At 65.6% G+C, this 45,001-nt stretch carries 34 protein-coding genes and 3 pseudogenes; 17 read left to right on the top strand and 20 right to left on the bottom strand.

Translation table 11 applies throughout. The features are described from left to right. The first annotated feature begins 260 nt into the window (after positions 1–260). From AU188_RS14090 to AU188_RS14080, 3 genes are all read left to right on the top strand, one after another. Entirely contained in the window at positions 261–866 is a 606-nt protein-coding gene (locus AU188_RS14090; protein WP_059164320.1) for a TetR/AcrR family transcriptional regulator, read from the top strand. A gap of 137 nt (positions 867–1,003) precedes the next feature. Further along, positions 1,004–1,450 carry an MmpS family transport accessory protein gene (locus AU188_RS14085; protein ID WP_172799505.1) on the top strand — a complete coding sequence of 149 codons (447 nt, stop codon included), beginning with the start codon at positions 1,004–1,006 and terminating at the stop codon, positions 1,448–1,450. Then, positions 1,447–4,308 (top strand): MMPL/RND family transporter, encoded by a 2,862-nt coding sequence (locus tag AU188_RS14080; protein WP_059164319.1) that lies wholly within the window; start codon positions 1,447–1,449, stop codon positions 4,306–4,308. Before AU188_RS14085 ends, AU188_RS14080 begins: the two co-directional genes overlap by 4 nt. Positions 4,309–4,329: 21 nt before the next feature. On the opposite strand, the gene AU188_RS14075 is transcribed toward AU188_RS14080, so the two are convergent. Together AU188_RS14075 and AU188_RS14070 are read right to left on the bottom strand one after the other, a co-directional pair. Further along, complete coding sequence (locus AU188_RS14075) at positions 4,330–4,740, bottom strand: type II toxin-antitoxin system VapC family toxin (protein ID WP_156426687.1); 411 nt, start codon at positions 4,738–4,740, stop codon at positions 4,330–4,332. Further along, the gene (locus AU188_RS14070) at positions 4,737–4,994 is read right to left on the bottom strand and encodes a type II toxin-antitoxin system Phd/YefM family antitoxin (RefSeq protein WP_059164327.1); all 258 of its coding nucleotides are present in this window, start codon (positions 4,992–4,994) and stop codon (positions 4,737–4,739) included. Before AU188_RS14070 ends, AU188_RS14075 begins: the two co-directional genes overlap by 4 nt. A 280-nt stretch (positions 4,995–5,274) precedes the next feature. Between AU188_RS14070 and AU188_RS14065 the strand changes: the two are divergent. After that, positions 5,275–5,567: pseudogene (locus AU188_RS14065) on the top strand (ATP-binding protein); the annotation flags it as partial. A gap of 866 nt (positions 5,568–6,433) precedes the next feature. Here the strand turns inward: AU188_RS14065 and AU188_RS14060 are convergent. From AU188_RS14060 to AU188_RS25980, 4 genes and pseudogenes are all read right to left on the bottom strand, one after another. After that, entirely contained in the window at positions 6,434–9,694 is a 3,261-nt protein-coding gene (locus AU188_RS14060) for a hypothetical protein (protein WP_156426686.1), read from the bottom strand. Next, the gene (locus tag AU188_RS24990) at positions 9,694–11,628 is read right to left on the bottom strand and encodes an N-6 DNA methylase (protein WP_286137469.1); all 1,935 of its coding nucleotides are present in this window, start codon (positions 11,626–11,628) and stop codon (positions 9,694–9,696) included. The genes AU188_RS14060 and AU188_RS24990 overlap by 1 nt, the downstream gene beginning before the upstream one ends. A gap of 2 nt (positions 11,629–11,630) precedes the next feature. Next, on the bottom strand, positions 11,631–13,016 hold the full coding sequence (locus AU188_RS24985) for a DNA methylase (protein ID WP_172799503.1): 1,386 nt from the start codon (positions 13,014–13,016) through the stop codon (positions 11,631–11,633). Positions 13,017–13,217: 201 nt separating this feature from the next. Then, positions 13,218–13,367, bottom strand: a pseudogene (locus AU188_RS25980) (DNA methyltransferase); the annotation flags it as partial. Positions 13,368–14,058: 691 nt separating this feature from the next. On the opposite strand from AU188_RS25980, the pseudogene AU188_RS25790 reads away from it, so the two are divergent. Continuing rightward, positions 14,059–14,950: pseudogene (locus AU188_RS25790) on the top strand (DUF3375 family protein); the annotation flags it as partial. A 323-nt stretch (positions 14,951–15,273) separates the two neighbouring features. Next, positions 15,274–15,414, top strand: a complete 141-nt coding sequence (locus tag AU188_RS14035; RefSeq protein ID WP_156426685.1) for a hypothetical protein — start codon at positions 15,274–15,276, stop codon at positions 15,412–15,414. Positions 15,415–15,618: 204 nt separating this feature from the next. Here AU188_RS14035 and AU188_RS25540 read toward each other — a convergent pair whose 3' ends face one another. The 4 genes from AU188_RS25540 to AU188_RS14015 all read right to left on the bottom strand — a co-directional run bounded on the left by AU188_RS25540 (position 15,619) and on the right by AU188_RS14015 (position 20,444). After that, positions 15,619–16,167: a VldE C-terminal domain-containing protein gene (locus AU188_RS25540; protein ID WP_502687615.1), complete on the bottom strand. Its 549-nt coding sequence runs from the start codon at positions 16,165–16,167 to the stop codon at positions 15,619–15,621. Positions 16,168–16,539: 372 nt separating this feature from the next. Then, positions 16,540–18,282 carry a DUF4407 domain-containing protein gene (locus tag AU188_RS14025; protein ID WP_059164312.1) on the bottom strand — a complete coding sequence of 581 codons (1,743 nt, stop codon included), beginning with the start codon at positions 18,280–18,282 and terminating at the stop codon, positions 16,540–16,542. A 181-nt stretch (positions 18,283–18,463) separates the two neighbouring features. Beyond that, the gene (locus tag AU188_RS25785) at positions 18,464–19,024 is read right to left on the bottom strand and encodes a DUF4333 domain-containing protein (protein ID WP_286137467.1); all 561 of its coding nucleotides are present in this window, start codon (positions 19,022–19,024) and stop codon (positions 18,464–18,466) included. 22 nt (positions 19,025–19,046) lie between these two features. Further along, a complete protein-coding gene (locus AU188_RS14015) occupies positions 19,047–20,444 on the bottom strand; it encodes a neutral zinc metallopeptidase (protein ID WP_059164310.1) in 1,398 nt (465 codons plus the stop codon). A gap of 139 nt (positions 20,445–20,583) precedes the next feature. Here AU188_RS14015 and AU188_RS14010 point away from each other — a divergent pair, with 139 nt between their 5' ends. Beyond that, the gene (locus AU188_RS14010; RefSeq protein ID WP_082686633.1) at positions 20,584–21,279 is read left to right on the top strand and encodes an N-acetylmuramoyl-L-alanine amidase; all 696 of its coding nucleotides are present in this window, start codon (positions 20,584–20,586) and stop codon (positions 21,277–21,279) included. On the opposite strand, the gene AU188_RS14005 is transcribed toward AU188_RS14010, so the two are convergent. Next, positions 21,276–22,328, bottom strand: a complete 1,053-nt coding sequence (locus AU188_RS14005; RefSeq protein WP_059164324.1) for a polyprenyl synthetase family protein — start codon at positions 22,326–22,328, stop codon at positions 21,276–21,278. The two genes, AU188_RS14010 and AU188_RS14005, sit on opposite strands and share 4 nt — an antisense overlap. Continuing rightward, positions 22,325–22,960: a hypothetical protein gene (locus AU188_RS14000; RefSeq protein WP_059164309.1), complete on the bottom strand. Its 636-nt coding sequence runs from the start codon at positions 22,958–22,960 to the stop codon at positions 22,325–22,327. The genes AU188_RS14005 and AU188_RS14000 overlap by 4 nt, the downstream gene beginning before the upstream one ends. 87 nt (positions 22,961–23,047) lie before the next feature. Here AU188_RS14000 and AU188_RS13995 point away from each other — a divergent pair, with 87 nt between their 5' ends. From AU188_RS13995 to arr, 7 genes are all read left to right on the top strand, one after another. Then, positions 23,048–24,445 (top strand): hypothetical protein, encoded by a 1,398-nt coding sequence (locus tag AU188_RS13995; RefSeq protein WP_059164308.1) that lies wholly within the window; start codon positions 23,048–23,050, stop codon positions 24,443–24,445. After that, on the top strand, positions 24,445–25,002 hold the full coding sequence (locus tag AU188_RS13990; RefSeq protein ID WP_059164307.1) for a hypothetical protein: 558 nt from the start codon (positions 24,445–24,447) through the stop codon (positions 25,000–25,002). The genes AU188_RS13995 and AU188_RS13990 overlap by 1 nt, the downstream gene beginning before the upstream one ends. Next, entirely contained in the window at positions 24,999–28,199 is a 3,201-nt protein-coding gene (locus tag AU188_RS13985) for an ATP-binding protein (RefSeq protein WP_059164306.1), read from the top strand. Before AU188_RS13990 ends, AU188_RS13985 begins: the two co-directional genes overlap by 4 nt. Continuing rightward, a complete protein-coding gene (locus AU188_RS13980) occupies positions 28,196–30,247 on the top strand; it encodes an FAD-dependent oxidoreductase (RefSeq protein ID WP_059164305.1) in 2,052 nt (683 codons plus the stop codon). The genes AU188_RS13985 and AU188_RS13980 overlap by 4 nt, the downstream gene beginning before the upstream one ends. 47 nt (positions 30,248–30,294) lie before the next feature. Continuing rightward, complete coding sequence (locus AU188_RS13975; protein ID WP_502687614.1) at positions 30,295–31,026, top strand: M15 family metallopeptidase; 732 nt, start codon at positions 30,295–30,297, stop codon at positions 31,024–31,026. Between the two features lie 86 nt (positions 31,027–31,112). Beyond that, positions 31,113–32,345 carry a cytochrome P450 gene (locus tag AU188_RS13970; RefSeq protein WP_156426690.1) on the top strand — a complete coding sequence of 411 codons (1,233 nt, stop codon included), beginning with the start codon at positions 31,113–31,115 and terminating at the stop codon, positions 32,343–32,345. Positions 32,346–32,453: 108 nt separating this feature from the next. Next, positions 32,454–32,882 (top strand): NAD(+)--rifampin ADP-ribosyltransferase, encoded by a 429-nt coding sequence (gene arr / locus AU188_RS13965; protein WP_156426689.1) that lies wholly within the window; start codon positions 32,454–32,456, stop codon positions 32,880–32,882. On the opposite strand, the gene fadD1 is transcribed toward arr, so the two are convergent. From fadD1 to AU188_RS13930, 7 genes are read right to left on the bottom strand one after another with little or no spacing between them, the layout of a single operon-like run. Further along, the gene (fadD1, locus tag AU188_RS13960; protein ID WP_059164302.1) at positions 32,873–34,456 is read right to left on the bottom strand and encodes a fatty-acid--CoA ligase FadD1; all 1,584 of its coding nucleotides are present in this window, start codon (positions 34,454–34,456) and stop codon (positions 32,873–32,875) included. The two genes, arr and fadD1, sit on opposite strands and share 10 nt — an antisense overlap. Next, positions 34,449–34,856 (bottom strand): Zn-ribbon domain-containing OB-fold protein, encoded by a 408-nt coding sequence (locus AU188_RS13955; protein ID WP_059164301.1) that lies wholly within the window; start codon positions 34,854–34,856, stop codon positions 34,449–34,451. The genes fadD1 and AU188_RS13955 overlap by 8 nt, the downstream gene beginning before the upstream one ends. A gap of 1 nt (position 34,857) precedes the next feature. Continuing rightward, positions 34,858–36,060 (bottom strand): thiolase family protein, encoded by a 1,203-nt coding sequence (locus tag AU188_RS13950; RefSeq protein WP_059164300.1) that lies wholly within the window; start codon positions 36,058–36,060, stop codon positions 34,858–34,860. Further along, positions 36,057–36,479, bottom strand: a complete 423-nt coding sequence (locus AU188_RS13945; RefSeq protein WP_059164299.1) for a MaoC family dehydratase — start codon at positions 36,477–36,479, stop codon at positions 36,057–36,059. The genes AU188_RS13950 and AU188_RS13945 overlap by 4 nt, the downstream gene beginning before the upstream one ends. Then, positions 36,476–36,985 (bottom strand): MaoC family dehydratase, encoded by a 510-nt coding sequence (locus tag AU188_RS13940; RefSeq protein ID WP_059164298.1) that lies wholly within the window; start codon positions 36,983–36,985, stop codon positions 36,476–36,478. Before AU188_RS13940 ends, AU188_RS13945 begins: the two co-directional genes overlap by 4 nt. Continuing rightward, on the bottom strand, positions 36,967–37,986 hold the full coding sequence (locus AU188_RS13935; protein WP_059164297.1) for an acyl-CoA dehydrogenase family protein: 1,020 nt from the start codon (positions 37,984–37,986) through the stop codon (positions 36,967–36,969). Before AU188_RS13935 ends, AU188_RS13940 begins: the two co-directional genes overlap by 19 nt. A 4-nt stretch (positions 37,987–37,990) precedes the next feature. Beyond that, complete coding sequence (locus AU188_RS13930) at positions 37,991–39,169, bottom strand: acyl-CoA dehydrogenase family protein (RefSeq protein ID WP_059164296.1); 1,179 nt, start codon at positions 39,167–39,169, stop codon at positions 37,991–37,993. A gap of 167 nt (positions 39,170–39,336) precedes the next feature. On the opposite strand from AU188_RS13930, the gene AU188_RS13925 reads away from it, so the two are divergent. From AU188_RS13925 to AU188_RS13915, 3 genes are read left to right on the top strand one after another with little or no spacing between them, the layout of a single operon-like run. Next, entirely contained in the window at positions 39,337–39,765 is a 429-nt protein-coding gene (locus tag AU188_RS13925; RefSeq protein ID WP_082686632.1) for a lipoprotein LpqH, read from the top strand. Between the two features lie 33 nt (positions 39,766–39,798). Next, a complete protein-coding gene (locus tag AU188_RS13920; RefSeq protein ID WP_059164295.1) occupies positions 39,799–42,090 on the top strand; it encodes an alpha/beta hydrolase-fold protein in 2,292 nt (763 codons plus the stop codon). A gap of 10 nt (positions 42,091–42,100) precedes the next feature. Next, the gene (locus tag AU188_RS13915) at positions 42,101–43,621 is read left to right on the top strand and encodes an MFS transporter (RefSeq protein ID WP_286137464.1); all 1,521 of its coding nucleotides are present in this window, start codon (positions 42,101–42,103) and stop codon (positions 43,619–43,621) included. Here AU188_RS13915 and AU188_RS13910 read toward each other — a convergent pair whose 3' ends face one another. Further along, positions 43,622–45,001 (bottom strand): WS/DGAT/MGAT family O-acyltransferase, encoded by a 1,380-nt coding sequence (locus tag AU188_RS13910; protein WP_059164294.1) that lies wholly within the window; start codon positions 44,999–45,001, stop codon positions 43,622–43,624.

The raw sequence follows: 45,001 nt of genomic DNA, 5'->3' as shown, positions 1-45,001 counted from the left end.
GACGTAGACATCTCCACTAAGCCCGGAGGTCCTCCCTTCTCACAGCCAAACCGTCAACAACGTCCCTGCCGAGTACAACTAGTCGCTGGCTGGACCGTAATGGCCAGTGCCCTACTGCGCATCCGCGCTGCCAGCCCGCGACGGCAACAGGATTCGAGTGGCTACGAGTGAGCTCTCCGATATGGCCGATAGCCACTACGGGACTGTGACACTCTGTGTAACGCGCTTCGCGAGGGTGACTGAAGCCGGGTGGGAAGTTGATGGAGGGTCATGTGATTCGGAGTTCCGATGGCGGCGCGGAGTCCCCGTGGTCGCCGCGGGAAGCTGAACTGCTCGGCGTGACGCTGGAACTCCTGCAGGAACGCGGTTACGACCGGTTGAGCCTCGACGCGGTGGCCACGGCCGCACGCGCCAGCAAGGCCACCCTCTACCGTCGGTGGCCGACGAAGGCCGAACTCGTGCTGGCTGCATTCGTCGAGGGCACCCGACATGTCGCGGTCGACCCTGACACCGGCACGCTGCGCGGCGACCTACTGCGCCTCGGCCAGCAGATCAGCGCTCACGTCAGCACCCATGCCAGCACCATCCGCGCGGTGCTCATGGAGATCTCGCGCAGCGACACGCTCGCCGCCATGCTTCACGAGCAGTTCCTCAGCCAGCGCAAAGCGCTGATGTCTCGCGTCCTCGCCCGTGCCGTCGATCGCGGCGAGATCGAGGCCTCGGCCATTACCGAGGACCTCTGGGACGTGTTGCCCGGCTATCTCATCTACCGCTCCGTCCTCACTGGCCGGGCGCCAACGCGCCGCACGGTCCAGGACTTCGTCGACAACGTGCTCATCCCCAGCCTCACCCGCCACAACGACTGACCTGTCTATCCAGTGAGCGCAACCACGTACGGCTTGTCAGGAAACGGTCCCGTACCGTACCGTCAAGTTCGTTGATACCCGCTGAAAGGGTGTCAGGCCGTCCGTCAACGTGTGACCGCTCGTCGAAAGGGCCGCGGATGCAGCGGGTTTCGATCGGAAACCGATTGATGCGGCATTGGATGCTTCTGGTGGCGGTAATGGTCGTCGCGGTGGCGGGATTCGCGGTCTACCGGCTGAACGGCATCTTCGGCTCGCAGGACGTCACGTCGACGCCCGACAACGCCGCGAACGAGATCGTCCCATTCAACCCGAAGCACGTCGTCATGGAGGTGTTCGGTCCCCCAGGCACGGTCGCGACCATCACGTACACCGACATCGACGCCCAACCACAACGGGTCGACGACGCGGCTCTTCCCTGGGTCTACGACGCGACCACCACTCAACCGGCCGTCTTCGTCAATGTCTCCGCACAGGGCGACAGCGACTCCATCGGCTGCCGGATCAGGATCGACGACGTCGTCAAGGACGAGAGAACGGTCAACGCGTTGAACGCATACACCTACTGCTTGGACAAGTCCGGATGAGCCAGCATGTCGCCGAGCGCCCGACGACGACCGATCGGGTCGCCACGTGGATCCGCCGGCTATGCGTGCCGATCGTGTTGTTCTGGCTGGCCGTCGCCGCTCTGACGAACGTGTTCGTGCCGCCGCTCGAAGAGGTCGGCGAAGAACACAATGTGGCGCTGAGCTCCCCCGATTCGCCGTCGCTGCAAGCGTTTCAGCGCATCGGTGAGGTGTTTCACGAGTTCGACACCGACAGCGCGGCGATGGTGGTGCTCGAGGGTGACCAGCCTCTCGGCGCCGAGGCCCACGCCTATTACGACGAACTGGTCAAACGGTTCAACGAGGACACCAGGCACGTCCAGCACGTGCAGGACTTCTGGGGTGATCCGCTCACCGCCGCCGGATCGCAGAGCGCTGACGGCAAGGCCGCCTACGTCCAGGTATTTCTCATGGGCAACCAGGGCGAGGCGCTGTCGTTGGAATCCGTCGACGCGCTGCGTGACATCATCGCCAAAACTCCTGCACCACCGGGCATCCAGGCCTACGTCACCGGCGCGGCAGCCCAGGTCGCCGATCAGTTCGAGGTTGGTAGCGAAGGCACCGTGTTGGTCACCGTGTTGACCGTCGTGGTGATCGCGGTGATGCTGCTGATCGTCTACCGGTCACCGGTCACGATGATCATCGCGCTCATCACTGTGCTGATCGAGATGGCCGCGGCACGGGGCATCGTTTCGTTCCTTGCGAACTCCGGAGTCATTGGCCTGTCGACGTATTCGACCAACATCTTGACACTGTTGGTCATCGCTGCCGGCACCGATTACGTCATATTCCTGCTCGGCCGCTACCACGAGCGACGCAACGAAGGCATGGACCGCGAGGCCGCCTTCTATGACATGTACCGGGGAACGGCGCACGTGATCCTCGGGTCGGGTTTGACCATCGCCGGCGCCGTGGCCTGCCTTCACTTCACCCGGCTGCCATACTTCCAGAGCCTCGGAATCCCGTCCGCGATCGGTGTTCTCGTCGCGCTGGCCGCGTCGTTGACGCTGGCACCCGCGGTACTGGTGGTGGGCAGCCGGTTCGGTCTGCTGGAGCCCAAACGCAAAACCGCCAAGCGGGGATGGCGGCGGATCGGCACGGCGATTGTCCGGTGGCCCGCCCCGATCCTGGTCGCCACACTGGTGATCGCATTTGTAGGACTTCTGTCGCTGATGGGCTACAAGGTGAGTTACGACGACAGCCGGTATATGCCTGCCAGTGCCCCGTCCAATATGGGTTACGACGCCGCGGAGCGCCACTTCACAAGGGCGCGATTGAATCCCGAACTGCTGATGATCGAAAGCGACCACGATCTGCGCAATCCCACCGACATGATTCTGTTGGAACGGGTTGCCAAGGCGGTATTTCATACTGATGGCGTCGCGCAGGTGCAGTCGATCACGCGGCCCTTGGGCACGCCGCTGGACCACACGTCGATCCCGTTCCAGATCAGCGCGCAGAGCGCGGCGCAGATCAACAACCTGCCGTTCCAGCAGGCCCGTGCCGACGACATGATCCGGCAGGTGGCGGTCATCAACGACTCGATCAACATCCTGCGCCAGCAGCACGCGCTGCAGCAGCAGTCCAGCGCGATCACGCACGAGCAGAGCGAGGCGTTTGCGCAGACGGTCGCCACGGCGCAGGATCTGCGCGACAAGATCGCCACCTTCGACGACTTCTTCCGGCCGCTGCGTAACTATTTCTATTGGGAGCCACACTGTTTCGACATCCCGATCTGCTGGGCGATGCGCTCGCTGTTCGACGCGCTCGACGGCATCAACGAGCTGACCGATCAGTTGGCGAACGTGTCGGGCAGTATCGCCAAACTCGATGAGCTGCAGCCGAAGCTGCTTGCGCTGATCCCGCCGCAGATCGAATCGCAGGAGACCAACCGCGATCTGACGATGACCAATCACTCCACCACGTCGGGTCTTTACGATCAGACCGCGGCGGCGCTCGAGAATTCGACTCAGCTGGGTGCGGCGTACGACGCGTCGGACACCGACGATACGTTCTACCTACCGCCGGAGGCGTTCAGCAACCCGGAGTTCGTCCGTGGGATGAAGTTGTTCATGTCGCCGGACGGCAAGGCGGCGCGGATGATCGTCACGCATGACGTCGATCCGGCGACGCCCGAAGGGATTTCGCATATCGATGCGATCAGGCATTCGGCGATGGAGGCGGTCAAGGGAACGCCGTTGGCGGGGTCGAAGATCTACATCGGCGGAACGGCGTCCACCTTCAAGGACATTGCCGACATGGCGAAATACGACCTGATCATCGCGGGGATCGCAGCGATGGCGCTCATTCTGCTGATCATGATGTTCATCACGAGAAGCCTCGTTGCCGCGCTCGTGATCGTGGGCACCGTGGCGTTGTCGTTGGGCGCGTCATTCGGCTTGTCGGTCTTGTTGTGGCAACACATCTTAGGCATCGAGTTGTACTGGGTGGTGTTGCTGATCGCGGTGACACTGCTGCTAGCGGTGGGGTCGGACTACAACCTGCTACTGGTCTCCCGGTTCAAGGAGGAGATCCACGCCGGCATCAACACGGGCATCATCCGGTCGATGGCGGGCAGTGGCTCGGTGGTGACGGCGGCGGGCCTGGTGTTCGCCTTCACGATGGCGTCATTCATCTTCGCCGATCTGCGGGTGCTCGGCCAGGTCGGCACGACGATCGCGTTGGGCTTGCTGTTCGACACGTTGATCGTGCGGTCGTTCATGACGCCGTCGATCGCGGCGCTGCTCGGGCGGTGGTTCTGGTGGCCGGTGGTCGTGCGGCAGCGGCCGGTGCCGCAGAAGTTCGGGGACGGGACCACGCGACAGATGTCGTTGTTCTAGTCCTGCGCGCGAGGCTGAGGGCTAAACGCGGACTATCGCGAGGCCCGCGACACCCTCGAGGGCATCGAAGTCTTCATCCTGCGTCACGACCGGCAGGTGCTTGGCGGCTGCAATGGCCGCGATCCATAGGTCATTGACTCGGACCCGTCGCCCCGCCTCGGCCAGGTGTACGCGTAGCAGCGCCCAGAGTTGAGCGGCCTCTTCGTCGACCGGGAGCGCGGTCATATCAGCGACGGCATCCAACGTGCGGAGGCGACGCGCCCGGATCTCGGAAGTCCGCGCCGCGAGCACACCAGCGTTCAGTTCAGCGAGGGTCACCACGGTCGTGGCGAGTTCGTCTGGGAGCAGCGACGTCTCCAGTTGGCGGCCACTCTCGTTGGCGATGAAGACGGATGTATCGAGGATGCCGAGCGCGGGCCGATCGGCCGTCACAATTCGTCGAGTTCGTCAGTCGATTCGCCGACGAGCGCCGCGAGGTCGTCACGCAAGCCCGAATCCGCCTGGCTGGTCTCGAGCCGCTTGACGAATTCTGCCTTCGACACCCGCCGCCGACGCCTCGGCTCGACGGCGGCGATCACCGCCACGGCTCGCCCATTCACCGTGATCGTCACCTCCTCGCCCGCTTGAACTCGACGAAGCACGCCCGCTGTGTCGTTTCGCAATTCGCGGGACGCCACCGTAGACATGCTACGAGCGTAGCACTTGTGTAGCACATGGTCATGCGGCGGCTTCATGGTCATAGCGGCCGAGGAACAACGCACTCTTCCAGAGCGCGCCTGCGATCACTTGCAGCGGCGGAGCAACCCGAAGGACGGCCTCGGCCGCTGACGCAGCGCGAACCGGTGGAAATCAGGTGCGGCTCCATCTTTTCGTTTTCAAGGTGCAGACCGGTATGGAGTCCGCCCACCGCGATCGAATCGCCGAGGGCGGTCTCGGACACCATCGAGCGCGATGAACCACGCAGCTGTGATCGATGAACCCGGCTACCTGCTGCTGCTCGCCGAGGCCGCCTCAGCGTTGTTCAGGTTGTCTCCCAACGCTATTTGAAGCCCGGCATCGTCATCACTACCAACCGCGGCGTGGGCGCCTGGGGAGACATCCTCGGCGACACCAACGTCGCAGCCGCCATACTCGACCGACTCTTGCACCGCTCAGTGGTCATCAACTTCGACGGCGAGTCCTACCGACTGCGCGACCACCAAGGCGCCGCTGAAACGCTGCGCCGGGACGCCACGGGCTCCCGCCAACCACTACACTGACCACCGCTCACAGGTGGGGATTTCAACGAGCTCACGAGCACACCTGGGACTTCCGACGAGCGCGATCATCGTGAACGTCGGCTGACGGTCAAGGCTGTTCGAGCGCCGCTGCTCGCATCGAACCACCTTGTCCCGCAACGGTGATGCTCTGCTTGATCCCCTGAAGCACGTAGGGAAATCCGTACTCGATGCGGTATTTGAGAGCTTCTCGTTGAGGACTTATAGCCGCAGTCAGCGGTGTGGGTCATCAGCTGGAGGACGGTTGCCTGCATCCTGGGCGCGCAGTACCGGCTTGCGCGCTTCTCGAAGAGTTGCAGCTCTCAGTGGCCGCGACGGCCTTACTCATCGATGCGTCGCGGAACATGGTGTCGGGCCCGGCCTCTCCGGCGGCGCCCTCGGGCGGGACGCCGTCGCGGCTGACGACTGTGGCGGCGATGCCGTGCAGAGACCCATCGGCCATGACGCTGTTCAGTTGGTTGTCGATTCGCTCAACCCCATCTGAAGCTCCTGCTTTCAGGGATGCGCGTGCCATCATCGCACGGGCGGTCGGTGCGCTTACCCGCGTCGTGCCGCGCGAAAGCTTCGGGAGCAGCGTCATCATGCGGGGCCGGGCCCATAATGACCTCGATCTCGCATCGGATGCCGGGAATGAGCGCGAAGCGTGCATCGGCCGTCACAAACCGACGTCGAGAGCTTCGGCGAGCGCAACGTAGGCGGCGTCCTACGTCGTCGCACTCTTGCGCAACTTTGCCAATACGTTCGAGCAGCGCCGATGAGACGACCGCTGAAGCCGCAGATTACCGAGGTTCGAAACGGCAAGGACAGCTAACTGCATACAGGCGGAGTACGGCTGGCACCATTGTTGCTCAGTCAGCAGGCCCAAACTGCCCGCAACCATATAAGTTTGCGCATGCCGTATCATACGCGCCGTAACTGGGCAGTGATGCGATTAGGCGACGCGTCGCAGTCCGCCTTTGGGCAAGAGTCCCATCGGTAGTAACACTGGGGAACACTTCACGTTCAAGCTCACCAATCAGCGCACGCGTCTCTGCGACGACCGCCACGTGGTCGCTATTCGTTGCATCAAAGATTGGTATGGCTTTTGGAGGGAGCGTGTGCAAGTGGCGGCCACCGAACGCACCTTGCGGTACGTATGGGCGGATGTACTCCGCCAGTGAAGGGTTGTTGATGAGGCCGCACATATATACGGCCTCATCTTCGGAGACGACCAAAATCCAGTAGAGCGTCTGGTCGATCAGCGGTAGCTCGCCAGAATATTCGGCCAGTGATACATAGGCCGCAGACGGGATCTCCCCTCCTGCGCCGTAGACGACCAGATAGCCAGTCGCGTTCGCAGCGATGAGGTCCTGGTTGATCAGCTTGTTACGCATATTCAGACCACGACGCCAGAAGTCAGTGAGCGAATCGAAGTCACTCTCTGCCAGGATCTTGTCGAAATGCCGTCTTGCCGTCGGTGAGGCGCTAATCGTCGCTTCGCTAGCCAACTGCAAGGATCCCGCCGACCTGAGGACGGGTATCACGATGTCGGCCGGCTCACTCAAGCGAAATGCAACCAGATGGTTAGACAACCACATCTTGTGTCGGAATCGCGCCGGTATTGTCGTGGCCGGAATCTCGAAATCCTCATGCTTTTTCGCCGCCGATACCAAATACCAGTCTGGTTCACCAAGCTTTGGTGAGCGCACCGTAACAGTTCCGGGCTGCTCAGACTCCACAGTTACTGCCACGAGCCTCCTCGGCATGAGATCTGCTCCTTGCGAAGCAAGTCCGTCGGGGTATCCGCCGGGGATGCCCGCACCCGGCTCCTGACTCGACCAAAGGAAGCGTCCAGCGAACTCGACGACGTACAACGCTGCCGGGGCTTCACCGCCGACGCCAATGTGGGCCGCCGGAATTTCGTTTATCACCGGCGGGGCTCCTCGCACACCTATTAGCACGGCTGAGAGGTTCGCGAAGGTCTCCTTGCTGACGAGCCATAGCTTCGACGGCTGCATTTGTATCGGCGTCCGAGTCCGGCCCGAAAGCTGGCGGCGAAGCGGCTCATGCTGGGTACCGGTGGTCACCGATAGGGGTAGGACGCAAGCAACCACCGCCGGATCTGTGAGGTAATGCGCTACCGCGTAAGCGAGGAAGACCGTTGCCATTTCCAAGTGCGGGAAGGCAGCACCCGGTGGCCGTAGATCGAACCGGTCTGCTAATTGTGCGAGCACACTGGCGAATGGGTTCCCAGCGAGTCGGCTCATCGCCAGCCACGGCGGATTCGTGATGAGCCCGTTGAATTGACCTTTGACGAGGCTTGGCCGGTAGCTGTTGCGTAGTATGAAGGACCATATGCCGTCACGACCGGCGCGTTCGAGGTCCACCAATGCATCGGTTAACGAACGCGCGAACGCCATCAGCTGTTCGGTCTGACTGACGTCAAGATCTGCCGAAACATCGATGATGGCATCTGAGACGAGCTGCTCGAGTGTCCGCTGATCCACCGTTTCCGAGCCGCTGGGCGCCACATGCACCAGAGCAAGGTGCGTGCAGCGATCCAGCACCGCGTCGAACAGCGTCTGATTGATGGGGTCCACTAGATAACGCGGTAAGGACACGTCTCGATCGTCTAGATGAAGTGTGTCATGGTCGTCCGTCTCATCACGCTCGCCCCAAATCGGCGCCAGTGCAAACAACGAGTCAGCGTTGTAGATTGGTATCGAAACTTGAGTACTGCCGTTCATGGGTAACCAATCCCGGTTCACGACAACCCAATTCACCTTTGCTAACAGGGTCGCGAGCGGGTCCACGTCGAACCCGGTTACGGCCTGGGTGAGCAGGCGAAGGGATTCTGCACTCTTTCGTTCGATCCCCGCTCCCTCGAGTCGACCGTGTAGCTCACGACAAACCGCTGCGATCATCGACCCTGATCCCGCGCACACATCGGTGAACCGCGGCCACTCATCAGCCGGCAGCATCGCCAGAGCCTCACGGGCCATTGCAACCGCGAGCCATGTCGGTGTCCATTCCTGGCCGAGCAGGAGGCGCTGCGTTGAATCAGCAAGCTGGGACATCAATGTTCCGAAGACGTCTGTATCAAGTATCGTCGCAAAATTATAAGCGCGGAGATCCGCTTGTATTTCTCTAGCGATATCGAGGACCGCGCCGACAACCTCAAAGCGATTCAACCAACCGAAGAAGTCGTGCTCGACTAAGCGCACAAGCCCCTTATTGTCGAAGAAGGTGCCGCACAGGATCTCCTGGAGTTCTACATCGCTGCTGCGAAGGGCTGTGCCCGAAACCACATTTGCACAAATTAGGCGAGCAATGAGCGACAGATAGAACTCTCGGACATACGCATCTCTCTGCTGCGCGACCGTCGGATTCCCGCCCGACAAGTACCGTTCGAAGTCTTGCCATACCCCGTCAACAAGTGCTGCCTGGCCGGGACTAATGGCACGCGCCTTGTCGATTGCTGCGCCACAAGCGGTAAGGTACTGCGCTCCCACTCCGGACTGGAGACCGAGATGCATTGCCAACGCCGCGCCCGTCAGAGGTGTCTTCTCAGCGCGCGCGAGGTACGCGTCGAAGAAGTCGATCAGCTGTTGAACCGATCCTGGATCACTCATCGTCGTGGTGACGTGTGCGACCTCTTCAAGCTCGAAGTCTTCAACGGCATAGTCGCCAAGACTGCGCGCGGCGACATTCTTGATCCGGAATGCATACCAATCGACACCGTCCGACAGAACGCCGACGACGTCGTCTACCGGGACCCCATCATTGAGCAATCCGGCGCAGTACTGGGCAACTTGGGATCTGCCTAGAAGGAATTTCGCGTTGGCTCTGAGGTCAGACTCGTATTCGACGGCAGTTACACCGATGATGGTGTCCGTGGAGCCCCATCTGGGCTCGCCATTCTCGACCCACCGGGTGAGACGTTCCGCGCCTAGGATCTGTTGCCTGACCCACCATGGGCGTGTTGCGTATGGATACGTGTCCGACAGCATCTCGGTAATCGCGTTACGAACCACTGTCTCGTTCGATCCTGCGTTGCGGACCAGGTGCAAGTGGTCGACACCCTTTATCGCCGCGGCGAGATCAATTGTCGTTGTTTCGTCCGCAGGCATCATGCCCTCCGCATCGCACGCCGCTCATCAACACTCGCCCGAAGCGCGATTTCGTGGTCGGCGTACCCGAGAATGCGAGCAATCGCTTCCGTGTCGGCGGATATCACCGACGATTGCGCGATGAGCGCCGAACCAACTTCAGCAAGCTGTGTGCTCACGTCGGACGTAATGATCGGAAACGGGATCCTCCGCAAGTCGGTGGCTTCGATTTTTAATGCTCCTCCGCCCATGACCGTGCAGGCAGCTTCGAACCACATGGCCGCCCATGATGAGGCCAGCAATGCCAGCACCGCCTCAACTGGCAGAGCGTGCGCGGTAGCCGGCCACAGCCCCGTGAAATTCGCATCGACAACGAGCTGGCGACCCAGGTTCACGGCTGGACGGACACCTTGACCGTTGACACGCGCCACGAACAATGCCGGCATGTGCCGATTAGTAAAAGGGGGCAGTTGATACCAAAAAGTCGGCCTGCCATGCGGGCCTCTGTTGCGCACGTTGGGAGCTACCGCACTCAGTGACGGCAACGGCTGGCGCGTCCCGGATCGGACGTATGTCTTAGCCGCGGCGGCATTAACCAGACGCAGCAGATCGCCAGTCAGAACTGTGCGTGGATCACCGGGCAAAGCATCATCTGGATGTACGTAGCGGGAGAGCGTGACGACGCAAGCTATCGCCTCTTGATACGTGGCGACAATTTTCCCGCCGAGTTCAGATTGTCGGAACACTGCTGGTTGCAGAGCATCCTGGGGAAGATCAAGCGTCTGCCCCGGCAGCAGGGGTGACTGATAACCCCGGCCTAAGCGCTTGACATAGAAGAACTCATTCGCACCACTCCGTAACCCCTGACCAGCCGCCCAGCCCATGTCGGCAAGGGTGGTTGTGCCCCCCGACGAACACATCTCATCGAGCGGATTTGGTAAATGAGAGTTGTTGCGATCCAGCTCTTTTGCAACTGGCGCCGGGAGGCATTGGCTAGTTACTGTTCGGCGGATTTGGATGCCGTCGCCGCTTGACAGCCGACGCTCGCGAAGCCCACGCACGAATGCCTGCTCGGCCTGGTGGCTGCTGCTTTCTCCGTGGCCCACCGCGCGGCCGACGAGGCTTCGGGTGTCCCCGGCCGACTGGTTCAGTCGGATATGCCAGTACGCGGCATCGAGCGGATGCGGACCCTTGTCTGGGACGCGCGTAGTGACGATGAGGGTTGTGCGCACGAGGGCGTCATCGAACCACGAGGCGTCACTATCCTCCACCACAAACTCGACGTCGAAATACCGGCGCAACAAGTGCCTCACCGGTTCGGCGTATCGGCGAGACAACCATGTGTTGGGCACGACCATCGCAACACGGCCACCCAACCCAACTAGCGACATGCAGAGGATCCAGCACGGCACGGCAAGATCGGACAGGCCCGAATAAGACCGCGCAGCTGCGAGAAACGTTTGCCTTTCGCCCTCGCCTAGGTGCGAGGATCGGTCTAGACATTCAACAAGGCCGCTTCTGATCATCTCAGCGCTGGGCAACTCACCAAACGAAGAAGAGGCGCGTTGGTAGCGAACATACGGGGGGTTCGTGATGACGAGATCCCAAACCTCACCGGCCTGTTGCCATACTTCGGGGACAAACGCGCTGCGAGGAATGTCGAGAAATGGCGTCCTTCCAGTCCCGAGGCGTGCTTGTGCAAGAGCTAGAGGTCTCGGGTCGACGTCAATGCCAACGATCAATTCCGGTGTTGCGCCGACTTCCAGGCACGCGGCGAGCATGTCACCTGAGCCTGCCATTGGGTCGATTATCCGACGTGCGGTGTTAGCGTCTGCAAGAGCCGCCAATAGTCTCGCAACATGAGAGCCGGTAAAGAACTGCCCCAACCGCTTTCGCTCATCACCGGCAGCCAATTTCGGAGCGACACCGCTTGTTTCGGTTCCGACGCGTTGCACCCTCACGGTATGCCTACCTCCGATGCGCCACGCAGCGCCGCATAGAATTGCGGAGCAGAATGTTCGACTGGATGGCCGCTAGCTATGCACGCCATGACATACCTCGTGTACAGCCGCCGCGGCGATTGCGCATCAGGCAGCCCTTTCGCTCCAATTGCGATAGATTCGGGTGTGATCGGCCCGATCGGAACCTTTGGCGTCTCGGCGGAGTCGGCGTCCCGTGGCCGCAAGAGGAACAGCGCGTCATGGCGCGTGCTTCCCTGGTGCACAACTTGTTTGAAACTCACCTGGGTCTTATCCCAGATGTTTGTGCGCTCGACCCATAAATCGTTGGCATCTAGCGCCTCACCCAGTGCGCGCCAAATTTCAGGCTTTGATGCGTGGAAGACGACCGTCACGGCGCCCGCTGGCTTCAGTACCCGCGCAACTTCAGAAAACACGTCACCCATGAGCCGATGGTATTCACCAATTCCCTTGCCCTGAGCCCTGCTAACAATGACTTCGTTTGTGCGGTTAGTAACCTCGCCTAGCCACACCTCATTGACTTGGTTGATTTCTGCGTAAGGTATGAAGTCACCAAATGGCGGATCGGTGAACACATAGTCGACCGTGTCATTGGCGAGAGCGAGATTAGTGCTCGACCCATTGACGACGTCAATGACCGACTTGCCACCATAGGTAATCGAGAACGCGTCGACGAACGTCTTCATCTTTCTCCGAAGACCAGCCAGGATATTTTTCTCCACCGGAAGTCCACTGATGTACATGACGCCCGACTGTGCACCTGTGATGACAAAATCTGTCTGTTGTTTCTTCACCACGACACGTGTCATCAAGGTCGAATGGCTTGCGTTGTAGCTCAGCAGCCACGTACGCAAGGCCGCGCCAAGATCTCCCGGCTCATCGGCTACCAGTCCCCACAAGTGTGCGAACACCCTGAGATTTCGCGGGGTGTACAAGTCCACGAACTTGTCGATACCCACGTGATAGCCGGACCGATAAAGATCGCCCCACACGATCTTGACATCAGGCACCGCCTGATCAATCGCCATCTCCCCGATCCGATTCAGAAGAGCGATATCGACCTCAGACACGGCGCGATCCCAACTTCGCTTTCCGGTTCTTCCCCATATCCACACCGGCCGGCGGACGCGAGTGCCCACATCATTGCGTGCCCGGTCGCATTTGTTGACACTGGCCATCGATTTGCATGTCGGGCATTCGAACTCAGATTCCAACCTCAGGGGGTTACGCCGGACAGCGGCGGACCAGTATGTGATTTCGGTTCCGCAGCACGGCGTGCGCAGAAGTTCAGTCCAGATGACGTGCCGAATATCACCCGTCGCGCCAGAAGGGTCCTCGGCTTCATACATCCATTGCACATCCATCTCCGCCTGCTTCAAGAGCTGAAGTGCTCTGTCCCGAAACAACGTTGGGCACGGCGGACTCGCGAGTACTCGGCCAACGAGCGCACCCATAGGGCTCAGCTCGTATATGACGGCGTCTCGAGGCCCCCAATTGGGCTTGACGCCCATCTGCTGAGCGATCTTCCGCATTCTCTGAGTCGGGTTCTCGCACAAGCGTGCTGCGATACCCGTGGTGCCCGATCCTCCAAACGGATCAAGAATCTTCGCGCCTGGTTCCGTATGAACCGCGATGAACACCGCTATGGCTTCGGGATCGATCTTGGTTGGATACGAGAATGTGTTAAATAGAGGGCCTGTTCGCGTCGATCGCATCGGCTGCGCATAGAGAGGTGCGACGCTAGTTAGAGTTGCACGGTTCGCCCTCAATCCAACACTCCAAGTCGCAACAGACCTGCCCGCAGCGCCCAAGGTTGTGGGCAGTGACTGCAGCTGAGGTTACAGCCCTTGCAAGCGTTCCCCCGTGCACCCCGGCAGCGTGAGTCGTCCATTCTGACTCCTATTAATTCGACCCAACGTGATCCTGGCACCGGGGTCCGACAACGTCCGAGAGACAGGCACAAGGCAGCACCTGAACGTACCCATTGTCTGCCGAGACGCGGGAGGATCTGCCCCGCCACGGCCATACGAGGTCTCGCGACGCGATGTCTCGCCCCATAAACATGCAAGTCACCTCGGAGGAATCTAGCGCTCAATACATAGAACCTGATCACACTCGGATAGGCATCAATAGTCTTTCAGCGGAGCGTAGAAGCCTGATTCCGACGCCTTGGTGCGATGACTGCCACCATCTCGAAGGTCATCCGCGTTACCGGACGATGATCATCGTGGGCGTACATGCTCGCGGAAGACCGGCATGACGCCGCACCCGCCGACTGCCTCCTTGAATGGCAGACATGCGCTGGCATCTACGAATCCATCACAGAAACTCTGCCCGACACGTGACTCCAGGCCCCAATGATGTCGCCGCCGTGCCCTATGTTGGCGCCCCGGACGAACGCACTGGATAGAGCAACGACGTGGACGACAAGGCGGGATTCTCGCAGGACAGCTGTTCGAGCGCAACCGCGACCTTTAGGGCTCCTCCGCGATTCGGCTGCTCGAACCGACCAACCTGAGCCTCTACGCCACGCCGATGGAGCGGCACCTGCACGGCAGGGCCGGCAGGGGACCGAACTCGTCGTCCGATTCGAACGCGACGTCGACGACCTCGACGACGCCCAGTCAAGCCTCGCGCTCATCAAAGTCCTGGGCCCCTCAAGGCCGGCTCCACCGCATCGTCGACGAACACCACGACCACAACGTCTGCTACTTCATCTAGAACCCCCAGGCGCTCAACTTCCTCCGCGGCATGCATCGGCAGGACACCATCGCCTCCGGCGGTTCCGTCACCGGCATCGCCGCCCGGCTCAAGCAAGTGGCCCTCAAGGCCGACAACGACCCCTCCGCATAGGCAAGCACATCGAAGCCGAAATCGCCGCCCTCTACAAGGAACTCGACCATACTGGACGCCGGCCGACGTCGAACAGACGTCACCGACTGCTACGCCGGAGCCCACGGCATCGCCCTGCAGAGGGAAGGCCTCATCAGCGACATCGGCCAGCACGGCACCATGATCGGGCAGGCCACCGCCGCCCTCGACGAGCCCATCGATTCCAACGCCGACTACCGCGACCGCCGGCGCCAGATCTACGCCGACTACCAGGCAGCCCGAGACTCCGAGGCTGTGACTCCCACCGCACCTTCCTGCGCGTGATCAACGATCCCCACCAGCCCGCCGAAAGTTAAGCCGACGTCGCCGTCGTTGCCGACGTCCTGCCCGCTCTCGACCCGCCCTGCCCTGGTCGTCGCCGACCCTCGAACTCGTCGCCCACCACATCGACGCAGTCGAATACATCTAGCGGCGCTGCGTCCAACGCGTCAAACGCCGCACCGCCCGCCCACGCCGCAGCGACGTCCGTCGGTCAGCCACACCACATTTCGCCTCTGCCGCGCCGACCAGTCAGCCTGTTCGAGTTGTGTTAGCTACGTCATCGCGTGGGGATAACCTTGTCCAAGACAACAGGGTAAGGGCGCAGATGGTGCTGACGACCCGCGAGAAGATCTTGCTTGACGGTGAAAGTGACTGCTTCACGCTCAAACAGGGGGGAACGACTAGGCGGCCTCAAACTCAGTGTCGTTGGTGGAGGTCCAGCGCAAGGCGCTTGCGTTGGAACGAACTATGTCCGAGGAAGGTCTCATCGCGCTCGTAGTACCGATCGAACAGGGTGCTCGATTCAAAGATTGGGACATCCGGCTCGACGAAGCCATCGCGCGCTTGGCCGCCGAGTACATCGACCTGTTCGATGACCGCCTCCGCTAGCCATCGATTCTGTGGTTCCGCGTCACGGACAAGGGCAAGCAGATTGGACGAACCTAAGAGCCAGAGTATGCCGCGTGGCTCGCCGATCTCCGCGCTCGGGTCGACAGCACGAGCCCCTCCGCTCCACTTTGTGCCGGGAAGCCACAACCATACGCGGAATGCGCCACACGGCGGCCAAGGACCCCGTCGGCGTCTGACCGCGAATCAGCGAAGGTAGACCTGGCCCTCGTCTGGGAAACCGCCGCCATCCGTAGCGATGTGGACATGGTCGTAGTGGTTGGCGGTGTCCCCGCCGCGGTCCGCCATCGTTCGTTTCGAGCCGTTCGGCTTGTAAATGGTCTGCCGCCAGATGACGTGGTTCAGATCGAACCGCTCCGCGTTCTGTAGGACGTACGCGAGAACGCTATCGCCGAGCGCTTTTCCGGCCGCCGACCGAGCGTTTGGGATCATCACGTCGATCGCCATCCCATGCGGATGCCATTTCAAAGGATCCGAGCGGACCCCGCCGATATCAAGGATCTCGGGAAACCTCGCGCTCACCGCCCGGGCCGCCAAGATCGTTTTGACCTGCAGCCCCGTCTCTTTGGCAACGCCATGGGGCAACGTCCGCGGCTGCGCCGCAGGAACCGCTTTCAGCTCGATCGGCGGCGTCGCTACCGGCGGCGGGCCGGCCGGCTTCGACGCCGCGACGTCACTGCAGCACGGGACCTCACCAGCGACCTGCGGATAACTATCTGCGCCGACAACAAACAACGCCGCAGCAGATACGACCCCCGCGACTAGGGCCAACGGCGACCGTCGCCGTGTTTCGGCTAATCCGTGTCTTCCCATCGGAGGCGGACCCTACCGACACGCCCGACCGCGTAGCAAAATCGGTGTCAGCTTGCTGACGCGGCGGTGACGCTCTCAGCGCAGCCCGCCCTAGAGTATGAAACCCCAGTTCACACGGGTCGAAGTCGCTGGGCTGCGGGCGTCAGCCTGCGGTCCACCGCCAGCCAACTGTGGCATACGTCAAAGCGCAGCTAACTATGTGACGTCCGTCAAGTCGACGCGTGAGCCTCGCAACGGCCACATCGCTGAGACGTTCTTGGAAGGGGAGATCGCAGCACTTCCCTTCCGTCCCGCCTATCGCCCTGGCGGAAGTTGCCGTGGTCCGCGGGATCCACTCAGTTCATACGTGCCACCCCGGTTCAGTTCACCCTGACCTTCACTCTCGGCCAACGATCGATGCCGCACACGGTCATCGAGCCGGCCGTGACCGCGGTAGTCACAATCGTCGTCTTCCGCCGGGGACCATCCCTCAGCCTCGGTGGACGACCCCGACACGTCGTCACCTTCCTCAGAGTGGAGCGTCACCTTGCGGCTACGCCGAAGCGAGAAGTGAATCTCCTCGGTCTCCTCGACGACCTGCCGCGCACCCCGAAGCGGTCGCGTGGTGGTGTCGATCGCGCTGGCGATGATCGGCGGCACCAACGGGCGGAGCCACCGTGCAGCAGCCTTCGTGACGTCTGGAATCGCCGGGATCAGCGGACGGCCGGTCTCCCCGGACGGCGCCACATCGTGGCGCTCCTCGCGCGCCGGCAGATTCGGAGCTTCATCGAGAGCCACGTCGTCGTCGGCCGGCACCCCGGGTGCCACGGGCAGCTGGAGGCTCGCCGCTTCTGCTTCGGCCGCGATCGGCAAGTACACATCGTCCACCGCAGGGTCGGACAGGCGCTCCACCCGGGCCGGCGCCGGAGCCTCGATCGCTTCGATGACTCGGCGGCGTTGCTGCTCGCGGTCGATCTCGTTCTGCGCCTCGATCGCTAGCCGGGCACTGGTGAGTTGCTGTTCGGCCCACATGTTGTCGATCGCCGCACGCACCTCTGCCCGCTTCACCGCGATCGCGGTGTCGGCATCCAGCTCGGCGCGGTCCCGCTCGACGTCGGCGGCTATCCCGCGGTCTTGCGACGTCTCGCCCGGCCACAGACGCAGGATCAGCGGCAGCAAGCACAGCAGCACGAAGAACCCAATGACGAGCAACCGCAACGCCAGCGCGCCCATATCGGCCGACGTGTGATCATTCATCGCGACCCAACGAGCGCCCAGCCCTCGATCCGCCTTCAACGCGGCCGCCTCGCGGGCCTGCGTCAGCGCCTGCTCATCGGCGGCGATCTGAGCGTCCACCGCAGGCGCCTGCAACTCCTGCTCGGCCAAGGCGTCGTCCAGCTGACGCTGCGCATCGGCAAGGAAGTCGTCCGCGGTCTGGGTTCCGGGACCCGAACCCGGCACCCCGGTGATGGACGTCTGCGGGCAGTCGGGCCGCGGGTTGAATTCGCAGCGCGCCACCACCAGCGCCTCCTGGCGGCGCTGCAGCGCCTGCTCCACGGCGTCGTCGAGCGCACCTCGAGCCGCGCGGCTGCGGTCCAAATCGGCTGCCGCCTGCGCCACCGCCGGTGAGGACTCCGCACTGCGGGCGGTCTCCTCGTCGAGCACCCGGTCGATCGACCCAGAGAACACCGCCATGGCGGCGAGTTCGCCGACCACGATGCCGACGGCAACCGCGACGGCGGCCCGCCCCGCCAGATCTCGCCGGCCACGTACCGCGCCCGATGCGATCGCGCGGCTCACCGCGCCCACCAGCAATCCGACCACGAGCGTCGCCGCGATGACGGCCACGATCGGCCAGGATGTCGATCCGGCTACGGCGAAAGCCGCGACCGACCATGCCAACAGCGCGACGAGCAGCACCACGGCTCCCGCAATGACGAGAGTGGACCGCTCGTCGCGGCGGGCAAGCTCACGCCGCTCCGCACCGCCCAGCCAGACGAATGCGGCCGCGATCGGCGAGATGGCAGCGTCGTTTTCAGTGATTCTGTGAGCGGACATGGAAACTCCAAACATCCCCAGACTTCTTCGGGCGTGACGGGGCGCCGACCGACACAATTCCATCGGTGTGAGCCAGGCGGATCCCCCCGCGAATTGCACCGTCACGCCGATGCGATTGCCTGAATCCTCTCACAGACGCCCCTACTCCGCGCTATAGGCGACCCGCCAGGGATTCAGAGAGCTATCGCGGCCCGTCGACCTCATACGTGCCCGCGTCGTCACGGAAGACGACCGCAACCTGCCGTTGCACGCCGTTGAGGCTGACCTGGCAGTTAAATCCCTTGCCCACTTCGACTTTCGGGTTCTCACCGCCGTTGCACTCGACGGCCGTGACATCGTTTGCGCCGTAGCCGTAGATCGGGTCGCTCAGTATCTGCGCCACACCGGCCTCGGCCTGACGTACGTCGAGCACCTTGCCGTCGAAACCGCCGAACGCCCACAGCGCGACCATCACAACCACTGCTATGACGGCGACGGCGGCGAGTCCGCCCAACACCACCATTCCCTGCCCCGAACCGCGGGGAGCTGCTGGCGCAGGTCTCGGCGGCGGCATCTGCGGGGCGTGCTGCGCTGGCGGAGCCAGCGGCGGCGTGTACTGCCTTGGTGGCGCTTGTCGCCGCGGCTGCGGCGGCGGACCTGCCGGTCGCGGCGGCGGGTAGCGCTGCGGCCGTCTCGGCGGCGGCGCACCGCCGGGGCGCGCCCACCACGGCTCCCCCGGGCCCTGCCGCGGCGGGCCGGTCACTGTTCACTCGCTGGGAACATGGCTACTCGAACCGCTCGAAGCACTCGTCGACCTCACTGGACAGGCCGAGCCGATACGCCAGGATGCGCGTGAACCCTGCCGGCGCGGGTCGCCCGTTGACATCGCTCGCGACGACGCCGTTGGTCAGCAAGCCCGCGACCGCCTCGTCGGTGTCACCCGCCGTCAAGACCAACTCCGACCCGCTTTCCTCCGTCATCCGGCCCTGCGCCACGCCCGTCAAACACGCCGTCCGCAACGCGGCGACCGGGGTGTCGAGTGCGACGCCTCGCTCTTGCTGCACGGCCAGCGCGTACCGCGACGTCACCATCGAGATCGCGGTGTTGTCGCCCTGCACCAGAACCCGGTCCTCTTCTTCGTTTTTCGGTTCTCCGGCCGCCTCGAGCGCAGGCATGTCGACGTGAATTGTGTTGTCGTCAGCGCAATATGACGTCGGATCCGCCGCGACCCCGCACCCGGCCGGATCGGTGGACAGTGCCGGCGCATCCGCAGGCTGGAAGATTCCGGTCAGCACGTCCATCAACGTCTCGATCGTGGTCTCGTCGATCGTGCTGTCGAGCACCGGTTCGCCGTATTTGTCGAAGACCATGTACTGCGGCAGGTCGCCCTGTCGCCTCACGATCTCGTCGACGTCGATCGCGGCGCACTGGTCGGCCCCGCCGCTGAACCCCATCTGGAACGCGCTGATCCGGTCGAGCGCGGAGCCGTGCGGATCCCCCGCCCCAGCGGGGGTCAGCGGGTCGCGCAAGTAGATGACGCCGGCGAGCACCCGGTTCAATCCCTCGCCCGTGCTCAACGTGAACCGCGGCGACTGCCCGGCAGCGACCGACCGCAGATACACACCGGCGAAGCAGTCCGCCTGCTGCTCGGCGACCAGAACCGGTGCGCCCTCGGCGATCAGCCCAGCCATCCGTTGCAGCGCATGTCCGTACTCGTGGGCGATCACCCCGACGACACCCATGTCGCCGAAGAACTCGGCCGCCACCGGCAGCGCCTGCCCGCGATCCCAGGCGATCAACTTGTCGCCGATGCAATAGAACGCGCCCGCCAAATCGTAAGTCTCCGACTGGCATACGACCGGGCTGTCAGGATCGGTCGAGTCGTACGACACAAAGCTGTCGATCGGCGTGAAGTCGCCGGACAAATACTTGTCGAAGTTCTTCTCCCAGAATTCCTGAATGTCGTTGACCGCCAATAACGCCAGTTGGTCCATGGCGCCGCCGTCGGTGTTCTCGACAGTGCCGACAGGTTTCGGCGCGTTCGGCCGCGGACCACTGGGACCGTCGCCGACCGGCAAGCCGCCGACGCGCTCGGGGTTGAACAGCATCGACGTCGCGCGGCCGTCGAGAGTGGTCTGAGCGCAGCTCGTCAGGCACAGCGCGACACCAGCGATCGCGGCCATCAACCTGATTCGCACTCGAACCTCTCCATCGCCGGCGGCCGTCGCTCTGCCGCTCAGGCACGAAGAATATGCGAAAAGCCGCTGCCGATGAATCCCTCGACGGCCGACGCCCCGCCCCGCTGGTCCGTATGGTGACCACATGGACAGCCGCCTCGCGCTCAGCCGGCGCAGTCTCCTGCAGCTGGCCGGCTTGGCGGCGGCCGCCACCGCCTGCTCGACGGAACCCACCGCGTCCGCGACCCCGTCCCACGCGGTGCTGTGCCGCGACGCGTGGGGCGCCAATCCGCCGCGTCCGGGCGGCACGCCCCACACCCCCGTCCGCATGACGATCCACCACACGGCGGTGACGCTCGGGGACAACGCCAACGCGCCGGCTCGCCTGCGCCAACACCAGCACTACCACCAGGACACCCACGGCTGGATCGACATCGCCTACCACCTCAGCGTCGACCGCAACGGCAACATCTACGAGCTGCGAAAGCCCGAACTCGTCGGCGACACCGCGACAAATTACGACCCGACCGGCCACTTCCTCGTCGTCTGCGAGGGAAACTTCGACGAAGAACCGATCACCGAAGAACAGCTCGACGGCGCTGCGCTCGCATTCGCCTGGGCCGCACAACGATTCGGCATCCCGACCGACACATTGGCCGGCCACCGCGACGCCAGCCCCGACACCTCATGCCCGGGCGCCAACCTCTACGCCCACGTCGCCTCGGGCGACCTCGAGAACCGCATAGAACAGCTCCGTTCCGCCGGACCCGTCGACCTGCACACCATCTGCGGGCCAGCGGCATCCGCGGCGGTCGCCGACATCGAAGCCGGCCTGCGCTAGCGCCACCTCGCCCACACGTAGGGCACCAACGCGCGCAGGAAGTCCAGATCCGGACCGGGGCGGGCACCGGCGAACGCCTGCTCGAAATACTCCTCGGCGACCAGCAGGATGCCTTCGGCGTACTCTCCGGTGAAGTCGATGCTGCCGTACTCGTCCATCAACGCCCGGATCCTCAGCACGAGATCACGGGACCGCTCAGAACGCTGCAGCCTCAGATAGTTCCGGACGAACTCGCGATCCTCCCCTCGCACCACCGACAGCAAATGCATCAGTGTCAGCGTCCGTTTGCCCTCGTACAGATCGCCGAGAATCTCCTTGCCGTACAGCCGTTCGTCGCCGATGAGGTTCAGCAGATCGTCGCGGATCTGAAACGCGGCGCCGAAGTGGAACCCGAACCGCACCAGCGGGGCGAGGTCCGCGGTGCCTCGGGAGCCGACGATCGCGCCGACCCGCAACGGGTGAATCGTGGTGTACCAACACGTCTTGTGCATGATCAGCTCGAGATAGTCGGCAGGCCCCAGATCCTCGACGTGATCGGCCTGCCAACCCACCTCGAGCGCCTGGCCCTCCAGCGTGCGCATCGCCATCGTGTCGAACTCCGCCCACACCAGGTCGGCGAGGTCGCGATCGAGCCGACGGGTCGCCCGCCGCAGCACCTGCCCCGCCACGACGGCCAACCCGTCGCCGGCGTTGAGCGCCGCCGCCATCCCATAGGTGGCCGCCAGGGTCGGCCTTCCGCGACGCATCTCGCTGCCGTCGGCGATGTCGTCGTGCACCAGAAACGCGTTGTGCAGCAATTCGATCGCGACGGCGACACCGAGCGCGTCGTCGGACGAGGCGCCGAACACCCGGCTGGCGGCCAGACACAGCGCCGGACGCAACGCCTTGCCGGGCCGCGACGGATACTCGCGCATGGGCGCATAGAGCCAACGGCCCGGCTCCCCATCCGGCAACGCGTCCAGCATCGAGCGCCGCACCAGGCGCGCCACCTCGCGCAGCCTCTCGTCGACCGACGACACCAGGTCGGCCCGGTCCGCCGTGCTCGTCATGACTCCGGCGCCCGCAGAGTCAGCGCCACCGGCAGCCACAGGTTGTCGTCGGCGTCGACGAGCAGGGTCCCCCGGTACATACCGGGCTGTGCGGCCCCGGACACCTCGAGCGCCACGGCGATGCCGCGACTGCACCTCGGTGGCATCTCCACCTCGTGCGGGTCCAGCGCCACCTCGCGCGACTCGATCACCGAACCGTCACGCGCCAGGAGGTCACTGCACCGCAACCGGATTCGGCCGTAGTCCTTGCCGGTGCGATTGTGCAACCACACCACCGTCTCCGCCCGCCCCGGGATCGGCGACGCCAGCACGACGCCCTGCTGCCCGCCCGGACTGGACAAGTCGAGTTCCACCTCGCGCGCGCTGCCATTGCCGAGCAGCAACTGGCCGGCCACCGACCACCATGCGCGGCTGAGCTTCTCGAGGTCCGGTGAACCGGGGGCCGCATCCGCGGTCGTCGCGGAGTCGCCATCGGGCCGACCAAGGCGCACGAACCGATCGACAATCTGGCTGGCGGCGCGAAACCCCTCGGCCTGGATGGCGCTGAGGGCGCGGGCGTTGGCGGCGGGGTCGAAAACCGACGCCCACGGCAGGTCGGCGAGCGGTCCGTCGTCGCCAAACTCGCGGGTCATAAGGCGTTTTACCTTCCCGACAATTGCCCTGCTCGGAAGGGCGGTGCCACGGTATGCTATGCGCACCCGCGGGGGGAGGAGGCGCAAATGGCCACCCTTCATTCTTTGCTCGCGCTCTACGGCGCGCTCGACGACGCGGTGGTCGCGGTGGACGATCCCAACGTCACCGCACGAGTGGAAGCGTTCCTGCCGGGAACCACCGGCCCGGGGCGTCAGGGCTGGTTCGACGACCTCCGCCGATTCGTCCGCCAGCTCTCGGTGGATCCCGAGCAGACCGAATTCCCGTCTCGCACAGCGGCATTGCGCGAGTTCGCCGAGATGCGCACCACCGCCGCGGTTCAGGAAGAGGTCGACATCGGACCGGTCGAGATGGCGCGGTTCCTCTACGTCGTCGGTGCTCACTGGCAGTTGACTTCTCGGGCCGAGGAGGAGCGCCAGCTGTTTGCCGATGCACTTGCGGTGGCCGTTCCCGGCGCGACCGGTCCCGTTTCGGAGACCGGCGGGCAAGCGCTGCTGGAACTGTTCGGCGGCGCCTTCGAAGGCCGCGCGGACTTCAAAGCGGTCATCGAAACCGCGGCAAACCAGAACCTGGTCAGCCAAGCGGTCCTGTTGTATGTGCGCCACGTGTCGTTCGAGTTCGACATCCGGCGCGACGCATGCGGCGAGTACGCCGTCCTCAAGGCCGAATATTTCCGGGACGGGTTGATCGTCAGCAAAGTCAAACGCGTGGCCGATCCCGCGAACTGGCCCCGCTGCAGCCCGTTCTTCTGCGACATGAAGCCCATCCCGAAGACGCCGGACAGCTACGGGTGGAGTCGCGTACTGGAGAGCATCAGCACCCTGTGCGGCGTGGTTCCCGGCTACCGGCTCAGGACCGCGATCAAGTACTGGAAGGGCGAACGAGCCGACGGCGCGTTCGTCAACTACGACATCGACGACGACCGCGCGAACACCGCAGACGACGGGTTCACCATCCTCGACCGCGGCTACATCGACTTCCAGAAGGAAAAGCGCGGCGTCCGCATCATGACGCTGAAGGAGGTCAAGTTCGCCGGCGTGCCGGCGATCGCCACCATCATGTTCGCCGTCATCGGCGGATACGCCGCCATCGGGGAGAGCATGCTGGTCGGTTGCGCCCTGAACCCGCCGTCGGGCCTCGTCGGTTGGAAAGTGTCCGTCTCGACCGGTAAGCCGGCCAAGCCGTTCGATCCGACGGTCTGCGCGTCGTTGCCGGCGGCCGGCGCCCCGTGCGGATGCCAGCAGCCCATCTCTCCTGCCGTCGCCGAGGCGGTCGACCTGTGGGCCAGCTGCGTGACGGAGGTGTCGACCGAGTACGCCGGCCTGGTGAACCACTGGGCGAAGTGCGGTTTCGAGCCGACCGAGATGGTGGATTTCGGTGCCAAGGTGTCGGCCCGGCTGGCGACCGACCCATGGCGGATTTTCGGCCTCATGCTCGGTGCCGGCCCACAACCCAAGGGGCACTGATGAACTGCAGCCACACCGCCTGTCGACCTGTCGACCGCATCGACGTCGGCGAGCCCCATCCGCAACCACACGACTGCACCGCCACCGTGCAACAACTCGTCGACGTCGCGGTCAAGAGCAGCCTCGCGTTCAGCGCCGCCGCCCTGAACTGCTGCACCTCACAGAAGATCTGCGCACCGGTCGGCAACTGCGGCTGCGGGTCTGGATCCGGAACCGGGTCCGCAGGTTCGGCGAATGCCGCACGCGCGCCGGCCAAGAAAACTGTGCGGTCTGAGAAGTTTCCTACTGTGCGGATCGAAGTGCAGCGTCAGCTCACGTTGGCGACACCGCTGTCGAACGGCTACCTGTTCGTTCCGCATGACCGAATCACGTTGCTGCCCACCGCCGGGCGGGATCCCCAACAGAAGCCGCTGGGCACACTGGGACCCACGGAAGTGACCTTCGAGATCGAAGTCGACGCCACCGGACTGCCCGGCGCGGTCTATTTCGCCGATGTTGCGGTGCGCCATCCGGACGGCAAGGCGGACACGATCGTGCCGGTGTTCATCAAGCTGTGACCGATCGCGATCACCGGCAAGCGGTCGACGAGTTACTCGACCGCGCAGTGCAAGCCATCAACCGCGGCGACCGTGCGACCGCGACGTCGTTGGCCGAGCGAGTGCTGGCCGTCGACCACCGAAACCCGGACGCCGAAGACCTCCTGGCGGCACCCACGACGGGCGGTGAGCTGCGCCGGCTCACGCTGCTGTTCTGCGACCTCGTCGACTCGACGGTGCTCTCGACCGTCGTCGAGCCCGAGGCGTACCGCATCATCGTCGGCAAGTACCGCGACCAGGTACAGCGGATCGTCGACCGCTACGAGGGCCATATCGGGTCGACGAAGGGCGACGGCCTGCTGGTCGTCTTCGGCTATCCACACGCCCACGAGAACGACGTCCGCCGGGCGGTGCAGGCCGGGCTGGACATCACCCGCGACGTCGCCCGGCTCAGCGCACAGGCACGCGAGCGCTTCGGCGTCGAGGTCAGTGTCCGCGTCGGCGTGCACCGCGGCCTGGTGTACCTCGACACCGGCCAGGACGACGTCTACGGGTTCGCCGCGAACCTGACCGCCAGGGTGTCCAGCATCGCGCCGCCGGGCACCGTCGTGGTCAGCGACGCGGTCGAGCCGTTGATCCGCGACACCTTCGATCTCGCGCCGCGACCGGCGCTTCCCGTGAAGGGTGTGGAGGAGCCGCTCATCCACCACCAGGTACTCGTCGAACGCGCGAAGTCCAGCCGAGCGCCGTTGGGCCCGTTGGTCGGCCGCAGCGAAGAGCTGGCATACCTCGACGAGTGCTGGGCCCGCGCGCAGGCGGGCACCCTCGATACGGCCGGTGTCGCTTTTGTCGGTGAGGCCGGTATCGGCAAGAGCCGTCTCGCCCAGGCGGCCGTCAGCCTCGCCGAGCAGGCGGGCGCCACGGTGCTCGCCGTGTTCGGCTCGCCGTTCCACACCGCCGCGGGTCTTCATCCCGTGCGCGAGCTACTCGAGAGGCGTTGTGGCATAGACCGACTCACCGAGCAGGGCGAACGGCTGCGACTCCTCGAAGAGGAGATCACCGGCCTCGGACGTGATCCGGCGACGACGCTGCCCCTGCTGGCGCCGGTGCTGGGCATCCCCGCCGAGGCCGGTTACCAAGCGGCGAAGGCAGAAGGCAGCAAGCTGTATGAGGACATCGCCGAAGCCGTCGACGACTACCTCATCGCGTGCCTCGGTGACGGTCCGGGCGTGCTGGTGGTCGAGGACCTGCACTGGTTCGACCCGTCAACCGTGGAAGTGGTCGACGACATCCTCAGCGCACGACTCGGGCGAGTACTCGTCGTGATCACCGCGCGCGACACCGTCAAGCTGCCCAGCGCCGGCAACGTCAAGTTGTTCGACGTCAAACCCCTCAGCGACGACGACACCGACGCGCTGATCGTCGCCCTCGCACCCGACGTGCCCGGCGAAGTCCGGCGATCCGTGCGCGAGCGGTGCGACGGTGTGCCGCTTTACGTAGAGGAAATCGTCACCGGTCTCGGCCACCTCCCGGTACCGGCCGAGCACAACGGACATGTCCCCGATGCTCTCTACGAGTCGCTGCTGTCCCGGCTGCGTGCGACACACAACACCGTGCCGGTCGTGGCGGCCGCCGCGACCATCGGGCGCGAGTTCGACCGGCAACTGCTGCTGTCGGCGACAGACCTGCCCGAAGCGGACGTCGACGACGTCGTCGGCGCCCTCGAGGACGCCCTGGTCGTCGAGCGGGTCGGCGCAGAGACTTTCCGGTTCCGCCACGAACTCCTGCGCGAAGTCGCCTACGAGCTGTCCCCACCCAGCGTCCGGCGAACGCTGCACGGCCGGATCGCAACCGCCCTCGACGCCGGTTCCGCCGACGGAAAGCCCGATTGGCGCCTTGTCGCACGGCATTACGACGAGGCACAGCGGTTCGACGATGCGGCGACGGCGTACCAACAGGCCGCCTCCGACGCCCGACGCCGCGGCGCGCTCGGTGAATCTCTCGGCTTCCTCAACGAGGCGATCGCACGGGTCGAGCGCATGACGCCCGGCAGCCACCGCGACCGGCGGGAGGTGGAGATCCGGCTCCGCCGCGGCTTTTTGGCCTCGGCGGTCGAGGGCACCTCCAGCGCTCAGGCCGCCATCGACTTCGAACGCTGCCTTCAGGTGGTGGGAACCGAGCTCACCGAGGAATTCCTGACCACGATGACGGCCCTGTACGGCTTCTACGCCACCCGCGCCGACCTGCGACGTGCCGAGCAGGTGCTCACCGCCGTCCGCGCCGGACAGAGCGGGAACGTCGCCTGGTTCCTGGTGAACAACGACGCGGGCTTCGCGATGCTGGCGTGGTACCGCGGCCAATTCCATGCTGCGCGAGACGGTTTAGAGTCGGTCGCTGTCCGCACCGACGTCGGCGCCGGCGAAGACGAGGCACACTGGTTCATCCCCAACGAGCCGCTGGCATCGATCTACACCCACCTGGCCGCTGCCCGCCTGGTGATGGGCGACTTCGCCGGTGCGCAGGCGGAGTTCGACCGAACCACCCGCCGCGTCGAGCACCTCGGATTCCCGCAAGGCCCCTACAGCGCCGCATACGCGCGAAGCTACGAAGCCTGGATGCACATCGAAGCCGGCGAACTCGATCGCGCCGCAGCGATCGTCGCCACGTTGGCCGCCGACGCCCAGCGGTACGGATTCGACGCGTGGGCACTGATCGCCGCGACGCAGCAATGCACCGTGGACGGGTTGCGGGCGCTGACGTCCGAACATGTCGAGGCCGCGGCGCTCGAGACCCACATCGGCACCATGACCATGCTCGTCGAAGCCTGGCGCGCAGCCGAAGTGCGGATGTTCCTCACCTTCTACGACAGCATCGTCGCGAGGCTCCTGTTCGCGGCGGGCAGGACCGACGAAGCCCGCGCGCGGCTCAACGCCGCGCTGCAGTTGGCTGCAGAGACCGATGTGCATTTCTACGACGCCGAGCTGTGCCGGTTGCGGGCACACACCGAAGCCGACACCGACAGCCGGGACCGCTGCCTGCAGGATGCCCTCGCGTTGGCGCGCACACAAGGCGCGGCGATATTCGAATTGCGCTCCGCCGCCGACATATTGCAGCTGCGCGGCGATTCGGCGCGCGGCGTCCTGGCCGAAGCCGTCGGACGATTCCCGCCGGACAGCACGTGGCCCGAGCTGGCCCGGGCACAAGCGCTGCTGGCGTGACGCGCCCCAGCGGCAAGGTCGCCATCCTCGGCGGCGGCATGGCCGGCCTCAGCGCCGCCTGGCGGCTCAGCGAGCCGGGCTGGCGCGACCGCTTCGACTCCATCACCGTCTACCAACGTGGCTGGCGACTCGGCGGTAAGGCCGCCTCGAGCCGCGGTCTCCACGGGCGTATCGAGGAGCACGGCCTGCACATCTGGTTGGGCTCCTACGAGAACGCCTTCGGCCTACTGCGCGAGTGCTACACCGAACTCGACCGCGCCGCAACGGATCCCGCCGCCCCGATTCAGACGTGGGAGCAGGCGTTGATACCCGCCGACAATCTCGGCCTGGCGGACCGGTGGGGCGACGAGTGGCTGACCTGGCTGGGCACGTTCACCCGCAACGACGAGCTGCCGGGTGACCCACATTCGGCGGGCCGCGAGATCACCGCCGTCGGCTTCCTGCGCCGAGCCGCCCAGCTGCTCGTCGACTTCACCCGTTCACTGCGCGACGCCGAGCCGGTCGGCCTCATCCTGTCGACCTCGCAGAACCCACCAGCGACCGAAACGGCGGTCGAAGCGGTGCAGCGGGCGGCGCTGGCGACGCTGGCCGCCGCGGCGGAACCGCACTCGTCGGGGCCGCTGCTCGACGCCGCCGTCGCCGCCACCGGCCGCTCCCTCGATTGCGAGCATCGGCCCGACCACAGACGGTCGTGGCTGTTGGTCTCGCTCGTGACGGCGGTCATCCGCGGACTGGTCGCCGACAACCTGGTGACCGACCCCCGCGGCTTCCGCGCCATCAACGACGAGGACTTCGGCCAGTGGATCCTGCGCCACGGCGCGCATCCCGACGTCCTGGAGTTCCCGTTGATCCGCGGCCTCTACGATCTGGTCTTCGGATACGCCGACGGCGATCCGCGTCGGCCCGCGTTCGCGGCGGGGCTCGCGGTATTCCTCACCGGGCTGGTGCTTTTCGAGTACAAGGGCGCGATCTTCTGGAAGATGACCGCGGGGATGGGCGAGATCGTGATCGCGCCCATCTATCAGGTGCTGCGGCGACGGGGTGTCCGATTCGAGTTCTTTCACCGCGTCGACAGCCTGCATCTGGACGTCGAGCGCCGACGCATCGAAACCATTCGCCTGGGCCGCCAACTCGCGCTCGCCGAGGGCATCGACGAGTACCAGCCGTTGATCCGGATGGGCGGGCTGCCCGTCTTCCCCAGCGAACCGCTCGCCGATCAGGTTCACAGCGGACCCGAAATGCACGCGCTCGAATCGCATTTCGGCGACCGCCGTGACGTCGAGACGCGAATTTTACAGCGGGGAGCCGACTTCGATCACGTCGTGCTCGCAGTGTCGCTTGGGATGGTGGACGTCGTCGCCGCAGAGCTCATCGACGATCAGCTTGAGTGGCGGGCGATGACCGACCACGTGCGTACCGTCGCCACACAGGCGTTCCAGATCTGGTTGCGCCCGGACGAACCGGCACTGGGGTGGCCGCGGCCCGGAGTGACCACCAGCGCCTACGTTCCGCCGTTCGACACGTGGGCGTCGATGCCGCAGACGCTGTGGGCCGAGGACTGGCCGGCCGACGATCGGCCCGGCACCGTCGCGTACTTCTGTGGCGCCTTCGACGCGCCGTGGCCTCCTGGCGAGCCCTACGACGTCTATGTCCGCCGCAGCCACGACGCCGTGCACACCGCCGCCGTCCGGTATCTCGACCAGCACGTCGGCCTGTACCTACCCGGTGCGATAACCGCCGACGGCTTCTCGTGGCACCTGCTCTGCGGGGCCGACGGCCTGCGTGGTCGCGACGCGCTGGCTACCCAGCACGTCAGCGTCAACATCGATCCGTCCGACCGGTATGTCCAGTCGGTACCCGGCTCGGACAAGTACCGGCTGCGGCCCGACGAAGGCGGCTACGACAACCTGGTGCTCGCCGGGGACTGGACCGATTGCGGCATGAACGCCGGATGCATCGAAGCCGCGGTGATGTCCGGCCTGCAGGCCGCCAACGCGCTGCTGGGCCGCGGGCGCTTCTATCGGATCCGCGGCTTCTATCTGCCCTGAGCGCAATGCCCGAAGTGGGCCGCCGCGAAACGCAGTACGATCCGGCAGTGGTCGGACTCAGCGGTCGTCGGGCAGCCGTCGTCAGGCTCGCGGCGACCACGGCCGCCGGCTTGCTACTCGTGCAGTGCACCCCCGAGCCGTCACCGCCGACACCCACCGCACCGCCGAGCACGACCACTCCACGGGCCGCCGCTCCGCCCCCGACCACCCCGTCACCAGCGCCGGCCCGAGTGCTGCCCGTCACAGCTGCCGAACTCGGTGAAAGTTGGCGTCCCGGTTGCCCTCTCGAGCCGGCGCAATTGCGGCGAGTCGAGGTCGACCACCTCGGAATGGACGGCCACACCCATCGCGGCGAGCTGATCGTGCACGAAGACCTGGTGCCGCAGGTCATCGAGATCTTCGAACAGCTGCGCCAGATCCGCTATCCCATCGAGAAGATGCGCACACCCGACAAGTACCCGCGCGCCGACGACGAACTGTCCATGCGCGACAACAACACCTCGGCGTTCAACTGCCGCGACATCCCGGGAACCGGCAACTGGTCGCTACACGCCTACGGCCGGGCCATCGACATCAATCCGCTTCTCAATCCGTACGTCGACAGCTCGGGCGACTTCCAACCCGCCAATGCCAGGCCCTACCTCGACCGCCATCGCGTCGACCCCGGACTGCTACACGACGGCGATCCGGCGGTGCGGATCTTCACCAGCCGCGGCTGGGACTGGGGCGGTGACTGGCGAACTCCGAAGGACTATCAACACTTCGAGCGGGTCGAATAGACACCCGCGCCAGTCGGCCCGTGTTCGGGAAATCGCCGATATCCGCGCGCCGGCTGTCGCATCCTGGATTCATGTCGACGAATGCCATGGCGTCCCCGAATCTGCCCAAGGGCTTCGACTTCACCGACCCCGACATCTACGCCCACCGACTGCCGGTAGAGGAGTTCGCCGAACTGCGCCGCACCGCGCCGATCTGGTGGAACGAACAGCCCGAAGACATCGGCGGCTTCGGCGACGGCGGCTACTGGGTGGTGACCAAACACCGCGACGTGCGCGAGGTGTCGCTGCGCACGGACGTCTTCTCCTCAGCCGCTAAATCCGTCGTGCCCCGCTACAAGGTCACCGGCGGCGGCGGTCAGATCGAAGCCGGCCGGGCGTCGATGATCATGATGGACGACCCCGAGCACACCCGGCTGCGCAAGATCGTCTCCCGCGGGTTCACGCCCCGCGCCGTCGAACAGCTCCGCGCCGAACTCGACGAGCGCGCCCAGCGCATCGCCGCCAAGGCCGCCGAAGAGGGCTCCGGTGACTTCGTCCTGCAGGTCGCGCGCGAGCTGCCGCTCCAAGCGATCGCCGGGCTACTCGGCGTGCCGCTCGAGGACCGCGAGAAGATCTTCGACTGGTCCAACCGCATGATCGGCGACGACGACCCCGAGTTCGCCGAATACGACGCGCTCGGTTCGGCCGCCGAATTGATGTGGTACGCCATGCAACTCGCACAGCGCAAGGCCGAGGAGCCGAGTGACGACATTGTCACAACGCTGATCGACGCCGACGCCGACGGTCAACTCAACGACGCAGAGTTCGGCATGTTCGTCGTCACGCTGGCGATCGCGGGCAACGAGACCAGCCGCAACTCGATCACCCAGGGCATGATGGCCTTCACCGACTTCCCCGACCAGTGGGAGCTGTTCAAGCGGGAGCGGCCGAAGACCGCCGCCGATGAGATCATCCGCTGGGCTTCACCGATCACCGCGTTCCAGCGCACCGCAATCGCCGACACCGAACTGTCGGGCGTGCCGATCAAGAAGGGGCAACGGCTGGTGCTCTTCTACCGTTCGGCCAACTTCGACGAGGACGTCTTCGATGACCCGTTCAGGTTCAACATCTTGCGAAGCCCCAACCCGCACTTGGGCTTCGGCGGAACGGGTGCGCACTACTGCGTCGGCGCGAACCTCGCAAGGATGACGATCGACCTGATGTTCAACGCGATCGCCGACCACCTACCGGATCTGCAACCCGTCGGGGAACCGGAACGGTTGCGGTCGAGCATGATCAACGGAATCAAGCACTGGCCGGTCGACTACCACGCGCACTAGCGAACGTCTTCCCACTCTCACTGTACGACGGGGGGTGGGGCTTGCCGCAAGTCCCCGTTCGTGCTGCACAATCTTCCGGCCATGAACCACAACGAACGGAGGGTTGTCGTGCCGACGTCGCCGAAACCATTCGAAGTCCACGAATCCGGTGCGTACCTGCACGGCACCAAAGCCGACCTGTCGGTCGGTGATCTGCTGACGCCAAGGCGCCCGTCGAACTTTGAGGAAGGCCGCATCATGAACCACGTCTACGTGACCCAGACACTCGACGCCGCGGTGTGGGGAGCCGAATTGGCGGCCGGCGAGGGCCGCGGCCGCATCTACATCGTCGAACCCCAGGGTCCGGTCGAGGACGACCCGAACGTCACCGACAAGAAGCTCCCTGGGAACCCGACGCGCTCCTACCGCACCCGAGAACCCGTGAAGATCGTCGGCGAGATCACCGACTGGGTCGGCCATTCACCGCAACAGCTTCAGGCCATGCGCGACGGCCTGGCCGACCTGCAGCGCCGCGGCCTGGCGGTCATCTACGACTGAATCGAGGGCGCCCTCAGGTAGCGGCGCCCACGCGCTTCACGCTCCCAGAGCACACCGCCGCCCGCAGTCACACCCTCCTGGATCAGCGCCCGCTTGAGGATCTTGTTGGTCGCGGTCTGCGGAAGGGCGTCGTTGATACGCACATACCGCGGCCAGGCCTTCGGCGACAGGTCTGGCTGCGCCGCGAGGAATTCGGTGAACCGCTCCGGTGTCAGCGGGCCGTTGAGTACGACGGCCGCCATCACCTGGTCGCCGACGTGTTCGTCGGGCACCGCGTACACCGCGACGAGGTTGATCTCCGGCAACCGGTGCAGGATTCGTTCGATCGGACCCGCCGCAAGATTCTCCCCGTCGACCCGCATCCAGTCCGCCGTGCGGCCCGCCAGGTAGATCCAACCGTCGGCGTCCTTGTACGCCAGGTCCCCGGACCAGTACATGCCGTGGCGCATCCGCTCCTCGGTTGCGGCCGAGTCGTTGTAGTACCCGGTGAACCCGCCGACACCGTAGGTGTTGACCAGCTCACCGACGGCGTCGTCGAAGTTGACCAGCGCGCCGTGCTCGTCGAAAGCAGCTGTCGCACATTCGGTCACGGTGTCGGCGTGATAGACGGTCACGCCCGGATAGCCCCTGCCGATCGATCCCGGCGGGCAGCCGTCTTCGCGCATGACGACGACCGCGAACTCGCTCGATCCGAAGCTGTCGACGACGCGGCAGTCGAACCGGCGCGCGAACTCGTCGATGTCACGTTCGGTCGCCTCGTTGCCGAACGCCGCCCGCAGCGGATTGTCCGCATCGTCGGGTCGCTCCGGCGTGCCCAGTACCAACGCCAGTGGCTTGCCGACGTAGTTCATGTACGTGGCGCCGTACCGCCGAATGTCGCTCAGAAAGCGTGTCGGCGAGAACTTCGCCGGGACCATCGTCGCCCCGCACGCAATCGCCACCGCCCAGCCGGCCGCCACCCCGTTGGAGTGGAACAGCGGCATCGACAGGTAGCACACATCCTCGGCGGTGAGCGTGAACCGGTCCACCAGGCTCGCCCCGCACAACACCGCCATCGCGTGCGCGAATCGCACGGCCTTCGGGTCACCACTGGTGCCCGAGGTGAACAACATCAGGACGGGGTCGGCGCCGGTGACCTCACGGTGCGGGACAAGGGTTTTCGCGTCGAAGACCTCGTCGCGATAGGAGGGTCCGTCGACGTCGATCACCGTCGCACCACCCAAATCCAGGCCGTCGAGTAGCGGCATGTGCTCGGCGTTGGCGAGGACCAGCTGGCAGTCCGCGCGCCGAATGTCACTCGCCAGCCCGTCGCCGCGTCGGGTGGTGTTGATGCCGCACAGCACGTATCCGCCGAGCGCCGCGGCGGCCATCGACCGCAGCATCGCTGGTGTGTTGCCCAGCAGCGCACCGACATGCACTGGCCGTGACGTGTCGGCGAGCGCGATGAGCGCCGATGCCTCCGCCGCCGCCTCGGCCAGGTGTTCGCGCCACGTCCACGTCCGCTCGCCGTACGCCACGGCGGGGGTTTCGTCGTCCATCCGGGACCGCAGCAGCTGCTGCACGGTCTCAATCATCGGCGGGCCGGTACTTCAGCAGCGCGACGCCCGCGTCGACGACATCGACGAATACGGGGCGCACTCGCATCCCGATGTGGATGTCCTCGGGTGCGACGTCGACCAGTTCGGTGCTCACCCGCGGGCCCTCGTCCCACTCGACCACCGCGAGCAGTTGCGGCAGCTTGTCCGCCCACGGCGGACCGGTCGGCCGCCGGGCCACGGTGTAGGTGTACAGCGTTCCCCAACCGTCGATTTCGCGCCACTCGAGATCGTCGGCCAGCGAGCCGGGCGCCAGCGTTCGGGGGTAGAAGACGTAGCGGTCCGCAGACGGCGAGTACTGGACCACAATGCGATGCTCGCGCAACGCATCCCAGAACGGTTGCGACACCGGCGTCGGCTCCGGCAGCGGCGCGGTCATGTCAGTCGCCTCCGAGGATCAGCGCGACCTGCTCGCTCATGATGCCGCCGGTGCCGGTGACGAACGCGGTGTTGCAGTCGCGGACCTGCGCGTCACCGGAGCGGCCCATGATCTGGCGGGCGCCGTCGACGATGTGGTGCATGCCGCCCGCCATCCCCGCCTGCCCGTACGACAGCTGGCCGCCCGCGGTGTTGAGCGGAAAGTCGCCGCGGAACGTCAGATCGTGTTCGGTGAGCCACTTCATGCCCTCGCCCTTGCCGCAGAAACCGGCGTCCTCCAACGTCATCAACACGGTGATCGTGTAACAGTCGTAGACCGACGCCATGTCGATGTCGGTGCGCTGCAGGGCCGCCATCGTGAACGCCCGGTCGGCCGCCCGAGCGACGGGTGTGCGCATCAGATCGTCGGCATAGGTGGGCGTCTTGAACCGGATGTGCTCGCCGAAACCCTTGAGCCACACCGGCCGATGCCGCGATTGGCGAGCGACGTCGGCGTTGGCGATCAGCACGCCGGCGCCGCCCTGTACCCGCATCACGGTCTCGAGCATGTGGATCGGGTCGGCGATCACCGGGCTGTTCAGCACGTCGTCGACGGTGATCGACTTGCCGTGGAACACCGCACCCGGATGCGCGCACGCGTTCTCGCGCTGCTGCACCGCGATCCGCGCCAACGCCGCGGCGTCGTAACCGTACTCGAAGCCGTAGCGCTGCGCGATCTGCGCATACGGACCGTTCTGGCCGACGTTGCCGTACGGGATCTCGAACTCCGCCTGCGGCGAGCCGTAGTTGTTGCTCGACGCGCCGTACCAGCCGAGGGTGCGGCCCGGCCGGGTCTCCGACCGCGGGATCTCGGTCGATCCCGGCACGACGGCGAGCACCGCCTCGCACTGTCCGAGCTCGACCGCCGCGGCGGCCCGCCACACCATGCCCGCCGCGGTCGCGCCGCCGAGGTCGACGCGGTCACCGAAGTCCAGCGGCATGCCGAGATACTCCGACAGCGTGGCCGGGGCGAACATGTCCGACTCGGCGAGTCCGTGACAGGACAACCCGTTCACCACAGCGGGATTCACGCCGGCGTCGTCGATCACCATCTTGGCCAGCAGCGCGTACTGGTCGAGGGTGAACATCGGTGGTCCGATCTGCCGCTTCTCGGCGGGCAGTTCCGCGATGCCGACGATGGCGGCCTCGCCACGCAAGCCCGTCATGCGTTACCCCGTTGCGGCAGTGCGACAGTCGCGGTGCCCGGCATGAGCATGTCGTCGCCGCGCTTGCAGAATATTTCCAGATCGACCAGTCCACCGTCCCGCTTCCCAGTGACCACGCCGCCGAATGTCAACTCCTGTCCCGGATAGGCGATCGCGCGGTTCTGGACCGAGAACGCCACCAGCCGCCCGTCGCCGCCGATCCAGTCGGTCAGCGCACGCGACAGCAGCGCGGCCTGCAGCGGGCCCTGCACGAGCACGTCGTCGTAGCCCTCGGTGTCCCGTGCCCACTGCGTGTCGTAGTGGATGCGGTGTCCGTTGTAGGTGGCGGCGCTGAAGAAGAACATCTGCGTCTCGTCGACGGTGACGACCAGCGGCGGGATCCCGTCACCGGTGTCGACGTCGTCGTAGGCGGGGCTCATGCGGGCCGGGCGATCATCGACGTGGTGGCTTCGGCGAGGAGCTCGCGGTGCTGGTTGCGGTACTCGGCACGCCAGGTCACAAGCACGAATTCGCCGGACCTGCCCTGCTTTTCGACGATCGAGTCGACGGTGCGGACCATCTCGATCTCGTCGCCGTGGTAGGCGGGCAGGTGAAACGTCGTGCTCTCGCCGCCGGCCATCCGCCGGGGCGCGCGGGGAAACGCCATGCTGCCCGTCACTGCGCCGGAGGACCCGTCCGGCCGCAGCTCGTCGAGCCTGACGACTCCGAGGATGGCGTACTGCAAGTAGAGCGGCGGGCAGATGATGTCGCGGTAACCGTGCGCACGCGCGTAGTCGGCGTCGAACCACAGTGGATTGTGATCGCCGATCGCGGCGGCCCAGCGCTGCCAGTCGCGCCTGTACACCTCGCCGGTGGCCACCGCGACGACGGTGCCGATCTTGGCGGCCGACTCCTCGTCGATCAGGCTCATCGCTTGTCGTCCCATTTCATCTCACCCTCGAGCCATTTCGCGGCGATATCGGCTCCCCCGCCGAGCGTGGACAACACCCGTGCGCGTTCGGAGTAAAGATGCAGACCGGTGTCGACGACGTAACCCATACCGCCGTGCAGCTGGTGCGCATCCAAAGTGATCTTCTTGATCTCCGCGGCCCGCATCCGCGCGACTGCCGTCTGCCGAGTCGCGGTGTGGCCTCGCCCGATCCAGAACACCGCCGACTGCGCGGCCAGCCGGGCCGCGGCCAACGCGATGTGCATGTCGGCGACCAGATGCTGCGCCGCCTGAAACGATGCGATGGGTCGGCCGAACTGCTCGCGCATGGTGGTGTACGCGACCGTGCGGTCGATCACCGCCTCCCCCGCACCGACCAGGTCCAGACAGTCCAGCGTCACAACGGCATTCGTCAGCCGCCGCAGAGCCTGGTCGTCGACGGGCACGGGTTCAACGACGGCGACGTCATCGAACCGGACCGTGAACGACGGGAATCCGCCCATCATGGGCGTGGGTTCGACGGCGATGCCGGATGCCGCGGTGTCGACGGCGACCACACCCGCGTCGGTGTGCACGACGATCACGTCGGCGGCATCACTGTCGACGACGAAGTCCACGACACCGCTCACCCGCCACCCGTCACCGGAACGGCGGGCCCGCAGCGGCGGTTCCAGGTCCGACGCGTCGCGCGGATTGAACAGCGCGCACGTGCCGCGTGAGTCGCCCGACGTCAACCGCGGCAGCCACTCCGACTGCACGCCGAGCCAGTCGACGGCCAACGCGGCATACACCGTGCTCTGAACGACTCTGCGGCACAGCGCTCTTCCCGCCTCGACGCAGAAGACGCCGGCCGCAGTGAGGCCGCCGTCGACCGCCAAGGAAAGCACGCCGGCATCGGCGAGCGCCTTCCACTGCGCTGCCGGCTCGAGCTCGGCGGCCAGCACCGAACGGCACATGGCGGCCAGGTCCCGCTCGTCCTGCGACGGAATCACCCGCATGTCGTCACCGCCCGTACGACGGCATCTTGTGGCCGCGTTGCGCGATCACGTCTCGTAGGACCTCGTTGGTGCCGCCGCCGAACCGCATCAGCGGCGACACCCGGTACAGCCGTTCGAAGAACCCGCCGAGCGGTGCTCCCGCGCTGCGGTAGGCCATCAGCCCGTCCGGTCCGAGGAGGTCGAGCGCGAGATCGGCGATCCGCTGGCGCAACTCGCTGGTGAACACTTTCGACACGCTGACCTCCACGGTGGGAATGCTGCCGCTGTCCAGCAGGGAGGCGGCCTCGTAGCCCATCAGCGTGGCGACCTCCACGTCGGCTTCGACCGCAGCCAGACGTCGGCGGAACGCCGGGTCGGCGGCGGGCACTGATCCGTCACGCATCGGGCTGGCGGCCACTGCGACGAGATCGTCGACCGCGCGGCGCAGATCACCCGGCGTGGTCAGCGCACCGCGCTCGTGGTCGAGCGCGCCGGTGATGTAGGTCCATCCCGCGTTCTCCTCACCGATCAGGTTCGTCACCGGCACCCGGACGTCGCGGAAGAAGGTTTCGTTGGTGCGGTAGCCCGACCACGCGTACAGCGGGTGGATCTCGACACCGGGGCTGTCGACCGGCACCATGATCACCGAGATACCCCGGTGTCTCGGAGCGTCGGGATCGGTTCGCACACAGAGCCATTCGTGGGTGGACCGCTGTGCGCCGCTATTCCAGATCTTCGAGCCGTTGATCACCCACTCGTCGCCGTCGCGGACCGCGCGCGTGCGGAGGCTCGCCAGGTCGGTTCCCGCGTTGGGTTCGGAGTAGCCCAGCGCGCAGACGATCTCACCGCGGGCAATGCCCGGCAGGAACTCCTTCTTGTTCTGCTCGGTGCCGTGCCGCATGATCATCGGCGCCACCGATGTCACCGTCAGGTCGGGCCCTGGCGCACCGGCGTACTCGAACTCGCTCATCAGCAGGTGCTGGTGAGTGGCAGTCAGGCCGAGTCCGCCGTAGTCCGTCGGCCAGTTCAGCCCGAACCAGCCCCTTTCGCCGATCTTGCGGCGAAACGCCGTGACCTCGCCGCCCTGGTACTCCAGGCCGTGCTCGAGGATCTCGGCCTTCAGCGGAGGTGTGACGTGCTCGGCGAGGAACTGCCGCACTTCGGCGACCCACGCGCGCTGCTCGTCGTCCAGCTCGAAGTCCACGAGGGCGACAGTATCGAGAATCTGTCTACCCCGGCGGGAAAAGCGATGCCTATCCGGCCGCGAAACCCGCCGTCACGGCGTTAAGCTCCCGCCGTGGCCAGCTATGTCACCGAGATCGGCCTGTTGATCATCAGCGCGTTCTCGGGCGAATCACGGGGAGGTGTGCGGTGCAGATCCGATTCATCGGCGTGGCAGCCGCACTGACGGCGACGGCCGTCGTATCCGGATGCGGCCTGACCGGGCCGGCACCGACCGAAGTACCCGCACAGTCCGGCCGGATCTCCATCGACGGCACCTCACAGGACACCGAGTCCGTCGAGTGCACCCAGCACGCCTGGGACCTCATGATCGACGCCGACGCCGAGCCCGGGCGCGCCGAGGTCTTCCTACACCTCGGCGGCGCCGAGCCAATCGTCCGGACCGTCAACATCGCGAACATCAACGACATCCACGGCGTCGCCGGCGGTGACACCGGTAAGGCCGAAGCCTCCATCGACGGCAACGTCTACACCATCACCGGCACCGTCGTCGGCTCCGACCGAGCCAATCCGAGCCAGAGGCGCCCGATGCCGTTCGAGATCAAAGCGCCCTGCTGACCCAGCATCCGCAAGCGGCACTACGTTGAGGCCATGTCCCTCATCGACCTGGCGCTGCTGCCCGTCCGCCTGGGGCTGCGCGCAGCAGACTCCGTGCTGAAGGCCGTCACCCCGGCTGCGCCGGCGACACCCGAAGACCTCCAAGTCATCAACGGGATGCCCGAGGGCGTACCGCAGGCCGCGCTGCGCCCCGAGCCGAAACTTTCGGCGCCACAAGGATGGCCGTTCGGCGAGGACTTCCCGCGCACCTGCGGCACCGGCCGCTACGCCGGCGGCGCCCTGTTCTGGACCGACTTCCTCTACGACGACCACGGCGCGACCGGCCTGCCCGTCGCCATCCCGACCGGTGGGCTGGTCCCGGCGCGCGGCACCTACGTCTATCCCGACGGGCCCGCCGCCCGCAACGGCGCCGACATCTTCCGCGTCGCGATCGGGCTCACCGACACCCACACCTGGTGGCGCGTCGACTGGAACACCCTGCTCGACCCGTCAATCCCCGTCGCGCTCTTCACTTTCGACACCGACCGCGCCGCGGCACCCACCAACGAGTGGCCCGCCAACGCCGGCGTCACCTCCGCCGGCATCGACACGGCGCTGCTCATCTCCGGCCAAGAAGCCAGATTGATCGACCTCACCACGCAGACGTCGACACCCGTGGCCCACCAGGTCGACATGCAGTCGCGGTCCTTCCTCGCCCACGTGCCCCGTGCGCTCGTCGAACCGACAGGCACCTGGACCGTCCGGTTGGCCGCCGGGTTGGCGAACGACACCGGCGACGGGTTCGCCGACGTTCCCGTCACCCGCGGCGCGCGGCCCGGCCAGCCGAACGTCTACAACGTGGCTTTCCGCACCCATCAGCAGGAGAAGGCGCACCTGAACTTCTGGTCCGATCAGGCCCAGGCCGCCGCGCTCACCGACGGCGACATCACCGGGTTCTCACTACCGGTCGCGTGGGACCAGCTCGCCGAGCGCCGCACCACCGACGAGCCGATCGTGCGCGGCACGTCCACCCGCTGGTACGTCTCGTCGATCGAGCTCGGCCAGGGCGTCGCCGACACGAACATCCTCGACACCGACCCGCAGTTCCTCGGCCGTGTGCAGCCCTATTCGGTGTGCCTGCCGTCGACGTATGCGCCCGGCCGCACGCTGCCGTTGACGCTGCTCCTGCACTCACTTGCGTTGGGCCAGAACCAATTCGCCGCGATCGAACCCCGCCTGCTGCACCAGGTCTGCGAGGACCGCGACTCCGTGGTGGTGACGCCGCTGGCGCGCGGACCGTCGGGCTGGTACTTCGACGAAGCCGAACTCGACGTGTGGGAGGTGTGGGCGCGGGTGGCCGAACAGCTCGGCACCGACCCGAACCGCACGGTGGTCTCCGGCTACTCGATGGGCGGCTACGGCGCGTACAAGCTGGGCCTGACGTATCCGGAGGTGTTCGCCCAGGCCGTCGTGCTCGCCGGCCCGCCGGTCTGCGGTGTGCGACTGCTGCCCAACGTCGACGTCCCCGGTGACCTCGACCTGAACTCGCACTGCGCCCGCGAGGGCGACACCTGGGAACTGCTGCCCAACGCGCGGTGGCTTCCGTTCCTCATCGCCCACGGTGTGCTCGACCAGCTCGTGCCGATCACGTCGGTGCTGTCGCAGGTGCTCGAACTCGACCGGCTGGGCTACCGCTACCGGTTCACCGCCTACCCGTTCGAGGACCACGTCACCTGGGTGCTCGAGGACGAGTTCGACGACCCGATCTCGCACATGGGCACCGGCCTGCGCCAGAGCGACCCCGGGCACATCACGTACACGTGGTATCCGGAGCTGGTGCGGCCCGATCTCGGCCTTGGGCCGCACCGGGTTTGGTGGTTGTCGAACCTGGCGGCCGACCCGGACCTGGCGGAGAGGCGCGGTGCGGTCGCGTCCGTCGACGCGCGGTCGTATTCACGCCCGGACCCGACGCGCACGATCCGGCGTCGCCGCGGCGTCGAACCCGACCTCGACCTGTCCCCCGGCCTGTACACCGAATTGCTGTGGCGTACAGGCGCTGCCGTCGGGCCGCTGCCATTCCTGACGTTGAAGCTCACCGGTGTCGCGGGACTCACCGTGGACGTCGCGAGGGCCGGGCTCGCCTCGCTGGACACGTCGACCATCGACGTCTCGACCGACGCTCCCGCACGGGTCGAACTCGCCGCACTGCCCCCGGATGTGGCGGTGCTGTTGGACGGCGAGCCGACGGGTCCGCTCGTGCAGGTGCCGGCCGGGCGGCACACCATCGCGCTCACCACCGCGGCAGTGCCCTCCAAAGAGGTGATGGCGGCGCTGTTGCGGCGGTAGCATCCGGCGCGTGCCGGACGGTCCTCGCGTCGACGCCGAACAGCGTCAGGTCTCCGGACTGGCCGCTGTCATGACCGTGATCGCGATGGGGCTCGGCTATGCGATCTCGATCGGCGACCCGACCGCCCTGTCGGCCAACCTGCAACTGGTGTCGACCGGGCTGGGAATCACCGGAACCACCGCGACGTTCGTCGCCAGCCTCGCGACCCTGACCATGGCCGCCGCGGTGCTGAGCGCAGGCGCGCTCGGCGATCTCTACGGCATGCGGCGGATGTACCTGCTCGGGTTGTCCGGTGCCACCGTGTTCAGCGTGCTCGCCGCCGCTGCGCCCGCGCCGGCGGTGCTGATCGTCGCCCGCGCCGGGGCCGGCGTGATGCTGGCATTCCTGATCGGGCTGTCGCTGGCGATCACCAACGCGGTGTTCCCGCCAGGTCGGCGGGCCGCGGCGATCGCCGCCTACTTCGGCGTGGGGTACGCCGTCGCCACCCCGATGCCCGCCATCAGCGGCATGCTTGGCCACGCCATCGGTTGGCGCGCATGCTTTTTCGTCGTGCCGATGATCGCGGTGCTGGGGCTGGTCATCACCTGGCGGTACGTGCCCGAGACCGTACGCGGCACCCACCGCCTCGACGTGCTCGGGATGGCGTTGTTCGCCATTGCGCTGATGGGGTTGATCTTCGGCATGTCGCGGATCGAGACCGGCATCAACGCCGTCGGTCTGTCCGCTGTCGCGGTCGGACTGCTGGCCGGTTGCGCCTTCGTCGCGCAGGAGTTGCGCACGCGCGAGCCCGCTTTGGACATGCGGGTCTTTCGTTCCGGCCGGTTCAACGCCGCCGTGACGGCGGGGGTGATGTTCAACATCGTGCTCGGCGGTTCGATGGTGCTGATGTCGTTCTACCTCGTCACGATCCGCAAGGAATCGCACGAGCTGTTCGGGCTGCTGCTGATCCCCGCCACCGCGATGGCCGCCGTGGCCGCCACCTCCGCCGGCCCGGCCGCGAACCGGTTCGGGCCCCGCGCCGTGATGGTCAGCGGGCTCACGGTCATGCTCGGCGGGCTGCTGACCATGCGGTTGTTCGACCTGGACACGTCGCGGACGACGGTGTTCGCCGCCGCCGCGCTCATCGTGGTCGGCGGTGCACTGGTCACCACCCCGCAAGCCATGATCATGATGGGCAGCGCGCCACCCGATCTGGGCGGAGCGGTCTCGGCAGTCAAGAGCGCGGTCAACGAGGGCGGGTATTCGCTCGGCCCAGCGCTTTTCGCGCTCGTCGGGATCAACCTGTTCCTCACCAACAGCGTCCACGACCTGCACCAGGCGGGGATCACGCGAGCCGAGACCCGCGAGGCGATGCTGACCGTGCACGGCGGTCACGGCGCGCAACTGGTCGACCCCGAGCAGGCGCGGCTGGTGGTGGATCAGGCGCCGCACAACGCGGTCGACGCGATCCACACGCTGAGCTTGGTCATGGCCGTCGGGCCGATCGCGGCGATCATCCTGGCGCTCTTCTTGATCAAGCCCGCCAGATGATCAGCAACAGTCCAGCAGTTCGGCCAATTCGATTTCGAAGCGATCGGCCAGATTCGGTAAGTCGTTCACCAGTTTTCGGCACGAGATGATGCCGACGTTCAGCTTGCCGCTCAACGACATCACCGTGATGTTCAGTCCCGAACCGTGAAAGATCGGTCCCAGCGGATACAGCGACTTCATCTCGGCGCCCATCGCATACAGCGTGGTGTCCGGTCCCGCCACGTTCGAGATCACCACGTTGTGGATGGGCGTGCGCTTCAGCGGGGTGTGCGACATCACCCCCATTGCCATCCCGAACAACGGTGGAGGCAGCGCCTGGGTCACGTCGGCCAACAGTGTCGGGGCGATGGCCGAACTGTGTTCCTTTGCCCGCCAACTGGATTCGGCGATGGCTCGCAACCGCTCGGCGGGATCGGCGACGTGCGACTGCAGGTTGCAGAACATGCCCGAGAGCTGGTTGCGGCCCGGCCGGTCGGACTTGTCGTGCACCGACGCCGGAACCACCGCCACCAGCGGCTTGTCGGGCAGCTCTTTGCGGTCGAGCAGGTATCCGCGCAGCGCGCCGGCGCACAACGCCATCACCACGTCGTTGACCTTGACGCCGAACGCATTCTTCACACGTTTGACGTCGGCCATCTCGAGTTGCGCCAGCGCGATGGTGCGGTCGGCGGTGATCTCGGCGTTGAACACCGTCGCAGGAGCTTTGAACGGCGCGGCCATCGCCGTGCCGCTGCGGGCGCGGGCGATCGTGCTGGCGATCGTCGACATCGTGGCGGGCACCGCTCTCGCCAGTTGTAACGGCCGCGTGAGCGACCGCATCAAACCGTCGGCGGCGATCTCCAACCGCGTCGCTCCGCCGGGACCGGGCACGGAATCCGGTGGCGGGGCGTCGGGTTCGACGTCGCACAACTTGCTGATCAGGTTGGCCGCCGAGACGCCATCCACCGCGGCGTGGTGCACCTTCGTCATCAGCGCGACGTCGCCGGTCTCATGCGGGTCGGTTTCGGCGATGCCCTCGATGACCCACATCTCCCACAACGGCTTGCTGCGGTCCAACGGAGTCGACGCGATGCGCCCGCACACCTCGGTCAGTTCGGTGTGCCCGCCCGGAGCCGGCAGCGCGATGCGGTGCAGGTGATAGGACAGATCCACGTCGTCGTCCTCCACCCACACCGGATGGTCCAGATTCAGCTGGCTGTTGGCGAGCTTTGCCCGGAACTCCGGCAACGCCCGCAGCCGCGTCGCCAGGTGGTCGCGGACTCGTTCGAAGCGGTAGCCGCCGGGGATCGTCGACGTGTCAAGGTGTCTTGAGTCAAGAAATTGGCAGGTTTTCGTGGGTAATGGCGTGGAGGTAGGCCTGCCGTGGGGTGCGGTCGTCAA

Origin of the sequence: Mycobacterium sp. IS-3022 (assembly GCF_001500065.1) — a bacterium.
Lineage (GTDB): Bacteria > Actinomycetota > Actinomycetes > Mycobacteriales > Mycobacteriaceae > Mycobacterium.
Note: the sequence above shows the minus strand (reverse complement) of the source record. Positions and strands in the feature narration are given on the sequence as shown.

Excerpts from the sequence above, each read along its gene's own strand:
- AU188_RS14090 (WP_059164320.1), top strand. The coding sequence starts at position 261 with ATGGAGGGTCATGTGATTCGGAGTTCCGATGGCGGCGCGGAGTCCCCG.
- AU188_RS14085 (WP_172799505.1), top strand. The coding sequence starts at position 1,004 with ATGCAGCGGGTTTCGATCGGAAACCGATTGATGCGGCATTGGATGCTT.
- AU188_RS14080 (WP_059164319.1), top strand. The coding sequence starts at position 1,447 with ATGAGCCAGCATGTCGCCGAGCGCCCGACGACGACCGATCGGGTCGCC.
- AU188_RS14070 (WP_059164327.1), bottom strand. The coding sequence starts at position 4,994 with ATGTCTACGGTGGCGTCCCGCGAATTGCGAAACGACACAGCGGGCGTG.
- AU188_RS14060 (WP_156426686.1), bottom strand. The coding sequence starts at position 9,694 with ATGCCTGCGGACGAAACAACGACAATTGATCTCGCCGCGGCGATAAAG.
- AU188_RS24985 (WP_172799503.1), bottom strand. The coding sequence starts at position 13,016 with ATGGATGTGCAATGGATGTATGAAGCCGAGGACCCTTCTGGCGCGACG.
- AU188_RS14035 (WP_156426685.1), top strand. The coding sequence starts at position 15,274 with ATGTCCGAGGAAGGTCTCATCGCGCTCGTAGTACCGATCGAACAGGGT.
- AU188_RS14025 (WP_059164312.1), bottom strand. The coding sequence starts at position 18,282 with ATGTCCGCTCACAGAATCACTGAAAACGACGCTGCCATCTCGCCGATC.
- AU188_RS14015 (WP_059164310.1), bottom strand. The coding sequence starts at position 20,444 with ATGGCCGCGATCGCTGGTGTCGCGCTGTGCCTGACGAGCTGCGCTCAG.
- AU188_RS14010 (WP_082686633.1), top strand. The coding sequence starts at position 20,584 with ATGGACAGCCGCCTCGCGCTCAGCCGGCGCAGTCTCCTGCAGCTGGCC.
- AU188_RS14005 (WP_059164324.1), bottom strand. The coding sequence starts at position 22,328 with ATGACGAGCACGGCGGACCGGGCCGACCTGGTGTCGTCGGTCGACGAG.
- AU188_RS14000 (WP_059164309.1), bottom strand. The coding sequence starts at position 22,960 with ATGACCCGCGAGTTTGGCGACGACGGACCGCTCGCCGACCTGCCGTGG.
- AU188_RS13995 (WP_059164308.1), top strand. The coding sequence starts at position 23,048 with ATGGCCACCCTTCATTCTTTGCTCGCGCTCTACGGCGCGCTCGACGAC.
- AU188_RS13990 (WP_059164307.1), top strand. The coding sequence starts at position 24,445 with ATGAACTGCAGCCACACCGCCTGTCGACCTGTCGACCGCATCGACGTC.
- AU188_RS13970 (WP_156426690.1), top strand. The coding sequence starts at position 31,113 with ATGGCGTCCCCGAATCTGCCCAAGGGCTTCGACTTCACCGACCCCGAC.
- fadD1 (WP_059164302.1), bottom strand. The coding sequence starts at position 34,456 with ATGATTGAGACCGTGCAGCAGCTGCTGCGGTCCCGGATGGACGACGAA.
- AU188_RS13955 (WP_059164301.1), bottom strand. The coding sequence starts at position 34,856 with ATGACCGCGCCGCTGCCGGAGCCGACGCCGGTGTCGCAACCGTTCTGG.
- AU188_RS13950 (WP_059164300.1), bottom strand. The coding sequence starts at position 36,060 with ATGACGGGCTTGCGTGGCGAGGCCGCCATCGTCGGCATCGCGGAACTG.
- AU188_RS13945 (WP_059164299.1), bottom strand. The coding sequence starts at position 36,479 with ATGAGCCCCGCCTACGACGACGTCGACACCGGTGACGGGATCCCGCCG.
- AU188_RS13940 (WP_059164298.1), bottom strand. The coding sequence starts at position 36,985 with ATGGGACGACAAGCGATGAGCCTGATCGACGAGGAGTCGGCCGCCAAG.
- AU188_RS13935 (WP_059164297.1), bottom strand. The coding sequence starts at position 37,986 with ATGCGGGTGATTCCGTCGCAGGACGAGCGGGACCTGGCCGCCATGTGC.
- AU188_RS13920 (WP_059164295.1), top strand. The coding sequence starts at position 39,799 with ATGTCCCTCATCGACCTGGCGCTGCTGCCCGTCCGCCTGGGGCTGCGC.